This is a genomic window from Rothia sp. HMSC068F09 (assembly GCF_001812775.1).
Taxonomy (GTDB): domain Bacteria; phylum Actinomycetota; class Actinomycetes; order Actinomycetales; family Micrococcaceae; genus Rothia; species Rothia mucilaginosa_A.
Genome location: NZ_KV810423.1, coordinates 1 through 57671, shown reverse-complemented (window position 1 = coordinate 57671; position 57671 = coordinate 1). Strand labels below are relative to the sequence as shown.

Here is a 57671-nt window from a genome sequence, read left to right as displayed (position 1 = left end):
CCGGCAGCCAGTAGCACGGCCGCAGCCGAAGCCGCCTGGCCCAGGCACACGGTCTGAATCTCGGGGCGGATGAACTGCATGGTGTCGTAGATGGCGGTCATCGCGGTGAAGGAACCGCCGGGCGAGTTGATGTACAGGGTGATGTCACGCTCGGGGTCCTGTGCCTCCAGCACGAGCAGCTGAGCCATGATGTCGTCTGCAGAGGCGTCGTCCACCTGGGTGCCCAGGAAGATGATGCGGTCCTCGAACAGCTTGGCGTACGGGTCCTGACGCTTGTAGCCGTAGGGGGTGCGCTCCTCGAAGCTGGGGAGCACGTAGCGGTTGCTCGGCATAGCCGGCGCCGAGGTGGTGATATCGTTCGGCAGGTAGTTCATGTGCATCTCCCTTATGCGTTCTTCGACTCGGGCAGCTTACCGGCGGTGGTGGCAATGTGATCGAAGAAGCCGTATTCCAGGCCTTCTTCCGCGTTGAACCAGTTGTCGCGGTCGTTGTCCTTCAGGATGGTTTCCAGGCTCTTACCGGTGCGCTCCGCGGTAATCTCTGCCAGGCGCTTCTTCATGTCCAGGATCAGCTCGGCCTGGGTGCGAATGTCGGATGCGGTACCGCCGATGCCGCCGAGGGGCTGGTGCATCAGGATGCGGGCGTTCGGGGTGGCGTAACGCTTGCCGATGGTGCCCGCGGTGAGCAGGAACTGACCCATGGAGGCCGCCATACCGGTCACCACGGTCACCACGTCGTTCGGGATGAGCTGCATGGTGTCGTAGATGGCCATACCGGCGGTCACGGAGCCGCCGGGCGAGTTGATGTACAGGTAGATGTCCGCCTCGGGGTCCTCCGCCGAGAGCAGCAGCATCTGGGAGCAGATGAGGTTAGCGTTCGAGTCGCGCACCTCGGAGCCGAGCCAGATGATGCGCTCCTTCAGGAGGCTGTTGTACACGTAATCTTCCTGGGCGCCAACGATGGGGGTTGCCATCGACGGCGAGGGCGCCACGCCGGCCGCCTGGGAGGCGCCGATGGGCAGAGGCATGTAGCTGGACATTCTTCCTCTTCTTCTCTTAGGGACTTCGCGGCATCTTTGCGCACAGTGCGCGCCGAAGCGCACGCGAAAAGTTTCGTTGCTACTACCTTACCGATAGTTGCCTCTCCCCCGCTCCCCGCGCGTCGCCCGTTCGCCAGGGGGTGAAGCTCACACCTGCCGGGACGGTAACCGGCCCGCCCCGAGGCCGCTCGCGGGAAGCACACGATTGCGGGGCAGGCGCAGAAACGCCTCGGCGGGCACCCACCGAAACCGGTGAGCACCCGCCGAGGCGATGCGATATGCGCGCCGACGCGCCCGCGGAGGCTACCCCGCAAGCACCACGCGCAAGCTATTCGTGGGAGGGATTAGGCAGCTGCCTCTTCACCCTGGCCCAGGAACTTGGATAGGTCAACGGTGTTGCCCTTGGAGTCCTTGACCACTGCGGTCTTCAGGACCTCAGCCAGAGCCTTGGAACGGCGAACCTCGCCGACCAGTGCGCCAGCCTGGCCGGAACCGTCCAGCATCTGTGCGAACTGGTTCGGATCCATACCGTACTGAGAGCTCATGGTGATGATGTAGTTAATCATCTCGGCCTGGTCGACGGTCACTTCCAGAGCGTCGGCGAGGGCGTCCAGGACCATCTCGTTCTTGAAGGCGGTCTCGGTGTTCTCGCGAACCTCGGCGCGGTGCTCCTCGGTGTCGTGGCCGGGCTCAGCGTTGGGAGCGTTGAAGTGCTGCTCCAGCTGATCCTCGATGACCTTCTCGGGGACGGGGACCTCGACCAGCTCAACGAGCTTGGTCAGGACCTTGTCGCGTGCCTGGGTGCCCTGCTCGGCAACCTTAGCCTCGGCAACCTGCTTCTTGATGTCTTCCTTCAGCTCTTCGATGGTGTCGAACTCGGAAGCCAGCTGTGCGAACTCGTCATCAGCCTCGGGCAGCTCGCGCTCCTTGACAGCGGTCAGCTTGACCTTGATGACGGCTTCCTCGCCGGCGTGCTCGCCGCCGGAGAGCTTGGTCTCGAAAGTTGCGTCCTCGCCAGCGGACAGGCCGGTCAGGGCCTCGTCGATGCCCTCGAGCATGGTGCCGGAACCGATCTGGTAGGACAGGTCGTTAGCTGCGTCCACCTGCTCGCCGTCGATCTCTGCGGCGATGTCGATGGTCACGAAGTCCTTGTCGGCGGCGGGGCGCTCGACGGTCTTCAGGGTGCCGAAGCGCTCGCGCAGAGCGTCCAGTGCCTGAACCTCGTCCTCGGGGGTCACCTCGACCTCGTCCACCTCAACCTCGATGCCCTCGTAGTTGGGCAGCTCGATCTCGGGGCGGACGGTCACGGTGATGGTCAGCTTGATGTCAGCTTCGCGGTCCTCGGTGGTGGGCTGGGACTGAACGTCCAGCTCGGGCTGTGCCAGGGGGGAGAGGTCGTTCTCGCCCAGTGCCTGTGCGTAGTAGTCGTTCAGGGCGTCGTTCAGGGATGCCTCAACGATGTAGTCGAAGCCCGCGCGCTGCTCGATGAGCTGCTTGGGCAGCTTGCCCTTGCGGAAGCCGGGAACGCTAATCTGGCCAGCCAGGTTCTTGTAGGTGCGGTCCAGGTAGGGCTTGAATTCTACGAAGGGAACCTCGACCTCAATCTTTGCGAGGGTCGGGTTGAGCTTCTCGACGGCGGTCTTCACGTCCGTGATCTCCTCATATCGTTCGGTACGGCACGGGTCTCGGGCGTGCCGCTGTTGCTTAGTGGAAAGAGCGCCACGACCCTGTAGCGTCGCGGCAACCGTTTCACGTCGGGGCGACAGGATTCGAACCTGCGATCTCCTGCTCCCAAAGCAGGCGCGTTAGCCAAGCTACGCCACGCCCCGTGAAACTAACCGCGTTAAACACCGGAGCGTTTAACACAGTCAATGCCCTAGTTTACCTGTTTTCCCGCTAAATGCCCAACAGAACGGCGGATGCGGGCGCGGGTTTCGCCGTAAACGATTACCGAGGGTGCGGAAAGGATTTGTGGAGGGGATGACGAGCTGGAGCATGCGGATTCCGAGCGCGCGAGGAAACAAATCCGCATGCGGAAGGGATTCCCGGAGACTAGTTCTCGAGGGGATGACGGGCTGGAGGGCGAAAATCCCGAGCGTGCGAGGGAATGTATTTTCGCCCGGAAGCGATTCCCGTCATCCCCGGAACGCAAAAGGCCCCGGCGCTTGCGCCGGAGCCTTTGAAGTGGAGGGGATGACGGGAATCGAACCCGCGTAATCAGTTTGGAAGACTGAGGCTTTACCATTAAGCTACATCCCCGCATGGAACCCGTCTATGATATCGGGGTTCTTTCCAGACTGTCAAATGGTGTGCAGCCTCAGGGATGTTGCGCCAGGGTTACACCTGGCAGCCGGGGCACCAGTAGAGCTTGCGTCCGGCGATTTCTTCCATGCGGATGGTGGTGCCGCATCGCGGGCACGCCTCACCCTGGTGCTTGTACACGTAGTTCGCGTGCTCGGGCCAGGCCTCAGTTTCGGGAATACCGGGGCGGTCCTCGGGCTCGGTGGTGATGATGCGACCCACGCGCACGCCAATGACGAGCAGGTGCTTGTTGTCTTCCCAGAGGCGCTTGAGCTCGTCGTCGCTCAGGCTCTTGCCGGGGCGCAGTGGGTCAATTTCCTGGCGGTAGAGCGACTCGGCGCGGAAGATATTGCCCACGCCCGAAATGGCGGCCTGGTCCATGAGGATCACGCCGATGGGGCGTCCGCTCTTGCGGGCCGCGCGGTAGAAGCGTTCGGGGTCGGCGTCGGAGTTGAGCGGGTCCGGGCCCAACTTGGAGCGGACGGTGCGCACCTCCTCCGGGGTGAGCACGCGGCAAATGGTGGGCCCAACCAGGTCGGCCCAGCCGTGCTCCGAAACGATGCGGCAACGCACGGTGCTCTTCGGTTCGGGAGGACCGGCGTAGGGCTGCTCCTCCCCCGCCGCGTATTCCTTCTCACCAATCTTGCGGGGCGCGCCGATGCTCGAAGCACCCGTGAACGTCTCGTCGCCCCCGAAGGTCCAGTTGCCGTAAATGCCCAGGTGCACGTTCAGGGTCAGCTCGTTATCGAAGGTGACGAACAGGTGCTTGCCGTGCGCGTAGGCGCCGGCAATAACGTGCCCGTCCAGCAGGGCCGCCCCATCGGCGAAGCGTCCCTGCGGGGAGCTGACGCGCACGCGCTCGCCGGTGAAGACGTCACTCATCTGGCGGGCGATACGGTGAATGGAGTGGCCTTCGGGCACGGGTCCCCCTCGAAAACTCGTCGGCTAGAAATAGCGCGGGTATAAACAGTACGGATTATCTGGAGTGCAGAAACGACTGAGGCGCATAGCCTGCACTATGCGCCTCAGATTTTAGAGCCTAGGCAGCGTCAATCTGCTTGCCGGCAATGTCGCCGGTCTGCTCGTACTCGGCCAGCTGAGCGATGCGGCGTGCGTGGCGCTCCTCGTTGGTCCAGGGGGTAGCCAGGAAGACCTTGATAATCTCCAGGGCCTCTTCCTTGCTGTGCTGGCGGCCGCCCACGGCTACCACCTGCGCGTTGTTGTGCTCGCGGGCCAGAGCCGCGGTGTCGTGGTTCCAGGCCAGAGCCGCGCGGATGCCCTCCACCTTGTTGGCGGCCATCTGCTCGCCGTTACCGCTGCCGCCCAGTACGATGCCGAGGGAGTCCAGGCCGGCCTCACGGTCGCGCTTCACGCCCAGGGCGGCGTTGATGCAGAACGAGGGGTAGTCGTCCAGCGGGTCGTAGTCGGCGGGGCCGTGGTCAATCATCTCGTAGCCCTCGGCGGTGAGGGACTCAATCAGGTAGTGGCTCAGTTCGAGGCCTGCGTGGTCGGTTGCGATGTGTACGCGCATGGTGCTCTCCTGGTGTGGTGTTGCGTGCTGCTCGGGGCGGCAATGGCCGGGCCGAGGCACGCCTCGCATCCTCAATTGGGATGTTTTCCCCCGATTCGGTTCGGGGTTTCTCTTAGTCTGTACCTACTAACTGTAGCGAATTCGCGCGGGTTCGGGTAATGGGGAGCCCCGCCCACCCCGCCCGCATGCGGTAAACTGTGGGATATGGCACTTTGCGGTGTCCCGATGCGTAGCGCCCGCGAGAAAACACCACCCGCAGCGCCCAGACGCAACCCCGGCAAGCCCCGACAGCATTGAGCGAGTCCAACGGCGCGGCGGATGCGCACGCCCGGGCACCGCGTCGGCGTGTCAGGACGGCACGCCGCGCCACCGTCCGCCGTGTCACTTCTATGGAGAGGGAATCCAATGCCCGGCCTAAACCTAACCCGCGATGAGGCGATTGAGCGCGCATCCATTATCAAGCGCGTTCACTCTTACCATATCTTCCTCGACCTGCGCACCGATCAGGATGTCTTCACCTCGAACGTTGAAATCCGCTTCGACGCTCAGGAAGGTGCCTCGACCTTTATCGACGCCATCACCTCCTCGGTCAAGTCCATTAACCTCAATGGCGAAGAGCTCAGCACCGACCTGGCTGACGGCGAGCGCATCCAGCTGCCGAACCTGGCCGCCGAGAACGTTCTGAAGATCGAAGCCGAGATGTTCTACACCAACACCGGTGAGGGTCTGCACCGCTTCGTGGACCCCGCCGACGGCGAGATTTACCTGTACTCCCAGTTTGAGGTGCCGGACTCCCGCCGCGTGTTCCCCGTCTTCGAGCAGCCCGATCTGAAGGCCACCTTCGAGTTTGAGGTGCGCGTGCCCTCGCACTGGGTGGTTGTGTCGAACCAGCCCGAGGTGAAGGTTGAGCCGAAGGACTGCGGTTGCGGCCGCGCCAACACCTGGTACTTCAAGCCGACCCCGCGCATGTCTTCGTACATCACCGCAATCGTGGCCGGCCCCTACGAGAAGATCACCAGCGAGCTGACTAACTCCGAGGGTCGCGTGATTCCGCTGGGTGTGTACGCCCGTAAGTCCCTCATGCCCTTCGTTGATGCCGAGGACATGTTTGAGCTGACCCGCCAGGGCTTCGAGTTCTACGAGGAGCAGTTCAAGACCCCCTACCCCTTCGAGAAGTACGACCAGCTGTTCGTGCCCGAATTCAACGCCGGCGCGATGGAGAACGCTGGCTGCGTGACCTACCTGGAGACCTACGTCTTCCGTTCCAAGGTTGCGGAGGCTCTGCGTGAGCGCCGCGCCATCACCGTTCTGCACGAGCTGGCTCATATGTGGTTCGGCGACCTGGTCACCATGAAGTGGTGGAACGACCTGTGGCTGAACGAGTCCTTCGCGGAGTTCATGTCTACCCTGGCCGCCGCGGAGAACACCCGCTACGCCAAGGAGGCGTGGGCTACCTTCTCCGCTTCGGAGAAGACCTGGGCCTACCGCCAGGATCAGCTGTCCTCGACCCACCCGATTGTGGCCGAGATTCGCGACCTCGCCGACGTTCAGGTGAACTTCGACGGCATCACCTACGCGAAGGGCGCTTCGGTGCTGCGTCAGATGGTGGCGTGGGTTGGCCAGGAGAACTTTATGGCCGCCCTGAAGGTGTACTTCGATAAGCACAGCTGGGGCAACACCGTTCTGGACGACCTGCTGGTGGAGCTGGAGCGCACCTCCGGCCGCGACGTGCGTGCGTGGAGCGCCAAGTGGCTTGAGACCGCCGGCGTGAACACCCTGGCCGTTGAGGTTGAGAACGACGAGGCGGGCAACATTTCTTCGCTGGGCATCCGCCAGTCCTACGCCGAGGGCTTCGAGACCCTGCGCCCGCACCGCGCTGTGATTGGTTTCTACAACCTGGTGGACGGCAAGCTGACCCGCACCGACCGCATCGAGCTGGACATTGACGGCGAGCTGACCGTGGTCGAGGAGGCTGTCGGCAAGAAGCGCCCCGACCTGCTGCTGCTGAACGATGAGGACCTGGCCTACGCCAAGATTCGCCTGGACGGGCGCTCCATCGAGACCGCTATCAAGCACCTGGGCGACATCGATTCCTCCGTGGCTCGCGGCGTGGTCTGGGGTTCGCTCTGGGACACCGTGCGTGACGCTCAGATGCCGGCCCGCAAGTACGTTGACCTGGTGCTGAACAACATCGGCAAGGAGACCAACTCCACCGCTCTGCGCACCCAGATTAACAACCTGTCCGCTACCCTGCACTCCTTCGTGGCCCCCGAGGCTCGCGAGGAGACCCGCCACCGTGCCGCTGACCGTCTCTGGGAGCTGGCCAAGGCCGCTGAGCCCGACTCGGATGCTCAGCTGCAGCTGCTGCAGGCGTTCATCAACCAGACCCGCACCGAGGAGCAGTACGACAACGTGCAGCGCCTCTTCGAGGGCGAACTGACCCTTGAGGGCCTGGACATTGACGCCGACCTGCGCTGGAACCTGGTGTGCCGACTGGCAACCGGTGGCCGTTTCTCCGCCGAGCAGATTGCCGAGGAGCTGGAGAACGACAACACCGCGAACGGCCAGCAGTACGCAGCCCAGGCGTACGCATCGATTCCGACCGCCGAGGCTAAGGCCGAGTACTGGAACAAGATCATGGTGACCGGCGAGCTGTCGAACATGATTCAGCGTTACGCTATTTCCGGTTTCAAGTCCGGCAAGCCTGAGCTGATTGCCCAGTACGATGAGCCGTACTTCGAGCAGATCGAGGGCATTTGGCGTTCGCGTTCGCACGAGATTTCGATGCAGATCATTGGTGGCATGTACCCGAGCGTGCCGACCGCTGAGCTGCTGGAGCGTACCGAGGCGTACCTGGCTTCTCTGCCCGAGGATGCTGCGGCTCTGTACCGTCAGATTGCGGAGGCGCGCGACGGCGTGGCTCGTGCACTGAAGGTTCAGGCCGCCGATATCTAGTGGCGTTGCTTTAGGCATCGACCCGTTGGCGCGGCGGTGCGCGTGAGCGGCTCCCCGAGTCGCTCGGTGCACGCCGCACCCGAGACACCCCCTCTCCCCCAGGCATCCGCACGATGCCGGGGCGGAGGGGGTGTTTCCGTGCCCGAGAGAGCGTCGGCTCCCGGCACCGAGCCGGGAAACGGGGCGGGGCCGATTGGATTCGGATCGGGAAGGAGCCGAAACCGGGGCACACAAATTATCGGCACTCGGGTGCATATTTTTCAGTGTTTTTGCTTAAACCCCTCGGAAAAGCTCTCCACTTGGGGTTGAACCTACCGTACACTGTAGGTATGTCTTCTACCCGGCCCCATTTCAAACGCGTCACCACGGTAGGCGCCGTCCTCGGCGTCTTCGCATTAGGTTCCCTCGGCCTCTACGCCGTCGAGGGCTCCAGCGCCCCCGACGCATCCGCGGCCACCGCCCACGCGCTCAACCCGGAATCCCCGGTCGTCGCCTCGACGGACCCGGTGGCAAGCCCCACCGAGAGCCCCTCGGCGGAACCCACCCCCGAAACCGTGGCGCAGCAGATGGACCGGGTCGCGCAGGAGGCCTTCGGGGCGGAGGGTGCGCACCCGGTGGGCGAGGCGCAGAAGCCCTTTACCGCCTCCCAGGATGCCGCCGACGTCACGGTGCAGCAGTACCAGGGCGGCGTGGTCATGCATACCGCAGCCCATGGCGCGGTGGCCATGCACTCCGGCGTCTACGCGCACTGGTGGAAGCAGCGCGAGTACAGCGATTTTGCCGGCCTCGAGGGGCTGCCGACCGGCTGGCGCTCCGAGAGCGGAATCATCTACACGACCTTCGAGAAGGCCGAACTCTACTGGGACACCGCGATGAACGTGCCCCGAAGCACCACGGCCCTGGGCGCGCAGGACGCCCTCGTCATCGGTGATTCGCAGGTTCTGCCGACCTCGTGGGTTGGCCTGGGCCTTTCCGAGGCGGGCTTCACCTCCCACATGTTCCGGTGCGGCGGCGTTGGCTTCGTGGCCTCCCGCCCCGGCGCCTGCCCCTCCTACTACCAGGGCGTAATGGAGAGCGTCTGGGCCCTGCCCGGCGGCGCCCCCGGCGTGATTTACCTGGATGCGTCCGGCAACGACATGTACGTCGACGAGGATGAGGCGAAGGCTACGGAGCAGACGCAGGACCGCCAGACACGGGTCATCCAGCAGCTGCGACGCATGTACCCCTCCTCGAAGATTGTGCTCGGCGGCGTGGTGTCGATGAGCGAATCCGCCGCGCCCGATCCGCAGAAGGCCCACAAGCGTCACACGGCCAACGAGGCGGCGAAGGTCGTGGCTCAGCAAACCGGCGTGCTCTTCATGGACACCTCGGACTGGCTGACCCTGTACCTGGCCGAGGGCGATATGGCCGACGGCCTGCACCTGAAGGACGAAACCCAGTACAAGATGGCGGCCCCCTTCGCCGCGCGGATGCGCGAGCTGCTGGCCTCCTAACCCCGCATCTTCTTTTGCATGGCGTGAGGCGCCGGAAAGAACCTATCTTTCCGGCGCCTCACGCTACGATCAATTATTGGGAGGGTTCATGCAGGGCTCGTCAGGAGCCGCCCTCCGATGCGTCCGGGTTATGGCCGAGACCTATAAACCGAGGAGGTCTACGCAGCCAGGCGCTGGTCCTTCTGTGCCTCGGCGCGTTCGTGGGCGCGCACGCCGTCGGCCAGGCGGCGCTGCTGGCGCTCGCGGGCGGCCTGCTTCTCACGCTGTTCGGCGGCCCAGGCGACGGGGTCGATGCCCACGGGCTCGTAATGCCACTCGCCCACGTAGTCGCGAATCGGGGCCACCCAGGTCACGGGGATGCCTCGGCGCAGGTACACCTCGTGCTCGTTATCTTCAAAGGCGTGGATGATGCGGTGGCCGTCTGCCTCCAGGGAATCCAGGATGGAACTCTTCCAGGCGGCGGTGTCGGACTGGTCGCGGCCGGGCTTGGCAATCACGTACTTGGGGTTGATGCCGGCGCGGGCGATGAACTCGTTCAGTTCCTTCATGTAGGTGTCGTCGCGGCCGGTAATCACGGCAATCTGAGCGCCGGTCTGTTCAGCCATATCGCGTACGCTATCGGCCACCTCAACGTTCACGGTGGCGTGGCGGATGGCCTTGAAAAAGCGGCGGTAGCTGGTGAAGAAACCGCTCAGATACTTGTCCATCTGGTCTCGGTTGCTGGCAAGAGTGCCGTCGATATCGACTGCAATCAGGTCCATGAGGGGTCTCACTTTCAACCCGCGCGGGAGGATGCGCTCGGTGACGGCGCGGCGGAAGATTCCCGTGCGGTGTGGCTGGTTTATCGGTGCGTTTGCCACACCCCGGTGCGGGTGTAGCCTTTCTAGATTACCTCTTTCCGTAAAGTTTTGTCTCGTCAGCGATCATATATTAAGCCGTGCTGATCGCTTTTTGGACGCATCTCACCCCCTTGCAGACCGGGGTCCGCGAGGGAGGTGAAGGACAGAAGCGGGCGAGACGGGCCCGAATACGACGATTATGCGCCCTAGAGCGAGGAACTAGAGCAGGGAACCGGAGCCGCGGCGCACCAGCACCATACCGGCCGGCGCCACGATGCGCAGCCACTCGTCCGAGCCCACGCGGGCGGCGAAGACGGGAAGCTCACCGGTAAAGCCCTCGGGGATGAAACCGTACACGCGCAGGGCAAAGGCGGCACCGGTAGGAACCTGCACGCCGTCAAAGGCAGGCAGGTACTCCAGCACCATGGGCGAGGACCAGATGCGAGAGCGTACCGTCGTCAGAACCGCAGCCCCCGGGTTCTCGGGCAGGGCGCGGTCCACGGCCTCCAGACCCTCGGCGGTGGCTCGGGCAAACTCCTCGACCGGCACGGTGCCCACCTCGGACCAGCCGCGCACGGGGGCTGCCTTACCGGTCCAGCCGGCGTTGACGGTCACCGGGGGCATGTAGAGCACGAGCTCGGGGTTCTGCTGCCCCTCGGCGCTCTGCTGCTCGGCTCCCTGCTGTTCGGCCTGCTTCTGCAGCCGAGCCAGACGTTCCTGCAGGGCCTGGGCCCGGACCGTCATATCCAGGGCGGATTCGGCGGCGAGGTGCAGGGCGCGCATCCCCATGATGACGGGCGCGGTCGAGGAAGCGTCCTCGGGCTCCAGGGAGCAGGCGAAGACGGCCAGCACGCGGCCGCGGGCGGTCAGGCGAATTGCCGCATCCGGGTTTACGGCCAGAGCGCGGGAGATGTAGGTGGCCAGGTCCTTCACCACGGCGGCGCCGTGCGCGCCTCCGGGCAGGATCAGGTAGGGTTCCTCCACGCCTTCGTGGGGGTTGTACTTGAGCTCGATGGGGGCGCGGGTGCCGTCTTCGGCGGCGGGTGAGGGATTCTTCTCGGACGGGGTGCTCATCGTAGCTCCTTGGGTTATTCTCTATCTCTTCGCTCCGAGGCGGTCGGTTGCAGGCCGCGCGTCTCAGAGTGTGCCTTCCCACTCTACGCCACCTTCGGCCCCTCTGAAAACGTGGGAAAATGAAAGCATGACTAAGCCCACTGTGACTCAGAACCTCATGCGGATGCTGGACCTCTCCCCCGTCGAGGCGGCACCCGCCTCCTTCGGCAGCGATGAGGTACTCAGCGGCGTGACGCTCACCCGCGAGCAGCCTCGTACCTTTGGCGGCCAGGTGCTCGCCCAGTCGATTATTGCCGCCGACCGTACGGTTGAGGGGAAGGCCCTGCACTCCATCCACGCGTACTTCCTGCGCCCCGGCGATATTGAGCGAAAGCTGTTCTTCGCCACGCAGCGCCTGAACGATAGCCGCTCCTTCTCGACCCGCCGCGTGCAGGTGTTCCAGGACGAGGCGCCCATGTTCTCGGCGATTATGTCTTTCCAGGCTGAGAGCCGCGGCCCCGAGCACACCGCGGTGACCATGCCGGAGGTCCCGGACCCCGAGTCCCTGCCGAAGGTCAGCGACTACCTGGGTGAGCTGCCGCATCCGATTGCGCAGGCGGTGGCGTGGGAGCGTCCGATTGATATGCGCCACGTGGATGCGCCGCTGTACACTCAGCCGGATTCCTCCTCGACGGAGCCGCGTGCCTGCGTGTGGTTCAAGACCTTTGACCGTCTGGTGCACGCTGATGGTTCCGAGGCTTCGGATGCGGAGCACCGCGCCGCGATCGCTTACGCTTCGGACTACCTGCCGCTGGAGCCGGCCCTGCGCCGTCACGGTAAGTTCTGGTTGGAGCCGGGTCTGAAGAGCGCCTCGCTGGATCACGCGATATGGTTCCACCGCCCGGCGCGCGCCGACGAGTGGCTGCTGTACGTGCTGGATTCCCCGAGCGCGCAGGGTGGCAGGATGCTCTCGCAGGGTTCGATTTTCAATCGTTCCGGTGAGCTGGTGGCGACCGTGGCCCAGGAAATGATGTTCCGCCTGCCGGAGTACCGCTAAAGCAGTGCCGCTAAAGCCGGAACGCCAATAGAGCTCGAGCGCCGTTAGTGTTCCGGCGCAAAGCGTCAAAGCATACAGAAAGACCGTGTGAGGTGGTTGTCTCACACGGTCTTTCTTATGTTCTAGTCTACGTTCTAGACGGGGCGAAGAAGCTCTTATTTGGCTTCGACATCAATCACGCCGTCCGGGGAAATGTGCACGGTGCGCTTGGTGCGGCGGGAAACGAAGAAGTCACCCACAAACACCAGGCCAATCAGCAGCAGCACCAGGGCAATTCCCCAGACCGCCACCGCGCCGAAGAGCACGGGGAACAGCACCACGAGCAAGCCCAGAATAAGGGTACCAATAGCAGAGAGCTGCAGGTGGCGTCCGGCGGCGTAGCTCAGGTATTTCATGGCCTGGGCAGTCATCAGACGAATCAGCGCCCACATAATCATCCACGCACCCACAATGGTCGGGATGAAGGTTGCCTGTTCACCCACCGAGGCAGTCAGCAGAATCAGGCCAGCCACCACGGTCAAGATGCCGTCAACCAGGTCCCAGCCGGTACGTGCCTGCTTTGGCGTGCCGAAGTAACGCACCAGTTCAAACCCGCCCCCAAGCCACACCGAAATGGAGAACACATAACCCAGAACTACCAGCGGAATAGCGGGATTGGCGAACATGTAGATTGCCGCTGCAATCAGCAACAGACCGGTAACCAAGGACATCCAGTTATATTTTGAAAGCATAATGCTCTTCTCTTCGTAATCACATGTGTCAGTTGCACTTACGTGCATACCCATTATAAACCGTGAATGTGAAATCCGCCACGATATATCGGTCGCCACTGAGCGAACTATTTCTACCGACGAATAACCCACCACGTAGCGGAACAACACGTGAGATAGCAGGACTATACCCCTTCCCCAGCAGACACAGCGAAGCCCCGCCTCCCCGTGCTTCAACAGCTCGGAGGCGGGGCTCGCTACCGGTTCAAACCCTATCGGGTCAGCTTGCGGTGCACCACGCGGTGCGGCTTGGCGGCCTCGGGGCCGAGGCGCTCAATCTTGTTCTTCTCGTAGGACTCGAAGTTACCCTCGAACCAGTACCACTGATCCGGGTTCTCGTCGGTGCCCTCCCAGGCCAGGATGTGGGTTGCCACGCGGTCCAGGAACCAACGGTCGTGAGAGACGACCACTGCACAGCCGGGGAATTCCAGCAGCGCGTTTTCCAGGGATGCGAGGGTCTCAACGTCCAGGTCGTTAGTGGGCTCGTCGAGCAGCAGCAGGTTACCGCCCTGCTTGAGGGTCAGCGCCAGGTTCAGGCGGTTACGCTCACCACCGGAGAGCACGCCGGCCTTCTTCTGCTGGTCCGGGCCCTTGAAGCCGAACGCGGAGACGTACGCGCGCGAGGGCATCTCAACGTTGCCGACCTGGATGTAGTCCAGACCGTCGGAGACGACCTCCCAGAGGGTCTTCTCCGGGTCGATGTTGGCACGGTTCTGGTCGACGTACGAAATCTTCACGGTCTCGCCGACCTTCAGGGTGCCGCCATCGAGGGGCTCCAGGCCCACGATGGTCTTGAACAGGGTGGACTTACCCACGCCGTTAGGACCAATCACACCCACGATGCCGTTACGGGGCAGGGAGAAGGACAGGCCGTTAATCAGGGAGCGACCGTCGAAGCCCTTCTGCAGGTTCTCAGCCTCGATGACCACGTTACCCAGGCGGGGTCCCGGCGGAATCTGGATCTCTTCGAAGTCAAGCTTGCGGGTCTTCTCGGCCTCCGCAGCCATCTCCTCGTAGCGGGCCAGACGGGCCTTCGACTTGGCCTGGCGGCCCTTCGAGTTCGAGCGGACCCAGTCCAGTTCCTCGCTCAGGCGCTTGGCGAGCTTGGCGTCCTTCTTGCCCTGAACCTCAAGGCGGGAGCGCTTCTTCTCCAGGTAGGTGGAGTAGTTACCCTCGTAGGGGTAGAGGTTACCGCGGTCAACCTCGGCAATCCACTCGGCCACGTGGTCGAGGAAGTAACGGTCGTGGGTCACGGCGATGACGGCACCCTCGTAGGACTGCAGATGCTGCTCCAGCCAGAGCACGGACTCTGCGTCCAGGTGGTTGGTGGGCTCGTCGAGCAGCAACAGGTCGGGCTTCTGCAGCAGCAGCTTGCACAGTGCCACGCGGCGGCGCTCACCACCGGAGAGGTGGGTGACGGGCGTGTCGGCGGGCGGGCAGCGCAGCGCCTCCATAGCCTGCTCCAGCTGGGAGTCCAGGTCCCACGCGTTGGCGGCGTCGATAGCCTCCTGCAACTGACCCATTTCCTCCATGAGGGCGTCGAAGTCGGCGTCGGGCTCGGCCATGAGGGCGGAAATTTCGTTGAAGCGGTCGAGCTTGGCCTTAATCTCGCCCACGCCCTCCTCAACGTTGCCCAGAACGGTCTTCTCTTCGTTCAGCGGCGGCTCCTGCAGCAGGATACCCACGGTGTAGCCGGGGGTCAGGCGTGCCTCGCCGTTGGAGGGCTGGTCGAGGCCAGCCATAATCTTGAGGATGGTCGACTTACCCGCGCCGTTCGGGCCAACCATACCGATCTTGGCGCCGGGGAAGAACGACATCGTCACGTCGTTAAGGATGACCTTGTCGCCCACGGTCTTGCGGGCCTTGATCATCTGATAAATAAATTCAGCCATAGTTACCTATTTTAGCGTGGATTCGCCGGGCGTTACGAGAGATTTGGCGAAGGGCACTAGACTCGAAAGTATGAGTACCCGACAGCATCACCCCGAGAGCATCGACCGCTCCCCCGCTCGCACCCCGGAGGGGGTCACGGATTCCGTCCCCGGGGAGCCCGAAACCTTCGGAGCCCCCGGAGCAGGCGGAGCAGGTGGAGAGCTCACCGCCGAGTCCCTTCAGCCGGTTCTGCACCGCCTCGCGCTCGCCATGCCGTTGGCAACCTCCGACCAGCCGTTCGGGCCCGAACACACGGTGTACCGTATCGGCGGCAAGATGTTCGCCATGTACACGGAGGGCATCGGCTACCCCATTGCGAACCTCAAGACCGACCCCGAGGAATCCGAGGTGCTGCGGCGCATCTACCCCTCCATCATTCCGGCCTGGCATATGAACAAGCGACACTGGATTTCGGTGGGTGCCGGTGAGGGTGTCACCGAGCGGGTTCTGGAGGAGCTGGTGGAGGATGCCTACCTGCGCGTCATGTACTCACTGCCCAAGTCGAAGCGCCCCATCGAATTTCGCGAGCGCCCCGTACCCGAGAAACACTGAGGGCCGCCGGATGCGCGTGCTGGGCAACCGGGCGCGCGGGCGGGGTAAAGCGGAGGGTTTAAAAAGCGGAACGGGTGGGCATCCAATCCGGACCATTGGATGCTCACCCGTAAGCATAGGTACTTTTACCCGCGCGACGGAGGGTCATCAACCACGATGAACGCTCGAACCACCAAGCTCCCATCCCATAAAGTGCGGGGTGCTTATACCATGCACCACTGATTAACACTGGGATGAATGAAGTTCTCAGACCGGGCATCCCATGCAGAGGATGCACCCGCGTGATGGCGTCATCTATCCCCGAGATGAAACTCAGCCGAATCATGCAGTTCGACCGAGTGGGGATTACATGCTTCGCCCGCACTACCGGCACGGGAGAAGTCTGCTCTCGGGATAATCATAGCCTTTTTGCATTAAAGTGTCATATTTTGATTGAGGATTCACGGAATCTTTCATTGAACGTAGATCAACTCGGTTGACTTTCTCGCGTCATACGTTGATTATTCCCTCAATCAAGCCTTGACCTGGGCTTTTACCGCGATAAGCGCCTCCGTACTCCGGGTGCCGACGGCCCGTAAAAACCCGCCGCTCGGGTGCACTTCGTGCAACCGGGCTAGGATGCGGCGCCCGCCTCGGGAGCCGAAGCCTCGGACGATGCGGGCTCCGAGGAGGCAGCCTCGGCGGCGTCCTTCTGCTGCTTCGTCTTCTTCTGAGCCGCCTTCGCGGGGTTCGCAAAATGCACCCCGCGCTCGGCCAGGAAGCGGCGGTCCTTCTTATCCCACTGCTCCACCGGGTACGCCTCCAGCAGGTCCGGGCGGCGCTCCAGGGTGCGCTCAATTTGGCGGTCACGACGCCAACGCGCAATCGCGCCGTGATTACCCGAGAGCAGCACCTCCGGCACCTCGCGGTCGCGCCACACGGCGGGCTTCGTGTACACAGGGTACTCCAGCAGACCGCCCGTGTGCGACTCCTCCTCGAGGGAGGCGGGGTTGCCCATCGCGCCGGGGATCAGTCGAGTAATGGCCTCAATCATCGCCATGACCGCGACCTCACCGCCGTAGAGCACGTAGTCGCCCAGGGACACGGGCATCACGCGGAAACCCTCCTGCGCCCAGTCCAGCACACGCTCGTCGATGCCCTCGTAGCGCGCCGGGGCGAAGACAATATGCTTCTCCTCCGCCAGCTCGTACGCCATCGCCTGGTCGAAGACGGCACCCGCCGGGGACGGGACAATCAGCAACGGGCGGGTATCTGCGGCAGGGTCGGCACCCTCAGCAGAGTCTTCGGTGGCAGTCTGCAGCGGGGAGGCGGTCAGCACCTCGTCCAGGGCCAGGCCCCACGGCTCGGGCTTCATGACCATGCCTGCGCCACCTCCGTACGGGGTGTCGTCCACCGTGCGGTGACGGTCAAAGGTGTAATCTCGCAGGTCGTGCAGGTGCAGGTCCACCAGGCCCTTCTCGCGCGCCTTACCCAGCAGGGATAGCTTCAGCGGCTCCAGGTACTCGGGAAAAATCGTGACCACGTCGTAGCGCACGGACTACTCCCCCGCCCGTTCAGCGGCCTGTTCGGCCTCCTCAACCAGGTCGATCAGGCCGGCCGGAGGGGTCAACAGCACGAAGCCGGGCTCCTCCTCGGTGGAGGGAACCACCTCAGGCACAATCTCCTCGACGAAGGGAATCATGATCTCCTCGCCCGCGCCGGAGGCCAGGCGCGGCGAACGAGCCAGCTTAATGAGCAGCAGGTCCTGGACCGGCATGGTCTGCAGCCCGGTCACCTTGCCCAGCGGCTCGCCCACGGCCGGGTTATCCACAGGGCTCTCGCCCTCGGGTACGTCCGCCAGCAGGTACACGGGCAGGTTCACGAGCTCCTGCTCGTAGAAGCCCTCTTCCTCGCCGTCGTCCTCGGGAACCTCGTAGACCAGGCGGGTGCCGCGCAGCTCCTCAGCCTGATTACGGGTGGTCACCTCGTCAAAGCGGACCACCAGAATCTTCTTGTTCCAGCGGGCACCGGCGACCGTCAGCTCACCGGTGGGGGCCACCGAAGCGGCGGCAGAGCCGGGCTTGAAATTCTCGATACCGAGCACCTCACCGCGGGCAAAACGCTCCTGCGGGGCATCGGTGAAAAGCTGAACCGTCACCTCGCCGCGAATACCGTGCGGCTTACCGATACGAGCCACCACAACCTGCATAATTTTCCTCCGCTGGGTACAAGTCGAACCTACGCCGCGCGTCTGCACGGCTCCCACTATTCTACCGGGCACCCCGGGCAGGCGCATTCTGCCGCCAGCCCCACCCACAGGCCCCCGGGCACGCGAACGCCCCCGCCTCCGGAAATCCGGAAGCGGGGGCGCTTCAAACGTTACGAGCTAGCGTCGCTTCTTGTCGGTGTCGATAATGTCGATACGCATCGGCTCGCCATCAGAAATAGCGTCCATCACCAGACGGATGCTCTTGGCGGTGCGACCGGACCGGCCAATGACTCGGCCCAGGTCATCCGGATGCACGCGAACCTCAAGGGTCTCGCGGTGACGCTGAGTGCGCAGGCGCACCTTCACGTCCTCCGGACGATCGACAATCCCTCGAACCAGGTGTTCGAGTGCGTCAGCCAACATGATTACTCAGCTGCTTCCTCAGCCTCAGCCTCGGGAGCTGCTTCCTCAGCAGCCTCTTCAGCCTTCTCAGCCTTGGGGGTGATAGCCTCGGGCAGGATCACGGAACCCTTCTCGGGAACAACGAACTCAGCCTTAGCCTCGACGGGCAGAACCTTGGACTCTGCCTTCTCGCCCTTGAATGCAGCCCAGTCGCCCGAGAGCTTCAGCAGAGCCAGAACCTGCTCGGTCGGCTGTGCGCCGACGGAGAGCCAGTACTGAACACGCTCAGAGTTGATCTCGATACGCGAGGGGTGCTCGGTCGGGTGGTAAATACCAATCTCCTCGATGGTCTTACCGTCGCGCTTGACGCGCGAATCAGCGACCACAACGCGGTAACGAGGATCGCGGATCTTACCCATACGCTTGAGACGAATCTTAACAGCCACTTTAGTGGTTACTCCTGTTTCATAATTTGGTGCGAGGCACGCGGTTCAGCACCCGTGGGGCGGGCCATTCACGGCGCCTCTATGGACACAACGGCGCGCGAAGAGAGGGGTCGCGCGTCGCCGGGTACTCAGTTAGGGTATCAGAGCCCGAGATTTTAAGCTAGCGGCCGTGCACATTTAATTGCGGTTAATCGCCGCGGGCCCCTCCATTGCCCGCAAAAGGCTGACGGAGGGGCCCGCAAGCCCCGCTAGTCGAGGTTGCTCATCTCCAGGGTCTCCCCCGTCTCCAGGGCGCGGTAGCACTCGCGCAGGCGGTGCACCATCGAGGGGCGCACGTAGCCCTCCAGGTTCTCGGGGGCCACCCACTCGTAGGTCACCAGCTCGGCGTCCTGCAGGGTAATCTTCGTATCCGCCGCAATCACGCCGCCGTCATACATGTAGTAGGTGGAGTCACCCCACACGCCCAGGGCCAGGCCGTGGAAAATCAGCAGCACGCGGCCCAGCTTCAGGTCCAGGCCCAGCTCCTCCACGATTTCGCGCTCGCATCCGGGCTTGGGGGCCTCGCCAGCCTCCACGGTGCCGCCGGGCAGAATCCAGCCGTCCTTATAGTTCGGCTTGACCAGCAGCATCTCGCCACGCTCGTTGCGGATCAGAGCACCAGCCGCCAGACGGCGCGTGGGCAGGGTCGTGATAAAAGCCTTCAGCTCTTCATCGCTCAGGTAGGTATCCCTCATCGTAGTTCTCCTTAACGTTCTTTCGGCGCGCGCACGCGACGCACCATGTTCCGGACTCGCTCGCGCAGGCTCGGGTTCGGGCTCGATTCTTCCGCGGTACGGTAGTTGCCCTCGCGCAGCTCGTCAATCAGAGTGCGCTTGGCGGGGTGGTGTTCCCGCCCGCTCTCACCAGGATGCACGACCTCCGCGGGGGTCGCGGCGGGGCGACCCTCGTGGCCGTGCTTCTCCAGCTGGGTACGTTCGAAGGAACGCACGACGGCCGGAATCAGCGCGGATTCAACCGTGGCGTTCAGGGCAAAGATTGCGGCGGCTACCGAGAACTTGCGGCTCGCCCTACCCTGAGCGCGGCGGCGGCGCGCCACGGCCGCCAGGGTCATGGCGATGGCGCTCTGAGCGGTAACGTCCGCACCCAGGGCAAGCCCCACGCGGCGGGTCTTCGCGCGAATCTGCTCCGGGGTCAGACGCTTGCGGCGCGAACGCGGAGCGGGGCCCCGGGCGGAAGAGTCCTGCGGCGCAGGGGGCTGGGGCGCCGGGTCTTGGGGGGTGCTCGGCGCAGGCTCATCGCTCGCCGCGACATCATTCGCGAGCGCGGCGGAACCCTCGGAAGCCCGCTGGATTACCGATGCTTCGTGCGGCTCCTCGTGCGACACGGGGTCGGCCTCGCGCAGGGTGCTGTCGAGGGACAAGCGTCCTTCTTCAGCCTCCACGAAAGAGTCCGGGGCCGATCCCTCCGGCGAACCCATATGGGTGTACTCGTAGGGAATGTGCCCGTTATTGATGGCGTCCATCCACTCGGCGAGGGTCACTCGGCGACCGGTCGCCACCAGCTGATAGCTACGCTCCAGAGGCGAGGTGTAGCCATCCGGGTAGGGTTCAATCTCCTCGTCATCCTCGAAGGAATCATCCTCCGCGGCAGTGTCCTCAGAGACAGGGCTCCCAGAGATAGGGTTCTCGGAGAAGGTAGCCTCGGCAACGGAGTCTTCCAGCGGGAAGGTAACGTCCACAGCTTCAGATGCCTGCGCCTCATCAGTAGCTTCAGCCGCATCAGCTGATTCAGCAGAACCGGCGGGCTGTGCGAGCTCCTCATCCTCGGAGCCGAAGATACGGGCCGTGCTAATCGAGGCCACGTCAAAGCCGGCGGTCGGCACCAGCGCCAGCTCGGTGGGCACGTCCAGAAGCTGCAGGACCGATTCCAGAGCCAGGGTGTTGCTCGTATCGCGAAGGTACGCGTTCAGGCGGCGGCCGGTCGTAGACTCAGCCTCAACACCGAACATCGCCATCACATTGGCGATGCTCTGCGCAAGCTCTTCCTCATCGGAACCAAAAATTTTCGAGCCGGCAAGCTCCGGAGCCGTTCCGGGAAGACCCGCGAGCAAATCCTCCAGCAGGCCGTCGTAACGGGCCAGCTCCTCCACGCTGAAGGCGCGGTTCAGGCGCTTGGGCACGCGCTGCCAGCGGAACTCCTCCACGATGCTCTCGCGAGGCTCACCGAAAGCCTCCAGGTACCACTCGTCATCGGAGTAGGGCTCGAGGGCGGGTTCTTCGCAGACCACCAGGTGCTGCTGGTTCACGTTACCCTCAACGATCAGGGCGTTGCAGCTCAGCAGCCCCAGCAGGGCCGTGAGGTCCACCGGGTCTGCCGAGATGAGGGTCCACTCCCCCGCCGGGGCGGCCACCACCTGCCGAGTACCGGCCGGAAGGTAGGCCAGGAGAAGGCCCGTAATCATGTCGATGGGCAGGTCGACGAGCATGGCGGCGTCGCCGTCCACGTAGAACTCCAGCTCCTGCACGGTGCCGGGCAGCGCCTCCCATTCGGTCGCCTCGCCCTCCATGGCGGCACCGGTGACCGGGAGCTTCTCAACCAGCTGGGCCACGTAATCCTCGATGGGGGCGCCCAGGCTCAGCGTGCCGTCTGCCACTTCCAAGACGTTCAGGTACCCCTCGGGGTCCACCGCGCAAAGCACGTGGAGCTGCACCTGCGTCTCACCCAGCTCGTAGGCGATGAGCTCGGAGTCGCCGGCCGTGGCCTCGATCAGGGCGGCGATTAGCTCCTCATCGGTGGTGGAGCGCGCCATGATGCGGCGGCGCTGAATCTTTTCCTCCAGCTCAAGGGTCCGGTCGCTAGGTTCCTCGCCCAGCGGTTCGGTTTCGCCGCCCTCGCCCGAGCGCTCAGGGTTCAGGGATTCGTCCGGGTCGGAGGGCGCGGGGGCGCTATCCCACAGGCCCGAGAGCTTGTCGACGGTCCACTCCTCGCTCTCCAGGTCGGCGGCGATGCGGTCCACCCGGCTACGGTCCTGCCAGGAGTCCGCCGCGGAGTCCCGGTCGCTTCCCCGCATGCTGCGAGCCTCGCGGATAAGCCGCAACAGGGTAGCGGTCACGTCGTCGACGGCCGGTTCGTCGCTCTCGCTGGAGTAAACGAGATCGCCGGTGACGTCGGCGGAGTTCTCACCGTAGTCCAGGGCAAGACGCACCCAGAGAGGAACGTATCCGGGGAGCCCGGGCAGCTGTTCGTCGTGGTCGTCAAACGAGGGCTCGAGCACCGCTCCGAGTTCCGGCTCCGTCTCGTCCGAGGCGACCTCCCCCGCGGTATCACGAGCCGGGACGCTTTCGGGCAGGGAGCCTCCGCCAGACAGTCCTCGCACCTCGCCGTGCTGGGCTTTGTCAGGCTGAATCTCGCCGTACTGGGTCTCATCGTGCTGAGTCTCGCCGGTACGCGGGTTCTCGCGCTCCCCGTTCTGGTCGTTCTGAGTCATTGTCCCTCCCTTCGGCCCCCTCATCGGGCGCCATACCGGTACGGGTGCGCACCGTAAAGTCGATGCGCACCCGTACCGCCCCTTGCGGGGTTGCGTCTGCTACTACTGCAGGAACTTCTCAAAGCCCTTCGGCAGGTTCATGCTGGACAGATCCATTTCCTGGTTCTGAGCCTGCTGACCGAAGGCAGCACCGGCGCGTGCCTGCTGCGCCTTAGCTGCTGCCGCCTCCTGGGCCGCACGCTTCTGCGGGTTGCCGGAGCGGGCCTTCTTCTTCTTGTTGTTCTTCGCGTTCTTACGCGCGCCACCCGCCGCAGCCGCCATACCGGGCATCTGCATACCGCCGGGCATGCCGGGCATCTTGCCCGAGGCGAGCTTCTTCATCATCTTCTGAGCCTGGGCGAAGCGCTCCATCAGCTGGTTCACCTCGGACACGGTCACGCCGGCACCCTTAGCGATACGGGCACGGCGGGAACCGTTAATGATGCGCGGAGCCACACGCTCGTGCGGGGTCATGGAGCGAACAATCGCCTCCACGCGGTCAATCTCACGCTCGTCAAAGGCCTCGAGCTGCTGACGCATCTGAGCCGCGCCGGGCATCATCATGAGCAGCTTCTTCATGGAGCCAAGCTTACGAATCTGCTGCATCTGAGCCAGGAAGTCCTCGAAGGTGAAGTCTTCCTGGTCGATGAACTTCTTCGCCATGCGGTCGGCTTCGGCCTTATCCCACTGAGCCTCGGCCTGCTCGATCAGGGTCAGGATGTCACCCATATCCAGGATGCGGCTTGCCATACGGTCCGGGTGGAACTGCTCAAAGTCGGTCACGTTCTCACCGGTGGAGGCGAACATAATCGGCTTGCCGGTCACCGAAGCCACCGACAGGGCCGCACCACCGCGGGCGTCGCCATCCAGCTTGGACAGGACAACACCGGTGAAGTCCACGCCCTCGTTGAAGGCGTTGGCGGTGTTCACGGCGTCCTGACCGATCATCGCGTCGATGACGAACAGAACTTCGTTCGGCTCAATGGCGTCGCGGATATTGCGTGCCTGCTGCATGAGCTCGGCGTCAACACCCAGACGACCCGCGGTATCGACAATCACCACGTCGTGCAGCTTGGCGCGAGCCTCGGCCACACCGTCACGCGCCACCTGCACGGGGTCGCCGGTGGGCACGTCAAACTCGCTGGTCACACCGGGGTGCGGTGCATAGACGGGCACGCCCGCGCGCTCGCCGACGACCTTCAGCTGGGTCACCGCGTTGGGGCGCTGCAGGTCGGAGGCAATCAGCATGGGGGTGTGACCCTGGCCCTTGAGCCAATAGGCCAGCTTGCCGGCCAGGGTGGTCTTACCGGCGCCCTGCAGACCCGCGAGCATGATGATGGTCGGGCCGCTCTTGGCCATATTGATGCGGCGGGTAGAGCCGCCCAGGATGCTCACCAGCTCGTCGTTCACGATCTTGACGATCTGCTGGGAGGGGTTGAGCGCCTCGGAAACCTCCGCGCCGAGGGCGCGTTCCTTCACGTGGGCGACGAACTCGCGGACCACGGGCACCGCGACGTCGGCGTCGAGCAGGGCGCGACGGATTTCGCGGACGGTTGCATCAATGTCTGCCTCGGAGAGGCGGCCCTTGCCGCGCAGGTTCTTAAAGGTTGCCGTCAAGCGGTCGGAGAGAGAATTGAACACGATCCGTGATCACTTTCTTAACGTTGAGGTGGCCCCCACCGCGGGGGCGTGCGGGGATGGTTAGTCAGTCCTTAAGGATACAGGATGCGCGCTTTCTCCCCCGCTTATGCCTGTGGATAACGCGCGGGGTTCACCGCGAGCTCAGCAAAGGGCCGCCGGCGAGCGCATCCGAGGCCGTCTTCGGCGTGCGGGTTGCCAGACGTTCACCCGGTGCTCGGGACTGCCCGCAATGAGGTCGGGGCTGCTCTTTTCCGCTCCCCCGCGTCCCGCTAATGATTAGATTTTCTAGACCGCCTGGGTTAGAATCTTAGAAGTGTCGCGCTCCGCGTGCGATGCGCCCGAGTGGCGGAATTGGCAGACGCGCCTGACTCAAAATCAGGTTCTTCGGAGTGTGGGTTCGAGTCCCACCTCGGGCACCGAACTAAGCGGCGGAAAGGCTTTGAGCTTTTCCGCCGCTTTATCTATACCCGTCTATACCCGCGTATCCCGGCGTGCCCGCGCGCGACCGGTTGCACACACAAAACCGCCGCCCGGCCGTGATAGTTCACGACCGGGCGGCGGTTCTATGAAGTGAGCGGTACCCTCCGGGGAGCTACCCCGGGCTACCTCTCGAAAAGCGTCAGCGGCTTAGCGCTTGACCTCGTTCTCCTCGTAAGGACGCAGATCCTCGCGCTCACCGTCGGCACCGGAAACGCGGTGTACCTGAACCATGTTGGTGGTACCGGCGCGGCCCGCGGGAGCACCGGCAGCCACAACGACCAGGTCGCCGGCTTCTGCCAGGCCGTTCTTGAGCAGGTACTCGTCCACGAAGGTGAAAATAGCTTCCTGATCGGTGATCATATCTACCTGCTCAGCGTCAACGCCCCACAGCATGGACAGGAAGGAGCGAACCTTCGAGCTGGTGGTGAACGCAACAATCGGAGTCTCGGGACGCAGGCGAGCCAGACGGCGTGCGGAGTCACCGGACTGGGTGAAGGTCACGATGAGCTTCGCATCCAGCTGGTCGGCAATGTTCACTGCCGCACGGGTGATTGCGCCACCGCGGGTGCGGGGCTTGCGGTCCAGCTCGGGCACGCGGTACAGGCCACCCTTTTCGGTGTCCTGAACGATTGCGGCCATGGCCTGCAGGGTCAGAATCGGGTACTTACCGACCGAGGTCTCGCCGGAGAGCATCACGGCGTCTGCACCGTCGAGGATTGCGTTAGCGCAGTCAGACACCTCTGCACGGGTGGGGACGGGGTTGTCGGTCATGGACTCGAGCACCTGGGTTGCCACGATGACGGGCTTTGCCCAGCGGCGTGCCATGTCGATAGCCTTCTTCTGAACGAGGGGAACCTCGGAGAAGGGCAGCTCAACACCGAGGTCACCACGAGCAACCATGATGCCGTCGAACTTGTCGATGATGTCCTGCAGGTTGTCCACTGCCTGGGGCTTCTCGATCTTGGCGATGACGGGTACGCGGATACCCTCTTCCTCCATGATCTTGTGGACGGGCTCGACGTCTGCACCGGTACGGACGAAGGAGAGTGCAATGATGTCCGCACCCATCTTCAGAGCGAAGCGCAGGTCGTTTGCGTCCTTCTCGGTCAGCGCGGGCAGAGAGACCGCAGCGCCGGGCAGGTTGATGCCCTTGTTGTTGGAGATGGGGCCGCCCACGATGACGCGGGTGCGCACGCGGGTGGGGGTCACCTCGATAGCCTCGAGGCGAATCTTGCCGTCGTCGAGCAGGAGCTTGTCGCCGAGCTTTACGTCGCCAGGCAGACCCTTGTAAGTGGTGCCGCAAATTTCTGCGGTACCCTCAACGTCTTCGGAGGTAATGGTGAAATCGGCGCCGGGCTCAAGGTATTCCTTACCGTTTGCGAAGCGCTCGAGGCGAATCTTGGGGCCCTGCAGGTCGGCAAGGATAGCAACGTCCTTACCGAGCTTTGCGGACTCTTCGCGAATGGTGTTGTAGCGTGCCTGATGCTCGGCGTGGTCACCGTGGCTCATGTTCAGACGGGCGACGTTCAGGCCAGCCTTGATTGCCTCGGAGATCTTCTCGGGAGATTCGATTGCCGGACCGATGGTTGCAACGATTTTTGCGCGCCTCATGTACCTAACCTTTGTGTGTTGTTTCGCGCACCCCATGAGGGGAAACGCCGGTTTTTCGGGGAAGGTCACTACTGATTTCCCACTCATTCCCACGCTTTCCAACAAAATGGAACATGCCGAAGGCGTAGGATTCTTTCTCAATTATAGGGGTTTTACAGCCTCTTGGGTATGCCTATTTCGGTCTTTCTGACGGGGAATTAGTGTTTCACCTCGCACCCCAAAATCTTCTCCCGCACACCCCCGGCATCCCTTCCGCGCAAAGTCGCGGTATACGGCATTTGAGGCACTCCCCACCAAGAGAAGATAAGCAATGTAACAATTGGTCACGCCCATTAACCTTCGGGCGTGTTTGTGAGCTCAGGGTCCCTTCTTGTGAGGACCTATGAGAAAATATATGAGGCTTCCAAGGCTAGGCGATTTCACATTTTCGCGCGCCTAGCATATATTGGAAGCAATAATTAGTATTTGAAATGCGAAATATATCTGGAAGGTTCACAGATGACTACTCGCGTGCTGATTATCTTCGGCTCCACCTACGGCTACACCGAGCAGTACGCCACCTGGCTGGCAGAAGATCTGCGTGCACTCCCGCAGGCCCCTGAAGTTGAGACTGTCCCCGCCTCCAAGGTCACCCCCGAGCAGGCAGAGGCATTCGATGCCTTCGTGATTGCCGGTAGCGACTACGGTGGATTCCTCAACGGTGCCCCGGCCCTTCGCAAGAAGATTTTGCCGGTTATCGCCCCGAAGAAGAACCGCACCGCGTTCTTCACCGTGTCCTTCACCGGCGAGTACTCGAAGAAGCTGCTGGACAAGGCCGTAGCCAAGAGCTACACCCCCGAGCTGACCGAGGGTCGTCCCGTTTACCACCTGCGTGGCGGCATCGACTTCGATAAGATTTCGCTGGCTCACAAGACCGCCCTGAAGGGCCCGGTCCGCGCATGGCTCATGGCGAACCCGAACCCCAACGAGGGCATCAAGCAGATGCTCGAATGCTACAAGACCGGTAAGGCAGAGTATATCGACCGCGAGAGCCTCAAGCCTCTGGTCGAGGACATTGCCAAGTTCCTCTAGGATTGCGCTAACGTAGCCGTTCTGAGGAATCGCTTAGCTTTCGTGTGTACCCCGCTCGAACGCACCGGGTATCCCGTTCAACGGTTGAGACGGATGCGTTCGGGTGAGGGATACGCGATTCAAAACGTGCCGATTGGCACCATAGAGTGGTCGATGACTTCATCTCTCCTGCATCGACCATGAAACTCCGGGTACCGGTGCGAGGCCGCGCCAAAAACAGTACCCGGAAACCGAGGGGTGGGTCTTTGTGTGTGCGGCCCACCCCTTCTTTCATGCCCTCTCCACCGGCCCGAGGTACCCCCTCCTCCGCACGACGCCGAAAAATGCGCACGGACGAAAAAATAACCGTCCAAAAACCCTCGGAAACATTGCGTTTCGCGGCGCGCGTACCGTACCCTTTTAGCTGTGCCCGTCGGCGCCTGCCACCCCATCACCGGCCAGCCACCCCGCGGTGGCGCATCTTCTTCCGGTGGCAGAATCCAACCACGAATCCACGAGGGACCACTGTGCCTTCAACGGATTGTCGCGCCCGAACGCGGCCGCCATTTCACTCACATCACCGGCGACCGTACCCGAACGCCCACTACAGAACGATTCGTTCGTTCCGTGTCATGCTGTTCTACCGTGCGCCGGAACCACACCATTCACAGTCAACTCAAACACAGGCATAAATATGAAGATATTCCAGACTGCCGGGCGCTCCGCGGCAGCCCGCTCCCTCATGGCATCGGCCGGTGCCCTCTCACTCCTGGCGTCCTCTCTGACCGCAGTTCCGGCGGCCTTCGCGACCCCCGAGGCTTCCGCCAGCGTGCAGTCCATCGATGCGAACGCCTCGTACGAGGACCTCACCTACGCACCCGCCCCGGATCCCTCGCAGGTCGAGCGCGATAATCCCGCCATGGGTGCCGGCGAGCGCGAACGCATGGGCACCGCGAACGCCCGCACCGGCGCAACCTCCGCGCCCACGGCAACCCTAAGCGGGCTCGCCGCGGGCAGCTCTTCAGCGCAGGCGCTGGCCCCGGGCCGCTCCGCCTGGACCCCCAGCGGCGGAACCCTCGGCATGGACGTCTCCTCGCACCAGCAGAACGTGGACTGGGCAAGCGCCTGGGCGGCCGGTTCCCGATTCGCCTACGTGAAGGCCACCGAGGGCGCGTACTACACCAACCCCTACTTCGGTCAGCAGTACAGCGGCTCGGCCTCCGTCGGCATGGTGCACGGCGCCTACCACTTCGCCAACCCCCGCACTTCCTCCGGTGCCGATCAGGCCCGCTACTTCGTGCAGAACGGCGGCGGCTGGACCGACGACGGTAAGACTCTCCCGGGCCTGCTGGACATCGAGTTCAACCCCTACCCCACCTACGGCAACACCTGCTACAACATGACCGCGGCGCAGCTGACCGCCTGGATCCGCGACTTCGTGGACACCTACCGCGCGCTGACCGGTCGCGCGCCCATGGTGTACACCGCAACCTCCTGGTGGTCCCAGTGCGTGGGCTCGCAGGAGTTCGGCTCCCTGCCGCTGCACCTGGCCAGCTACTCCACGGTCGTGGGTCGTATTCCCGCCGGCTGGAACGGTTACGACATCTGGCAGTTCACCGACTCGGGCCCGTTCGTGGGTGACTCTAACTTCTTCCCCGGCAGCGTCGAGGACCTGAAGGTTCTGGCGAAGAACCCGAAGGCTGAACACCGCAACTGGGCCAAGGACAACCAGCCGACCCAGAACCCGAACGTGGTCGTCACCCCGACCGGTTCGATTGATATTCGCACCGGCATTGGCGTGGCCTGGAACCGTAACCGAAGCTTCTACGGCAACCCGGTCGGCGGCGAGTATAGCCTGGGCTACGGCGTGTACGCCCAGAAGTTCAGCAACCGCAAGACCATCTACTGGACGAACGCGAACGGGGCCCACTGGGTGGTGACCGACGGCGGCCTCGATCACAAGTTCCGCTCTAACGTGGCCCGCTACCGCGGCCTGACCACCGATGAGGGGGGACGCTTCCAGACCGTGGCGGTCTCTTTCGCCAACGGGGAGGGCGCCTACTGGACCGAGAGCACCGGAACCCATACGCTCAACGAGCGCGGCGGCATCTATTGGGCCTGGCGCAATTCCGGTGCCCAGGGTGCACCCACCACGGATGAGGAGAACCTGGGCGGCGGCATCGCCAAGCAGGAGTTCTCCGGCCGTCGCACCTTCGTGTGGAGTGCGAAGACCGGCACCCACCTTCTGCGCACCGGCGGCGCGTTCTACTACCGTTTCCTGGAGCACCGCAATGCCTGGGGCGCCCCGGCGACCGACGAGACCGCTAACTCCACGGGCGCGCAGGTGCGCTTCGCCTCCGGCAAGATGCTGCTCTGGTCGGATGCGTACGGCGCCTACGAGACCAACGGTAACGGCACGATCTACAACCACTGGGCTCGCAACACGGCTCGTTACGGTGCGGCTCGCGGCAACGAGTCCTACGCGAACGGGGTGTACTACATGGATTTTGAGCGCGGCACAATCCGCTGGACCGCTCAGCGTGGCATCTACTAGGCCTACGCCCTAGCAAACATCACGGATATAGAGAACGAGGGGCACCTTCTGCCACAGAAGGTGCCCCTCGCCGTTTCCGCTCCGAGGATGCTAAGCCTCTGCCGAGTGTGGGCAGAAGGGTTACACACTGCCGCGAGCGGGGTGGGTTACCGAGTGAGTAGAGAAACCCGGTCATGTTACCCGTGCCGGCAGGTAAGTTTATGTCGTACCCGAGAAGGTAGTTGAGTCATCTCGCGAGGCGGGCCCTGGATTAGTGTGGCGAACGCAATCCCCCTTGACTACGTCCGTGGGGCCCACACTAACCGCTGTGAGGCCTAGTCCCAGGAGGTGTCTAGAGGGGCAGCCTGACCGGAAGTAGGACTCATGGCGAATGACGGCACGGTACGAAGATGCTGAAATTCACCCGGGATGCGGCGTTCCGGGGAAGGAACCGATATCTAGGAGGGCGGTTCCTTCACACGCCGTGTCCCTCATTCAAGGATAGGTCGAAGGAGGGCTTTCCGCCCATCATTTCGGAAAATATTACGTCTCAACCGTTGATTGAAAGTTTACCTGATAAAAATATATTTTGAATCCTTTGGATGTCTAATAGTGCATATTTTTCGGGTGATTTACTGGAGTTTTTGAGATAATCCTCGATTATTTCAAAATAATTTTATGGATATATTACGTTTAGGTGTTTCGCACTCTCAGCGGTAACGCCAAGCTTTTCCAGCCAGAAATCTCTCTTACGGAAACCCTTGCCACAGGCTATGGAAAGCCCCAGAGCGCAACGCACACTAGGGCGCACCCCGTGCCGTATGCACCGCGAGAAAGTACCCCTACTCCCCCGCTACACGGGATGCGCCCTAGACGCTTCATCGTCCGATCAGCCGCGGCTCACGCCGCACGCACCGGGCTCGCACCTCCTAGAGGCTTGCGAAATCCAGCACCATGCGACCGGTAATCGTGCCGGCGGCCATCTCCTTGAAGACCTCAGGTGCCTCGTCCACGGGGCGCAGCTTCACGACGGGAACCACGATGCCGTCGGCACCAAACTGGAAGGCCTCCGCCAAATCCTGACGGGTACCCACGAGCGAACCCACCACGCGGATGCCGTCCAGAATAATCTTCACGATGGACAGCTCCATCATCTCGGAGGGCAGGCCCACGGCCACCACGGAACCACCCGCGCGCACCGACTCCACCGCCTGGTTGAAGGCGACCTTCGACACTGCGGTCACCACGGCGGCGTGGGCGCCACCGTCGGTCAGCTCACGAATACGGGCCGGAACGTCCTGCACCTCGCGGCCGTTGATCACGTAGTCGGCACCGGTCTCGCGGGCCAGAGCAAGCTTGTCGTCGTTGATATCAACGGCGATAACCTTGGCACCGAAGACCTTCTTAGCGTACTGAACGGCAAGGTTACCCAGACCGCCAGCACCGTAGGCGACCAGCCACTGGCCCGGGCGAACCAGCGATTCCTTAATGGCCTTGTAGGTGGTCACACCCGCGCAGGTAATCGAGCTGGCCTGCGCCGGGTCCAGGCCCTCGGGCACCTTGACCGCGTAGTCAGCGGGCACCAGGGTGTACTCGCTCATGCCGCCGTCGACGGTGTAGCCGGCGTTCTTGACCGAACGGCACAGGGTCTCGCGGCCCGAGGTGCAGTACTCGCAGTGGCCGCAGCCCTCAAAGAACCAAGCCACCGACACGCGGTCGCCCACCTTCAGGGACTCAACGCCCTCGCCAACCTCAACGACCACGCCGATGCCCTCGTGACCGAGGATGCGGCCGGGCACCTCGCCGAAGTCGCCCAAGGCCACGTGAAGGTCGGTGTGGCATACGCCCGAATACTCAATCTTCACGAGCGCCTGGCCGTGACCCACGGCCGGGACGGGAACCTCACGAACCTCAACCGAGCCATCAACCTTCTCGGGAACAACAACAGCCTTCATGGTTTCCTTGCACATGACCTAAAACTCCTTAGTCATCGTTGACCGCACACGGACCGTATACCAGCGGCGCAGGTGCGCGTATTCTTGACACTTCCACCGTAAAATGACGAGCCGCCAATCGGAAGGACCCTTCCCAAATATGACGAAGGGGATGTTTAGGAATCTGCAAACCAATGTTGATATGTTTTCGATAAGGTCCATTCCGACTAATGCGCTAAACCGCCAAAGGTTGAAATGACGCTATGACAAAGCAACACAGAAGATGAGAATGCCTCCCAAACCAGCGGTCTGGGAGGCACTCAGAAAAAATTTAAATATTAAGTTTGGTGCGCACAGTACCCTAAAGGTAGGGTTCAACCCGCACCTATACGGTTCCTAGCGGCATCTTAGAAGCAGAAAGCAACCTCGACCGAACCGGCACCGCGCTCACCCGAGGCGCTCGGGGCGTTCATGGCCCAGCCCAGGTCACTCACGTACGCGGTCGTATCCATGTAGGTTCCACCGCCTGCACCACCGCCGGCCAGCTGCACCGTACCCACCGCGTAGCGGGAACGAGCCGGATCGTTATTCCACTTTTGCGAAACCACGCGGGCCGAGACGCTCAGCGCCGCACCCGAACCGCCGCCGCCGTACCCGGCACCGCCGCCTCCGGATACCACCGACTGGTAGCCGTTAAACATCGCGCCCGCATTCGAGGGGGACGCGTCGGTGCCCGCGGGGGTCTGGTCCCACTGGTACGAATAGCTGACCACGCCATCCGCGCCCTTCGCGCGGAAACCGCTCGGGCCGGTCTCACCCGCCGCCGCGCTGCTCACCAGCTTCTGCGTGGAGGTGCTCGAGAAGCCAATCACGGAACCGTCGGAGGTCGGCGGATCCAGCTTCTCACCGCCACCACCGCCCATGCCGTTCATAGCGCCCGAACCGGGGTTCACCTTCAGCAGCGGCACCGACTGCGCCGTGTACGAGGTGAAACCCACGAAACCCGGGGAACCGTCGCCGTCGCTGGAACCGGCGCCTCCGCCGGTGCTGAACTGGTGGCGGCGACCGGAGCTATCCAGGGAGTAGTAAGCCGTCGCCTGCAGCGCACCCGGCTTCGCGGGGCTCGGCAGATCCGTCGCGTACGTGGCCAGAGTTCCCGCGCCGCCGCCACCGCCGGCGACAATCATCGGCACGCCGTCCACCTCAATCGCGGAAGAACCGCCGCCCGAGGAGGAATAAAGCACGGCGTTCATGCCGCCATGTCCCATCACACCACCGGTGCGGCCGGTCAGGCTCTCAATCGCGGCGACCACATCCGCAGGGACCGGGGAGGAAGCCTTCGAGGAGCCGCCCACGCCGTAGCCGTCACCGCCCTCGGCCGGGGTCAGCTCACCGTTACCGATGCCGCCCGAACCGGCCGTCAGGGTAATCACCTGGCCGCCGCGCACCGGCATGGATCCCTCTACCAGGGCGCCCGAACCGGCGTCCGCAACGGCGTAGTTCGTGCCGCCGGCGCCGCCAATCACGGTGAAACGCATGCGTCGGGCACCCGCGGGCACGGTCAGAACGGCAACCTTCTTCACGCCGTCACCGGCGGTAATCAGGGTGGAATCCTCGTAGGGTCCGGTACATTCGCCTTCCTCGGGGGAGGCGGCAAAAGCGGGAACCAGGGTCGAAGCCGCGACGGCGGGGGCGGCCCAGGCCGCACCGGCCACGAGACGACGACGGGTCAGGCCCGAACGGGAGGAGGGAGAAATTGGGCGTGAAGAATCGCCGGAAGAAGAGCTCACGATATGTGTCCTGTAGTTGAGTGAATGATTCTGAGCGCGGTGCGTGCCGCGCGGAAGGGACCGATTCCCAGAGGCTATGCCCCCACGCGAGCACGTATTACCGTGGTTCCTCTATTATGCCTTCTCAGGCCCCTGTTTTCACAAGTCGCCGAAAACCCTCTGCGGTGTGGAAGCCGAGTCGGGAGCTCCACGAGAGCAGAACGCAGGTAAGGGGGCCGACAACGGGGTCAGGCACGGGAGCTGAAAGACAGAAAACCGCCGGACGGGGTGCTCCCCCATCCGGCGGTTTTCAGCATGAATTATCGGTTACCGAGAGCATCAGCTGGACGCGGTGTCTTCCGACTTCCCGGCCTTTTCGGCCTTTTCGGCGGCCTCCGATTTCCCCTCGGAATCGTCGGAGTCTTCGGCGCTCGCAGAGTCCTCGGCATCATCGGCCTTCTTCTCCGAACGCTTCGGAGCAACCTCCACGGGGCCGGGCTCAACACCCGCGGCGGCCTTCGCCGCCGCGCGACGACCGGCCACCACAAAGCCCGCGGCACCCAGTAGCACCAGCAGCAGGGCCGTCCACACGTGAATACGTACGCCCCAGAGCATCTCCGAGGTATCGATGCGCAGGAACATCTCGATGAAGAGGCGACCCACGCCGTAGTAGAACACGTACAGCCACAGGGTCTGACCCAGCTTCAGCACGCCCTTACGGCTCAGCCACAGCAACAACGCCACGCCCAGCAGGTTCCACAGCGACTCGTACAGGAACGTCGGGTGGAACAGCGTGCCGGCCGGATACTGCGAGGGAAAATTACCGCTCGAGGTGCTAATCTCCAGACCCCACGGCAGGGTCGTCGGCTTGCCGAACAGCTCCTGGTTGAACCAGTTGCCCCAGCGGCCAAAGGCCTGGGCCAGCAGAATACCGGGGGCCACCGCATCCGCAAAGGCCGCGAAGTTCATGCCGTAGCGGCGGCAACCGTACCAGGCGCCCAGCGCGCCCACCGACACGGCACCCATGATGCCGATGCCGCCCTCCCAAATCTTCAGAAAGGCCCACGGATCAGCGACATTCGGGCCGAAGTAGCTACCCGGGTCGGTAATCAGCACGTGGTAGGCGCGGGCACCCACGATGCCGGCCGGGATGGCCCACATCGCCACGTCAAAGACGCGTTCGCCCGTGCCGCCCATCGCCTTCCAGCGGCGGGCACCCAGCCACAGGCACACCGCCATACCGGTCAGAATGCACAGAGCGTAGAAATGCACACGAAACGGGCCCAGCTGCAGGTACGAGACGCTCGGGGAAGGAATCGACAGCGCCGGCAGGGCCACCGCCGAAAGCAGGGCCGACATTAAGCCTCACGCCCCGCCAGCTCGCGGGTCAGGCGGGCTACCGCATCCACGCCGCCGGAGGCCAGGGCCTTCACCAGCGCGGTACCGACGATCACACCGTCCGCGTAGGCGCCAATCTCCTCCACGTGAGCGCGGGTCGAAACGCCCAGGCCCACACACGCGCGCTTGGCGCCGGCGGCCTTGATATCCGCCACCAGGATGCGGGCTGCCTCCGACACGGAGGTGCGGGCACCGGTCACGCCCATGACCGACACCGCGTACACGAAGCCGCTCGAGGCCTTCGCCACGGTTGCCAGACGCTCCGGCGAGGAGGACAGCGCGGCCAGGAAGATACGGTCCAGTCCATACTCGGCGGAAGCGGCGAACCAGGCCGACGCCTCATCGGGCACCAGGTCGGGGGTAATCATGCCCGCGCCACCGGCAGCCGCCAGGTCACGCGCAAAATTCTTCACGCCGTACGCCAGAACCGGGTTCCAATAGGTCATGACCACGACCACCGCGTCGGTGGCCTCGGTAATGCGGCGGACCGCCTCAAAGAGCTGGGAAAGCTTGAAGCCGTTCTCCAGAGCCTGGCCGGTCGCCTTCTGAATCACCGGACCGTCCATCACCGGGTCGGAGTAGGGAACGCCCAGCTCGATGATGTCGGCGCCGTTGTTGCCCAGGGCAATCGCCGCGTCAATGGACTCCTCCAGGGTGGGGAAACCCACCGGCAGGTAGCCAATCAGGGCCGCACGGCCCTCGGCCTCGCACTGCGCGAGACGAGCGGCCAGGGGCGAATCGGGGTTAGCGGGAGGGAAGGTACCGTCCACCACCTCGTAGGGGGCGGCGTGGGGAATGAAGTCCTGGTAGCTCATTACTTAGCCTCGCTCTCGGTCTGGGCGTTCTTTTCAGCGGAGGCGGCGGCCTCCTTGTTGCCGGTCATCAGGGTCGAGGACGGGATGGCCTTACCCAGGCCGAACCACTTCTGAGCGGTCTCCATGTCCTTATCGCCGCGGCCCGACAGGCACACAATCATGGTCTTCTCGCGGGCGGCCTCCGGGTCCTCGGCGGCCCAGCGCTGGCACACGCGCAGTGCGCCGGCCAGGGCGTGCGAAGACTCAATCGCCGGGATGATGCCCTCGGTGCGGCAGAGCAGGCTCAGCGCATCCATGGCTTCGGTGTCGGTCACCGGCTCGTAGGTCACGCGGCCAATATCGGAGAGGTACGAGTGCTCCGGGCCCACACCCGGGTAGTCCAGGCCAGCAGAAATCGAGTGGGACTCGATGGTCTGGCCATCCTCGTCCTGCATCAGGTAGGTCATCGCGCCGTGCAGCATGCCCGGGCGGCCCAGGGTGATGGTCGCCGCGTGACGGCCCGTCTCCACGCCGTCGCCGCCGGCCTCAAAGCCGTAAATCTCGACCGAGGGGTCGTCCAGGAACGCGTGGAACAGGCCAATCGCGTTCGAACCGCCGCCCACGCAGGCGGCCAGGCCGTCGGGCAGGCGACCGGTTAGCTGCTGAATCTGCTCGCGCGCCTCCGTGCCGATGGCGTCGTGGAAGAAACGCACCATCGCCGGGAACGGGTGCGCACCGGCGGCGGTACCCAGCAGGTAGTGGGTGTTCTCGACGTTCGCAACCCAATCGCGCAGCGCCTCGTTAATGGCGTCCTTCAGGGTGCGGGAGCCGTTCTGCACCGCAATCACCTTCGCGCCCAGCAGCTGCATGCGGGCAACGTTCAGGGCCTGACGCTCGGTGTCTTCCTCGCCCATGTACACCACGCACTCCATGCCGAACAGGGCTGCGGCGGTCGCGGTGGCCACGCCGTGCTGGCCGGCGCCGGTCTCAGCAATCAGGCGGGTCTTGCCCATGCGCTTGGCCAGCAGAGCCTGGCCCAGCACGTTGTTGATCTTGTGGCTACCGGTGTGGTTCAGGTCCTCGCGCTTGAGGAAGACGCGGGCACCGGCGTGCTCCGAGAACTTCGGAACCTCGGTCAGCAGCGACGGACGGTTCGAGTACTCGGCGGAGAGGCGCTTGAACTCGGCCAGGAACTCGGGATCGTTCTTCGCCTCGTTAAAGGTGGTCTCCAGCTCATCCATGGCGGCAATCAGCGACTCGGGCATCCACCGCCCGCCGTACTCACCAAAGTAGGGGCCGGGGGCGTTCTTCAACGACTTACCGTTGAGGAAAGCATCTGCCAGGTTTTCGCTCATCACTATTCCTTCCCTGGATGGTTGATGCCGGATGCGCGAATCTCGCGGGCCCGCGGGTGCGGGGGCGGCGCATCGGGCCTGAACGGGGCGAACCCGGCCGGCGTGTACGGGTTTTCCCGCGCCGTTTTAAGAAATGCGCGGGAAAAATCCGAAATGCTCAAAGAAAGCGTGCCGGCGGGTGTTCACCCATAATTTTCAATAGTACCCCGGGCGCGCCTGCCCAAATGTCGCCGAGGGGCGTGATAAAGCCCCAAGCGGGTCCATTCCGAAGGAAACCTAGAGCAACTCGCGCAGCTCTTCCATATCCTGAGACAGCACGGCGGAGACACCCTCGCGCATCGACACCCCGTACAGGGTCTGCGCCATCTGCATCGTGCGCTTCTGATGCGTCACCACAATCAGCTGGGAGCGCTCCCCCAGCTCGCCCAGCACCTGCAACAGGCGCGAGAGGTTGCGGTCGTCCAGGGCGGCCTCCACCTCGTCAAGGGCGTAGAAGGGCGAGGGGCGCGACATATAAATCGCAATCAGCAGGGCCAACGAGGCCAGGGAGCGTTCACCGCCCGAAAGCAGGGAGAGTCGCTTGACCTTCTTGCCGGCCGGGCGGGCGTGAATCTCCACGCCGGCGTTCAGCGGGTCGGCGGGGTCGTCGAGCTCCAGGTGGCCCTCGCCGCCGGGGAAGAGCGTCGCGAAGATGCGGCGGTAGTGCGTGTTAATATCCTCCAGCGCGGCGGTGAAGACCTCAGCGATGTGGGAGCTCACCTCGTCCATGACCGTGTTGAGGTCGCGGCGAGTCGCCTTCAGGTCGTCAATCTGCTGGTTCAGGTAGGCGTGGCGCTCGGAGAGGGCCTCATACTCCTCCAGGGCCAGCGGGTTGATGGCGCCCAGGGCGGTGAGCTCGGCGCGGGTCGCCTCCAGGCGGGCGCGCACAACGGCGGTGGGGATCTCGCGTTCGGAGGGCTCGTCCTCGGGGTTTTCCGCGCCGTCGGCATTTTCTACATTCTTTGCGGCGCTTTCGGTATTTTCGGTCGCTTCCTTTTCTGCGGTATTTTCGGGCGCCCCCGCGAAGCTTTCGATATTTTCGGAAATGTCCACGGGCAGCTGCTCGGAGTAGTCCTCCCCCAGCTGTTCCAGGCTCACGCCCGTCTGCAGGCGCACCCGCTCGGCCAGGGCCTGCAGGCGCTCCTGCACGCGGGCCGCCTCGGTCTGGGTGCGGGCCAGCAGGGTCAGGGCCGCGGCGTGGCTCGACTGCAGGTCGCGCACCTCCTCATCGGCGGCGAGGGCGCTTTCGCGGGTCTTCTCCAGCTCGGCGCTCAGCTCGCGCAGCTGCCCCTCGCGCTCGGTCACCTCGGCGGAGAGCACCTCGAGCAGTCGGCGGGCGCGGCGCTCCACCGTGGCGGCGGGGGCCTGCTCCCCCGTGCCGGCCAGGTACTCGTCCTCGCGGGTGCGGGCGGCGCAGTAGGCGGACTCCGCCTCGCTCATGGCACGCTCGGCGGCGGCCAGTCGCTCGACGTGGCGGGCGCGCTCGTTCTGAACGTTCAGCGCGGAGTCCTTCAGGGACTCGGCCTCCGCGCGGGCGCGGGCGTGCTCGGCGGCGGCCACGCCGGCGGCCTTGGCGGCCTCTCGCTCGTCCTCGACCGCGGATTCCGATGCGGCGCGGGCGCGGGCCACGGCGGCCTCGGCATCGTCCAGGGAGGCGCGGGTGAGGGCTACTGCGCGCTCGGCCTCCCGGTGGGCCGCGGCCAGCTCCAGGGCGCTCACGCCCTCGGCCGGGTAGAGCAGGCTGTAGCGGGTGTACTCGACTCCGCGCGCGTCAAAGACGCGCCAGAAAACGTCCCGGCCGGCGGTTTCTCCCTCGGGGGTCGAGGTGTCGCTCTCGGAGCTTTCGAGGTTTTCGGAGTCGTTGGAGTCTTCGGGGGTTTCGGGGTACTCGGCGGTCAGCAGGCGCAGGGCAGCCTCGGCCGCCTCGGAGCTCGGGGCGAAGAGGGTACCGACCAGGCGCTCACGCAGGGCGGCAACCACAACCCGCAGGGTCTCGCCGCCGATGCCACTCAGCGCGGCGGCCTCCTCGTTCAGGGGCTCGACGACCTCGAGGGCCGCGCGCACGCCCAGCTCGGCCAGGCGCTCCGCGTGAAGCTCGGGAAGCGAAGCGGCGGGGACTCGCTCGCGCGAGGGGGCCTCCCCGCGCAGGTGGGAACGGTCGGGGCCAGCGGAGGACTCGGTGAGTGCGGCCGTGGCCAGGGCGCTCAGGGCGCAGGCCGCCGCGCGAGCGTACTCGGGGTCAATCTGCACGGCGTTGAGCACGCGCAGGGCACCCGCGGCGGGCGCCCCGGAATCGGCCGGTTCGGCGTGCTCCAGTAGCTCGCCGGTTTCGGGATCGAACTCGTCCTCGCCCGGAGCGACAACATTCGACGCGGCATCCCCGGCAGGGTCCTCCCCCAGGCTCTGCCCCAGCGCCTCACGCAGGGTCGCGGCACGCTCGGAGGCCGCCGCGTAGGCGCGGGTCGCCTCCACCGCCTCGGCGCGGGCCGCATCCAGCTGTTCCTGCGCGCGGGCCCGGCGGTGCGCTGCCTCCCCGGTGCTCCGTTCGCAACGCTCCACGGCCTCGGCGGCACGCTCCACCCGGGCGAGGGCCTCCGCGTAGCGCTCCTCAAAGCCGGCGTACTGCTCGGTGACGCGCTCGGACTCCTCGCGGCGCTCCTCCAGCGCCTCCAGGGCGCGCTCGTACCCGGCGCGGGCGGCGGCGGTCGCCTCCGTCAGCTCCACGCGGTAGGTGCGCACGCGCTCGGCCGCGATGGACTGCGCCGAGCGGGTGCGCGCCGCAGACTCGCGCAGGGAAGACACCGCGGCCTGGGCTGCCGTCACCTCTGCGGTGAGTCGAAGCTGCCCCTCGCGATGCGCCTCGGCCGCCTCGCGGGCCGCCCGCAGTTGTTCGCTCAGGCCCTCGGCGCGGCGGGTACCTTCCGCCTCGGAGGCGAGAGCCTGCGCCTGCTCAGCCTGCAGAACACCCAGCTGACGAGCCAAAAGTACCGCCTCCAGCTGGCGGATGCGCGCCTGCAGCTGGCGTGCAGTCGCGGCGGATTCTGCCTGCTCGCTCAGCGGCTGCAGCTGCGAATCCAGCTCGGCAACCAGGTCGCTCAGGCGGGTAACGTTCGATGCCACAGACTCCAGCTTGCGGCTGGTCTTCTCCTGGCGGCGGCGGTACTTGACCACGCCTGCCGCCTGCTCAATCATGTCGCGGCGCTGCTGCGCGGTGGCGTGCAGGACCGCGTCCAGCTGACCCTGGCCGACGAGCACGTGCATCTGCTGACCCAGACCCGCCTCCGAGAGCAGGTCCTGAATGTCGGCAAGGCGCGCCGGGGAGCCGTTAATCTCGTACTCGCTGCCGCCGGAGCGGAACATGGTGCGCGAAATCTGCACCCGATCAGCGGGAATGCTGAGGGTGCCATCAGAATTATCGAAAGTCAGGGTGACTTTGGCGCGGCCCAGGGGCGCACGCTGGGCGCCGTCGCCCGAACCAGCCTCGCCGGAGCCCGCGAAGATAACGTCCTTCATGCTGCCGCCGCGCAGGCTCTTAGCGCCCTGCTCGCCCATCACCCAGGCGAGCGCATCCAGCACGTTGGACTTGCCGGAGCCGTTCGGTCCGACCACCGCGTTAATGCCGGGGGTGAACTCAAAAGTGGTGGCGGAGGCGAAAGACTTGAACCCGCGCAGGGTCAGCGACATCAGGTGCACAAGGGGCCTTTCTGCAGAAGAACTGGTGTGTGCCGGGCACGTTCTGTGGTGCGTGGCGGCATCCCTCTAGTGTACGCGGTGCGGCGGGCGGGCGGAGCGAACGTGCACGGGGTGAAAGGGGTTCAAAGTTCCTCATTGTGCATCATCTTACGCGCGGGGTGAACGGGCGCGTTCATATTGGGTCTACGGATACGGGTTCGCCCGGTCGGTGCGGTAGATTGGAATGAGCATCACGAATTCTGCGGGGCCGCTGTTCGCATCCCCGCGTTTTTCTATGTATCCCACTGACTTCTATTTTCAAGGGCCACACCATTGATGAATGCATCCGCCGATAAGGTCGGCACGAACTCTGACATTCGCCACGCTAACGCAGCTCTGCTGTCTATTACCCATGAGCTGCCTCCGGAGGTCGTCACGAGCGACTACTTCGATGAGCAGCTGGCCCAAACCTATAAGCGTCTGCGCATGCCGAAGGGCCTGCTGGAGCGTCTAGCCGGTATTAGCACTCGCCGCGGTTGGGCTGAGGGTCAGACCTTCGAGGACGGCGTTGTTGCCGCAGCCGAGAAGGCTATCGAACAGGCGGGTATTGACCGTTCCCAGATTGGCCTGCTGATTAACGCTTCGGTGACTCGCGATAACTTTGAGCCCGCCGTTTCGGTGGGTGTGCACGACCGCCTGGAACTACCGCGTCACGCCCTGAACTTCGATATTACGAACGCCTGCCTGGGCTTTGTGAACGCAATGACTGTCGCCTCCACCATGATTGATGCGGGTGCTATCGACTACGCTCTGATTGTCGCTGGCGAGGACCCCTCCCCGTGGCACCGTACCGCGGTGCGCATCCTGAACAACCCCGATTCGACCCGCGAGGATGTGCTGGCTCAGTTCGCGACCCTGACCCTCGGCTCGGGTGCGGCGGCGGCTGTGATTGGTCGCGCTGACCGCCACCCGGAGGGTCACCGCATCGTCGGTTCGGTGTCCCGCGCGGGCACTGAGCACCGTAACCTGTGCATCGGTGGCGAGGCAGATCAGGGCATGAACACTGACGCTGAGGGCCTACTCAAGCACGGTCTGGAGCTGGTGGCGCAGGCGTGGGAGCAGGCGCATCAGGACGGCTGGGAGTGGAACGATATGACCTCCTACGTGACCCATCAGATTTCTAACGCCCACACGAACGCCATTATTGAGGCGGTCGGTATTGAGCGTGAGCGCATCCCCTTGACCTTCCCGAAGTGGGGCAATGTGGCTGCGGCGGCTCTGCCGATGACTCTCGCCGAGTGCGCGCCGACCTACACGAAGGGCGACCGTATTCTGTGCATGGGTGTGGGTTCTGGCCTGAACACTGCCCTGCTTGAGATTCAGTGGTAACCCGTTAGCTTTTGCGGTAGACATTCACCGATTCGATCCGGAAGGATTCCCAGCATGCGCCATTTGAACTTCCCTAAGGCTCAGCCCCCGTATAACCCGGAGGAATGGGCGGGCGTGAACCCGCGCTACTCCCACCTTCTGGAGGTGCCCACCACCGCCCCCATTGAGCAGCGGGCGCAGCAGGCTGGCGCGCGCCGCTGGCACTACCTGGATAACCTTCCGGTGCTGGTCGAGCAGGGTTTGGAGCCGATTGGCACGATCCTGTGCGTGCACGGTAACCCGACCTGGTCGTACCTGTGGCGTACCGTGCTGGATGCGGGCGTGAATGAGCGCGCCCCGTGGCGTGTGGTTGCGGTTGATCAGATTGATATGGGTTATTCGGAGCGCACCCACCTGGATTTGGAGGGTGAGCGCCGCTCCCTGACCGACCGTATTGCTGACCTGGGTGATTTCACGAAGGCACTCGGTCTGGATGAGACCGATAAGCCGGTCGTGACCCTCGCTCACGACTGGGGTGGGCTGGTGTCCTTCGGTTGGGCGCTGGAGCATCGCGAGATTCTTTCGGGCGTGATGCTGACGAACACCGCGGTCTACCATGACGGCATTGAGAATATCCCTGCCGCCCTGCGCCTGGCGTTGGGAGTGCACGAGTGGGGTACTCACGATTCGACCGCATTTATTGATGTGACCTTGGGTTTGGCTCAGAATGAGGGTCGCCTGCCTGCGCCGGGTTCTGCCGGTGCCGGGGCGCTTGATGGTGCCCTGCCGCAGCCGGTGGGCAAGCAGCCTAAGCGCCTGTACCCGAGCCCTCTGAACGAGGCGATTTACCGCACCTACCGCGCCCCCTACGCCCACCCGGTCTGGCGCGAGGGCGTGCGCAACTTCGTGGGCGATATTCCGACCGGCACCGACGTGCCCTCGTACGCGCCCATGCAGCGTATTGCCGAGCAGATTCGTGACCTGGACGTACCCGCGTTCTTCCAGTGGGGCACGAAGGATCCGGTGTTCCAGCGCCGCTACCTCTTCGACCTGATGGAACGCATGCCGCAGGCGAAGGTGCACCGCTACGAGAAGGCTTCGCACCTGGTGGCCGAGGATTACGATATCGCCGCGCCGATCATGTCCTGGCTCGCGCAGACCTTTGGAACCCGCGGCGAGGACGGTTCCCTGGTTCCGGCACGCAACGCTGAGGCCGAGCACCGCGCCGCCCGCGCGCGCCGCCACGGCCTGGACGCCGAAACCTCGGCGGGAGCCGCCGGCGAGGGTACCGTTGCTGAGGGCGCTGTTCCCGAGGCGTTCCGCCCCATGCTCGCGGCCCTCACCGAGCACGCCGACGACACCTCCGTGGCCGTGGTGGACATGGACCCCAAGGGCGATGGCACCACCGTGAGCGTGACCCTCACCTGGGCCGAGCTGAACCGCCAGGTCAACGCCGCCGCGGCCCGCCTTCACGCCCTGGGTGTGCGTCCGGGTGACCGCGTGAACCTCATGGTGCCGCCCGGTGCACGCCTGACCACCCTGATCTACGCCTGCCTGAAGCTCGGCGCGGTCATCGTCGTGGCCGATACCGGCCTGGGCTTGGCGGGCCTGACCCGCGCGCTGAAGGGCGCCAACCCGAGCTTCCTGATCGGTATTCCCGCCGCGCTGACCGCCGCCCGCACCCTGCTCTGGCCGGGCAAGCGCATCTCGGTGGAGCCGCTGGGTGCCGCGCAGGAGAAGCTGCTGGGCGTATCCGGTTCCGTGTTCGCTGCCTCCGCCGAGGGACGACTCGGCGAGCCCATCCCCACCCCGACCGTGGTGGAGTTCCCCTCCCCCGTGCCGGATGCCGATGCGGCGGTGCTGTACACCTCCGGTTCGACCGGCCCGGCCAAGGGCGTGGTGTACACGCAGCGGCAGCTGGCGGGTATGCGCGACGCCATCGCGAACACCTACGGTTTTACGCCCGGTAGCGGCCTGGTGGCCGGCTTCGCGCCCTTCGCGCTGCTGGGCCCGGCGCTGGGCGCTACCAGCGTGACCCCGACCATGGATGTGACCCGCCCGAAGACCCTGACGGCCTCTGCCCTGGCCTCGGCTGCGGCGGCCATCGATGCTTCGGTCGTGTTCGCCTCCCCCGCCGCCCTGGTGAACGTGGTGGCGACCGCCGACGAGCTGGACGCTGAGCAACGTGCGGCCCTGGCGAAGGTTCAGACGGTGCTCAGCGCGGGCGCCCCGATCCCCGTGCCCCTGCTAGAGGAGCTGTCGGCCCTGGTGCCGAACGCCTCCCTGCACACCCCCTACGGCATGACAGAGGGCCTGCCGGTGACCGATGTGTCCTTCGAGATGATTCGCCAGGCGATTGCCGAGGGCACCCCGAACGCCGCCGGTGAGGTGCTCGACCCGTTCGCCCGCGACGGCGTGTGCGTTGGTTTCGCGGTGTACGGCGCGGCGGTGGCTATTGCACCGCTGCTGCAGGACGGTTCGGTCGATTCGCAGATGACCCACGAGCCCGGCGTGACCGGCGAGATTCTGGTGTCGGCACCGCACGTGAAGGACCGCTACGACACCCTGTGGGTGACCGAGGAGCAGTCCATTAGCACTCCGGGTTGGCATCACACCGGTGATGTCGGACACCTGGATGCTTCGGGTCGCCTGTGGGTTGAGGGCCGCCTCGCGCACGTGCTGCTGACCTCCCAGGGCGTGCTGACCCCGGTGGCTGCCGAGCAGTCCGCCGAGTCGCTGCCGGAGGTGCGCCGCGCCGCCCTGGTTGCGGTGGGTCCCGCCGGAACCGCCGCCCCCGTGCTGGTCGTCGAAGCTTCCGCGAACACCGCCGTCCTGGAGGCGCGTCAGTCGGCCTCCGTGTTCAAGCGCGCCCTGCTCGACCGCGTGCCCGGCGTGGGCCGCTTCCCCATCGCGGAGGGCGTGGCACCCTTCGAGCTCTCCCAGCTGGTGCGCCGAAAGGTCGCCGAGGATACCGGCGTGGAGGTGGCCGCCGTGCTGGTGGTGCACGAGCATCCGACCGATATTCGCCACAATTCGAAGATTGACCGCCCCGCCCTGGGCGAGTGGGCGGCTAAGGTCCTCGCCGGGGCGTAAATCCGCCGGGTTTTTACTTTCTAAGGAGCATGATGTCCCCTCGTTCTTCTCGTGGGTCCTCTTCTCGCGAGGTTGCGTCCCGCCTGTCGACCGCGCACACGGCGGCCTCCCCCACGGCTCGTTTCCGTAAGCCGGCGCGCCCCCTGGCCGCCCGCTACAGCGACCCCGCGCCGCGTTCCCTGCGCGCCGTCGAGGAGTCGGACTTCGCGCCGCGTATTGGCGAGCGCATCCTCTTCACGGGCGCGTCGGGCCTGCTGGGTCGTGAGAGCGTGCTGGAACTGCTGCGCGTCGGTTACGATGTGCGCGTTCTGCAGCGCGGCGACTCGGGCATCGCGGCCCTGCTACCCGATTCGATTCGCCCCCGCTTTGAGCAGGTGCGCGGCGACATCACGAACGAAAAGGTCGTCGACGAGGCCATGACCGGCGTGGACGGCGTGGTGCACGCCGCCGCGAAGGTTTCGGTCAGCGGCGAATGGGCCGACTACGAGCGCATCAATATTGGCGGAACCCGCGTCATGTTGCAGGCCGCCGTGAACCACTCGGTGCGCACCTTCCTGTACATTTCCTCGCCCTCGGTGGCCCACGCGGGATCTTCCATCGTGGGTGACGGCGCCGGCGTGGCGTCCCCGGAGCACGCACGCGGCAACTACGCCCGTTCCAAGGCGGCCGCCGAGCTGCTGGTTCTGGATGCGAACGGCACGCCCCTGCCCTCGGGCGGGGTCATGCATACCGGCGCGCTGCGCCCGCACCTGATGTGGGGCCCGGGCGATACCCAGCTGGTGGAGCGTATTCTGGAGCGTTCCGCCGCCGGTCGCCTGCCGCTGCTCTCTGGTGGTACGGGCCTGATTGACACGCTCTACATTGATAACGCCGCGGATGCGCTGGTGCGCGGCTACCAGCGCCTCGACGCCTTTGCGGGCCGGGCGCTGGTGGTCACGAACGGCCAGCCGCGCACTATCGCCGAGCTACTCGGCGGTTTCTGCGAGGCGGTCGGCGTTCCCGCCCCGCGCTTCTCGGTGCCGGCGAAGGTTGCGGCTCTGGCCGGGCGCGTGATCGAGCGCGTGTGGGAGCGCCTGCCCAAGAACGTGACGGCCGGTGATGAGCCGCCCATGACGGAGTTCCTCGCCGAGCAGCTCTCGACGGCGCACTGGTTCGATCAGCGCCGCACCCGCGAGCTGCTGCAGTGGGAGCCCTCCGTATCGATTGAGGAGGGTTACAAGCGCCTGGGGGCTTTCTACGGAGACAGGTACAGCCGCTAAGCTGCTTCTTTTCGGGCTGGCTCCCGAGCCCTTCCCCAGCCCAGCTTTAAACGAATGACGGCGTAGCTACATCCCCCGTTTTCGGGAGGAACGTAGCTACGCCGTCATTTTTGCGCCGGAGCGTCTATCTAGCGTGATGCTTTACGGAGCCTTTATCTAGCCCGCGCTTTTACCTAGCGGGAGCGCGGCGCCCGCTGGCAGTGCGGGCAACGATAGGAGGAGCGGTTCTGGAAGGGTTCGCGCACGATCAGGGAGGTGCGGCCCGCCTCCGCGCAACGGTGGCAGGGCTCCCCCGCCCGCCCGTAGGCGTTCAGCGAGCGCTCGAAGTACCCCGACTCGCCCAGCACGTTCACGTACAGGGCGTCGAAGCTCGTACCGCCGGCCGCCAGGGACTCGCGGAGCACCTGGGTGACCGCCGCCAGCAGGTCGCGGGTCTGCGCGGCGCTCAGGGTGCGCGCGGGCTTCGCGTAGTGCAGCCGCGCACGCCACAGCGCCTCGTCGGCGTAGATATTGCCCACCCCGGAGATCACCGACTGGTCCAGCAGAACCTTCTTAATGCCGCTGGAGGTGCGCAGGAACTTACGGCGCACCGCCGCGGGGTCGAAGAACTCATCCAGCGGGTCGCGGGCAATGTGCTTGACCGCCTGCGGCACGAGAAAACGCTCGGATACTTCACCTAGTGATGCTTTACCCGCCGCCGCGGGGACGTCCGGCACGAGCGGGCTGAGGAACATACCGCCGAAGATGCGCTGGTCCACGAAGAGCAACCGTTGCCCAGCGCCCGACGTACTGCCGGAATCTCCAGCGGGCCCCAGTTCCAGGGCCACGCGCAGGTGCCGCGGCACCTCATCATATGCCGCGCGAGCCTCCGCCTCACTACCCGATTCGCTGTCCAAATCACCGCCCGGCTCGTCACGCACGAGCAGCTGACCGCTCATGCCCAGGTGCACCACGAGCGCCTCGTCGGCGAGCGCACCGTCCGGCTCGCTCAGGGTCAGCCACAGGTACTTGCCGCGCCGGTAGGCACCGCGCAACGCTCTGCCGGTGAGCGCCGCCTCGAAGCCGGCGGGGCCGGGCAGGTGCCTGCGCAGCGAACGGGCATCGACCACGCGCACCGCCCGCACGGGGCGGCCCACCGAGTGCTCGGCAATACCCGCACGAACGGTTTCCACCTCGGGTAGTTCGGGCACGGGCTCTCTCCCTTCAACGATTTGCGGGTGACGCGGCGGGCCTAGACCAGCATGCGGTAGGCCTGCTCGGCGGCCAGGCGTTCCGCTTCCTTCTTGCTCGGGCCCACGCCGGTGCCCGTCTTCTGGTTCGCCACGATTGCGACCGCGGTGTACACGCGCGCGTGGTCGGGACCCTCACCGGTGACTTCATAGCTGACGTCCCCCCAGCCGCGGGCGGTGGCGAGGTTCAGCAGGTCGGTCTTCCAGTCGCGGCCGGAGTTCAGCACCTTCTCGTCGTCGAGCAGCGGCGCAATCAGGCGCAGAACCAGCTCGCGGGCTGCCTCGCGACCGCACTCCAGGTAGGTCAGGCCGAAAATCGCCTCCATGGTGTCGGCAAGAATCGAGTCCTTATCGGCACCGCCGGTGTGGATCTCGCCCTTACCGAGCAGGATGTACTTGCCCAGATCCAGATCGCGTGCCACCTTCGCCAACGCCACCGTCGACACCACTACGTGGTGTAGCTTCACGAGTTCACCTTCGGGCAGCTCGGGGTAGCGGCGGTACACCTCCTCGGCGATGGCCAGGGAGAGCACGGAGTCGCCCAGGAACTCCAGGCGCTCGTTGTGCTCCACCCCGGGGTTCTCGAAGGCGTAGGAGCGGTGGGTTAGGGATAGCAAAAACGTCTCGGCGTCGATATCGACCCCGAGACGTTTACGCAACTCCCTAGTATCAACACTAGGAAATTCAGTCATAAGGATTCACCGCTTCTTAGGCGTCTGCAACCTTACGGCCCTTGTACTCCAGGAACAGGGCGTTGCCTGCAGCGTCGGTTACAACCTTTGCCTGGTGGGGCAGGCTGTAGGTCACGCGACCGTTCTCGACGGTCTTAACCAGCTGGGGCACGGATGCCTTCCACTGGGAACGGCGTGCGCGGGTGTTAGCGCGGGACATCTTGCGCTTGGGAACAGCCACAGCTATCTCACAATCTCTAGTAACAACAATTTAGTTTTCGGTATCTGCGCCGAGCAGGCCCTGCAGGGCCGACCAGCGCGGATCCAACACCTCGTGATGATGCCCGGGGTCATCCTCCAGGCGCGCACCGCAATCGGCGCACAGACCCTGGCAGGTGTCCCTACAAACAGGCTGGAACGGCAGTTGAAGGATTACTGCGTCCCGCAGTGCCGGTTCAAGGTCGATCGAATCATCCTCAACGGCGTACTGCTCATCTACTTCGTCTTCGGGGCCGCCAGCCGGGGCCTTCTCAAAGACGAAAAGCTCTTGAATATTGGCCGACATCTCGTAATCAATCGGATCCAAGCAGAGGCTACACTCGCCGTGTACATCCACGACGACGGAGCCGGTAACTAGGATACCATCAACAACAGACTCCATACGAATATCGAGGTCAATATCCGAACCCTCTTCCACGCCGATAAGCGCGTTACCCAGGTCGGCCGGTGCGGGCACGACCTCGGTGAGGGTTTCCATGGTGCCGGGACGGTGCATCAGGTTAGTAACCGATACCACCAGCGGCGATGCGTCTGCACGTGAAATGGCGTTTCTCCTTACGAAATGTATAAACCAAAGTCCCATTTTAGGGGTGGTTCGCGCGGTTAATCAAGATTAAGGCTCTTTTAAATCCAATTAAGTGGCGCTCGCCTCTTAAATACCCCCTTAAGGAGGCGCCGCGCGGCGCTTAACCGGCCGGCCGGGGACGGTGCAGAGGTGGTTAAACGCCCCGTCGGTGGTGCGGGTATGCCAGATGGGCGGGCCCTCTAACGCCCCAAGACCCGACTTAACTAGGCGCTCTTCAGGGCGCGGGCCACCACCTCCGGCACGAAGGGGGTCACGTCACCACCCAGCGAAGCCACCTCGCGAATAATGGTCGAGGACACCGCACCGTAGCGGTCCTCACCCGCCAGGAACACGGTCTCCACGCGGGCCAGGTGACGGTTCATGCTCGCCATGGGAGCCTCATAGCTGTAGTCCGTGGCCGAGCGCAGGCCCTTGACCAGCACCTTCGCGCCGCGCTCGGCCGCGTACTCGGCCAGCAACACGCCCGGCGGAATCGGTTCCACGCTCACGCCCTCAATGCCGAGCTCGCGCAGGGACTCCTCCACGAGCCGCACGCGCTCCTCGAGGGAGAAGCGGTACTTCTTGGCACTGTTATGGGCCACGCCCACGATGACTTCATCGAAGAGCCCGGCGGCCCGGGCAATAATCTCCAGGTGACCGTGGTGCACGGGGTCAAAAGATCCGGGGCACAGGGCAATCATGCGGTAACCTCCGCGGTGTCGAAGTGGTGAGGGGCGGTTTCGTCGGCAGAGTCGTCGGCGGGTTCTTCCCCACCGGCCGGCTCTTCGGGCTCAACGTAGTAGAGCACCGTCTCGCCGTGCTGGCGGGTCGAGAAGCAGTGCAGCTCGCCGCCCCACTCGGGTTCCGCATCGCGCGAGGAGCGTTCCACCACCACGACGGCACCCGGGGCGAGCTTGGGGGTCAGCGCCCGCATGAGCTCGCGCACCTGCTCGTTCGGCATGGCGTAGGGCGGGTCAACGAACACCAGGTCCCACGGGCCCGATGCGGTCTGCACGTAGCTCAGCGCCTGAGACTGCTGCACGCGAGCCACAGAACCGGCAGCTTTGCCGCCCATCGCCTTCTGCACCGCCTCGACGTTGCGACGAATCACCGCAACCGCCTTCGGGTAGGTGTCCAGCAGGGTCACGGAGGCCGCCCCGCGGGAAAGCGCCTCGCATCCGAGCGCACCCGAGCCACCAAAGGCATCCAGTACGCGGGCGTCGCGCAGCAGGTCGTAGCTCTCCAGCTTGGAGAAGAGGGATTCTTTCACCCGGTCCGTGGTGGGGCGTGTGTTGTCCCCCGGCACCGAGGCCAGGCGCACGCCTCCGGCGGCACCGGCAATAATGCGGCTCATAGGGTCTCTCCTCTGAAGTAGTTGACTAACTAGGTAACGGCGGTGTGGTGCAGTTACGGTTTGGGCGGGCACGGTTTTAGCGAACAGTGGGCAGAGTGTGCTCCCCATTCCCCGAGCACCTATCCCCTGCCGAGGAAGGCCTCGCGGTCAGCGTCCAGGGCACGGTCAATCGTGCGGGCCAGCGACGGGTGCTTAGCCAGCGTCGGGTCCTTCTCAACCACCGAGCGGGCGTCCTCTCGGGCCCTCTCGATAATGTCGGCATCGGCGAGCGCCCGCAGAAAGCGCAGGGTGCTCTTCGAGCCGGACTGCGCAGCACCCAGAATATCACCCTCGCGGCGCTGGGCCAGGTCGATGCGTGAGAGCTCAAAGCCGTCCGTGGTGGAGGCGACCGCATCCAGACGCTCGCGGGAGACACCGCCCTCCTCCTGGCGGGTGACCAGCAGGCAGGTGCCCGCGTAGCCGCCGCGGCCCACACGGCCGCGCAGCTGGTGCAGGCCCGAGATGCCGAAGCGGTCCGCGTCCATGATGATCATGAGCGTGGCGTTCGGGACGTTCACGCCCACCTCGATGACGGTGGTGCTGATGAGCAGGTCAATCTCGCCGCGCTCGAAGGCGGTCATGACGGCAGTCTTCTCCGCCGGATCCATGCGGCCGTGCAGGGTGCCGATGCGTACGCCGACGAGGGAATCCTCGGCGCTCAGGTAGGCGTGCATGGAGGCCACGGAGGTCAGCTGCACCTTGCCGTCACTGCTGGCCCGACCGCCCAGGCCCGGGGTTCCCGCAACGGTCGGGACGGAGGCACCGAAGAACGCGGCACCCTCCTCCAGGCCGTCGCCGTCCTCCCCGATTTTGGGTACGACGACGTACACCTGGTGCCCCGCGTCGATTTCTTCTCGGGCGCGCCGCCACAGGCGGGAGGCCCAGGCGGGCTTCTCCGCGAGGGGCACCACGTGGGTCGAAATCTTCTGGCGGCCGGCGGGCAGGGTGTCCAGCACGGACACATCCAGGTCGCCGAACACCGTCATGGCGACGGTGCGCGGAATGGGCGTCGCGGTCATGACCAGCCGGTGCGGCAGAGCGCCGTCGGGGCCGCGCAGGCCGTCGCGCTGCTCCACGCCGAAGCGGTGCTGCTCGTCCACCACGACCAGGCCCAGGTCGTTGAAGCGTACGTCGTCGGAGAGCAGGGCGTGCGTACCAATCACAATCTGCGCGGTGCCGTCGGCGAGCTCCTTCAGCACCTGGCGCTTGGCGCGGGTGCCCATGGAGGCGGTCAGCAGGCGCACGCGCACGCGGCCGGGTTCCTCTCCGCTCCCCGCGGGGCTTCCCTCGGCTGAATCATCAGCGTCAGAGTCTTCGGGCGCGGCCATGTCCCCCAGGATGTCCAGCACCGAACGCAGGTGCTGCTCGGCGAGCACCTCGGTCGGTGCGAGCATCGCGGACTGGCCGCCCGCATCGGCCACCTGCAACATGGCGCGCAGTGCCACCACGGTTTTGCCGGAGCCCACGTCACCCTGCAGCAGGCGGTTCATGGGCGATTCGCTCGCGAGGTCGGCGGAGATTTCCTCCCCCACCTTCCGCTGTCCCTCGGTCAGCTCGTAGGGCAGCACCTCGAGCAGGCGATCGGCCAGGCCGTCCTTGATGGGCGGCCGGGCCTGCGTGCGGTGCGCTGCTCGGGCCGAGTGCAGGCGCGCCAGGGCGCTCTGCAGCACGAAGGCCTCACGGTAACGCATCTGCGCCTGGGCGGCACGCCACGTGTCCTCGGTGTCGGGAGTGTGCAGGGCGCGGTAGGTCCAGGCAAGGGAGGGCACCTTGCGGGCGCGACGAATCGCGTAGGGCACCGGGTCCTCGAGCTCCTTGAGCGGGACCTTCTCCAGCAGCTGCTCCATGTACCCGGCGATGCGGTCGGTGGGTAGCTTGGCGGGGGCCCGGTAGACGGGCACGGGGGCGGTGGCGGCCTCGTTCATCTCGGAGCCGGAGGCGTCCTTCGAGAGCAGGGCGTAGTGCGGGTTGGTGAGCGTGTACTCGCCGCGGTAGATGCCGACCTTACCGGAGAACATCATGGTTTCGCCCTCGCGAATTTCGCGGGCGGCGGTCCAGGCGTTGAAGAAGGAAAGCTTCATCTGCGCGCCGATGAGCGGCGCGGGTGCGGGCACGCCAAAGAGGCCGCCCTGCTCGGGACGGTTCTGGGTAAAGTCGTCCTGCCCGTAGGAGTCGGCGTAGCCCGTGTAGGATGCGGGCGCGGCGAGGGAGTCGATGCGCGGGTTGTGCTGGCCGGTTGCCTGCCAGCGCAGACCCAGCCCGGATGCCCCCCGGGAGGAGGTGCCCGGGGCGGAGGCGTTGGCGCGGCCGGGGGTCACGGACACGGGCCCGATGCCGCCGAAGCCGCTCTCCTCGTGCGCGGAGGAGTCGGCGAGCCGGTCGGTGATGGTCACCTCGGTGATTTTGCCGCGGCGGGCCGCCATGGTGCGGGTGCTCACGTGCACCACGCGCGCGATGATGGTGACGTCCTGCCCCTCAACGAGTTCGGCGAAGGAGCTGAGCTCACCGCGCGGCAGGTACTTGCGCGGGAAGTGTTCGAGCATCTGGCCGACCGTGGTGATTCCCAGGTGCGTGGCGATGGCCTTGGCGCTGGGGGCGGGCAGGTACTTTTTGAGGGGCGTATTCTCGAGGCTGTCCTCGGCGGCGTAGCGCGCCAGGGCACGACTTTTGGCCTCCGCGGCAACTGATGCGGAGGTCGATTTCTCAGCCGGGGCCTTCCGTTCAGCCGGGGCCTTCTTCGCGGAGGCTTTCTGCGCCGGTTTCTGCCGGGCCGGCTTCTTCGGCGTGGGCTCCTCCGGCTGAGCCGTTTCCGGCTGAGCCGTCTGCCGGACCGGTTTCTTTCGGGCGGGTGCCTTCCGTGCCGGCTTCTTCGGCGTGGGCTCCTCCGGTTGAGCCGTCTCCGGTTGAGCCGTCTCCGGTTGAGCCGTTTCCGGCTGAGCCGTCTGCCGGGCGGCCAGCGCGATATCCACAAGCTCGTAGAGCGCATCGTCGGTCATGGCGTGCGCGGCGGGGCCCAGCGAATGTTTGAGCGCCCTGAGCGCTTTACGGTAGGGTGCGCTGGTTCGACGTGCGGCCCGTTCGCTCAGCTCCTCGCGGCTCGCCTCGCCACGAGCAAAGGCGGCAAGGTCGCGGACGGTCAGCTCGGCCGTGGTGCGCAGCTGTTCGTCGCTGAGGAGGGGCACCCCGCGTTCCCTCTTGTGAGGTTCGACGAGCGCAGCGGGTTCAGCCTTCTCGGCGGGTACAACAGGATTGGCGGGTTCGGTGGGCGCGACAGGCTCAGCCCCGAAAAGGCCCAGGTCCAGGGCCTCCTGTTCGGGGCTGTGCTTTGGGGTGCGGCGCGGGCTCATCCGCAGCCCTCCGCGTGGTGCCCGTCCGCGAGCGAGGAGATGCGCTCGTCCGACCACTCCCCGTAGGAGGTCACGAGTCGGCGGGCCGGCTCCACCTCGGGAACGTGCACGTGCACGGCCCAGAGGCCTGCGGCCATATCCAGCGGGGTGATGAGCAGGCTATCGCCCATGCCCTCCAGCTCGAGGCGTAGCTGAGCCATCGCGAGGGGTTCGCAGCGCAGGGTACCCATGAGCTCCCAGCCGCTCTCCCCCTCCTCTGCGGGAGTCTTCGCGTCCGTTTCGGGGACGACCTGTGCGGGTGCCGTGGAGGCGGGGGTCAGCATGCTCCGAACTTCCTCCTCGCTCAGGGTTGCGCCCTCCCACCGCGGGTTGGCGTGCACGACGGCCAGGTAAAAGCCGAGGGCACCGGCGTCCACACTTCCGGCCAGGTGCGGTGCGGGCGGATGCTTGGCGGTGCGTTCCAGGGCCCTCAGCATGGCGGCGCGGCGGGCGCGGTTCAGAGGGGTTTCCGCCCCGTCAACGTCCTCCGCCTTGGCACCATCCGCCCCGCTAGCTCCGGGCTCGCCAGCTTCGGGCTCTTCAGCGCCGTGCGCGGGTTTCTCGGGGGTGTCCTCCTCCTCGGGGTAGTACAAGCCCAGGTTGGCCAGCTCCACCATGACGGAAAGCATCGTGGAGGGCACCATCTGCTCCCCCACGCTTGCACGCACGCGCTCGGCGGCGCAGGCCATGGCGCGGGCCTCGGCCACCGCGTAGTCAAAACCGCGGGGCGCCTCGAGGTCTCCGTCCCCCGAAGCGGCCGCGTGAGCCGCGCGCACCCGCTCCTCATCTCGGGCGAGGGCGCTCAGCAGGGGCAGTTTCTCAGCCTCCGGACCCAGCTCCTGGGCAAGGTTGCCGGGCAGGCCCCAGTAGCTGCGCACGGCTTCCAAGCCCCAGGCGCAGAGCAGCGTTCCGGAGTTGCCGCGGGCCATCCGCGAGGCGCTCACGATGGCGCGCTCGTAGATTCCACCCAGACGCACCCACAGGTGGGCCAGTCCGGGCACGTCCTCGCGGTCAGCGGGGTCCTCGAAGAGGAGTTCCTCCATGCCCCGGTCGAATTCCTCGGTGAGCGTGCGCAGGGTGTGGGCCAGGTTCGACCCGGTGTCGTGGTCGGGCACGGGAAAGCCGTTGAGCTCGTTGAGGGGTTCGCGGTAGTGGTCCACCACCGCGCGGGCGCTCGCGGACCAGGCGATGCCGAATCGATAGGCTCGCATGCAGGCCCGGCGGTACACCTCGCGGGCCTCGCGCAGTGAATCATTGCGCTCGGGGCCGGTCGGCGCAGAAGCGCTATTCGACCCCTCAGAAAGACCCCCGGGACGGGCATCACCGCGGGTTCCGGCGGGCCGGGTGCCCCGCGAGTCTTCACGTTCTGTCCTCATGCTCCCCTCCTGCGGTTCCGGTTTCTGGTGTTTCCGCGAGCCCACGCGCGCCAGGGCTGGCCCGCACCACGGCTAATTGCGGTAATTCGCAGGTCGGCGGGTGGGCGCAGTCTTCGCGCCCTTACCCCACCCCTGCTTCGTATTTCTATTCTAATAGAATTTTCGATTAAATGTACGGTATTTTCCGCGAAACCCAAGAGTCTAAGAACCCGCAGGTCCCGGCTCACGCTAGGCGCCGTAGTGTTCCCAGCCCAGCTCGCTCAGGGGCGCGCCGTTCATGAGCACGGCACCGGCCGCGAGCGACCCGCGATGCCCCGCACCGTAGTGCCCACCGGCCAGAGGATCTGCACTGTGGGCTCGGCCCGCGCGGTCCACGTGGCACGAGCCCAGGGTCGTAAAGCCCTCGGGCACCTCCCCGGGGAAGGTCGCCAGCAAGCCGTGGTCCTCTCCCCCGCCGAGCACGAAGGCCCTGGCCAGGGAGGCGGGGCTGTCGGCCCCCTCATTGTGTTCGACGATGGTCAGTAGCAGACGGGCCACGGGCAACAGGGGCGCGGCAAGCGCATCCACGGCGTCCTCGTCCAGGTGGATCTGCACGCCGGATGCGCGGGCGATCCGGCCCGAATCTTTGACGAGCCCGTCGGAAACGTCCAGCATGGCGTTCGCACCCGCATCGCGCGCCGCCTCGCCCAGGGGCACCGGGCTGACCGGGCGCATCTGCGCATCAATGGCACGTTCGCAGGCCTCGAGCATTTCGGCCGCTTCGGCGCTATTCAGGGTTCCGATGAGGTCCAAAAGCCCCTCGGACAGGGGAATTTCGGGGAGCGGATCGTGGGACAGCCCGCCGTTCGCGATGCCCTTCAGCAGCACCATGGCGGGGCGGGATAGCGGGTTGAGGAGCAGCCGCAACCCGGCGTCGGCCCAGCCGGTACGCCCGGCCAGCGCAAGCGTATCACCCGCCTGCGCGTCGGAGCGCAGCACGGGCCGGTCGGTGCGGCCCAGGGCGGTGACGGTTACCGAAATCTCGCCGGAGGCACCCATGTCGCCCCCGGCGATCGTGCAGTCTTCGGCTCCGCAGGCGCGCACGCCGTCCACGAGTCCCCGGGCGAAGTCCTCGACCCAGCCGTAGGGGGTTTCACCCGGCAGGCTCAGGGATGCGAAGAGGCTCACGGGCCGCGCGCCCATGGCGGCGACGTCGGCCAGGTTTTGCGTGGCCGATTTGCGGCCGACCTCGTACCCGCCACTACGGGTTCCGTCGAAGCCCCCGAGCCAGGGGTCCATAAAATCTTGGTTTTGCACGAGGGTATCGGTGGTGACCACGGTCCGCTCGGTCGAGGGGGTCAGCACAGCGCAGTCGTCTCCGGGTCCCACCTCGAGCGCTTCGGTGCGCCCCGATGCGCGGAGTGCGTCGGTCACTCGTTCGTTATGCGCCTCGATAATGGGCATGAAGGCGCGCAGAACGCGGGACTCTCCCAGCTGCGCGAGAGGCGTCTCGCGCGTGGGATGGTCCCGCGTTTCACTAGATGCTTGAGGATTCACACCCTTAATTATCGCGTATTCTGCGCTACGCGTTAGCTCGCGGCCGCTTTTCTCACTAGGGAGAATGACGGCCCGCTCTCTACCCGTTCGGGAGTCTTAGCTTCCCTGGCTGAAGTAGCGGATTGCCAGGGCAATCAGCACGATGCCGATGAGCGAGAAGAGAATCAGCGGCGCGATGCCGGACAGGCCCGAATCGTCCGCGTCGGCATTCTTCACGGCCTGCTCCTGCGAAGCGTTCGCGCCGTCGGCCTTGGTCACGCTCTTGGCGGAGCGGCTGGCGGTAGCGGACGCGGAGGAGCTGGGCGACTTCGATGCTGCCGCCGAGCTGGGCGACTTCGAGGGGCTGGCCTCTGCAGTTCGGTCATCCTCAGACTTATTACGCGAAAGGTAACCGGCCACCCAATCGGCTGCACCGGGGATGGAATCCTGCGAACCATTGTTCGCCGCGATGCGTCCCAGCGTGGTGGAGCCGGCGGGCAACGGATCCTCATCGGTGTCACCAATCGGGGTCGGCTTTGCGGACTCGCTCGATGCCGACGGAGTGCTCGGGCGCGCCACCTCGATGGAGATGACGGTGTCCTCTTGACGCCTGGTCGGCGCAATAACCTCACGGTCCACCGAGGGCGCCGGCGCCACGGGCTCTGTCTCCGGAGGAGCCACCGGTTGGTTCGGGGTGTTATCCCTGGGTTCGTCGGAAATCACGGGGATAACGGGAACCACCGGATCCTGGGAAACGTTCTTCGTGGGGTCCGGATTGGGCACGGGGACAACCGGCTGTTGCTTAGGTTCCTGAGCGGGGTCCTTAACCGGGTTCGGGTCTGCATCCTTGGAGGGTTCCGGGGCCGGCTCGGGGACGGGATCCTGAGTCGGCTCGGGGGTCACATCCTTGGAAGGCTCCGGGGTCGGCTCGGGGGTCACATCCTTGGAAGGCTCCGGGGTCACGTCCTTGGAGGGTTCCGGGGTCGGCTCGGGGGCCACGTCCTTGGAGGGTTCCGGGGTCGGCTCCGGAGTCACATCCTTGGAGGGCTCCGGAGTCGGCTCGGCAGTCTTCGAAGGCTCCGGGGTCGGCTCAGCACTCTTCGAAGGCTCCGGAGTGGGCTCGGCGCTCTTTGAAGGGTCCGGAGTGGGCTCGGCGCTCTTCGAAGGCTCGGGGGTG

General features: G+C 65.0%; 41 protein-coding genes, 3 tRNA genes and 1 pseudogene (1 of these 45 running past the window's edge). 10 read left to right on the top strand and 35 right to left on the bottom strand.

Annotated features, from left to right (window positions below):
* From HMPREF2874_RS03860 to HMPREF2874_RS03830, 7 genes are all read right to left on the bottom strand, one after another.
* Positions 1-380, bottom strand: partial view of an ATP-dependent Clp protease proteolytic subunit gene (locus HMPREF2874_RS03860; protein ID WP_080974895.1) — the 5' portion only. It extends 310 nt beyond the left edge of the window; the window shows 380 of its 690 coding nt (coding positions 1-380); its start codon is at positions 378-380; its stop codon lies beyond the left edge, outside the window.
* 5 nt (positions 381-385) lie between these two features.
* Positions 386-1039 (bottom strand): ATP-dependent Clp protease proteolytic subunit, encoded by a 654-nt coding sequence (locus HMPREF2874_RS03855; RefSeq protein WP_049331339.1) that lies wholly within the window; start codon positions 1037-1039, stop codon positions 386-388.
* Between the two features lie 344 nt (positions 1040-1383).
* Positions 1384-2685, bottom strand: coding sequence for a trigger factor (tig, locus tag HMPREF2874_RS03850; protein ID WP_049331341.1), 1302 nt, complete (start codon positions 2683-2685; stop codon positions 1384-1386).
* Positions 2686-2793: 108 nt separating this feature from the next.
* Positions 2794-2868, bottom strand: a tRNA-Pro gene (locus tag HMPREF2874_RS03845).
* 356 nt (positions 2869-3224) lie between these two features.
* Positions 3225-3298 (bottom strand) — tRNA-Gly (locus tag HMPREF2874_RS03840).
* 78 nt (positions 3299-3376) lie between these two features.
* Positions 3377-4261 (bottom strand): Fpg/Nei family DNA glycosylase, encoded by an 885-nt coding sequence (locus HMPREF2874_RS03835; protein WP_070649006.1) that lies wholly within the window; start codon positions 4259-4261, stop codon positions 3377-3379.
* Positions 4262-4379: 118 nt separating this feature from the next.
* Positions 4380-4871, bottom strand: a complete 492-nt coding sequence (locus HMPREF2874_RS03830; RefSeq protein WP_070649005.1) for a ribose-5-phosphate isomerase — start codon at positions 4869-4871, stop codon at positions 4380-4382.
* Positions 4872-5276: 405 nt separating this feature from the next.
* On the opposite strand from HMPREF2874_RS03830, the gene pepN reads away from it, so the two are divergent.
* Both pepN and HMPREF2874_RS03820 read left to right on the top strand, forming a co-directional pair.
* Complete coding sequence (gene pepN, locus HMPREF2874_RS03825; RefSeq protein WP_070649004.1) at positions 5277-7826, top strand: aminopeptidase N; 2550 nt, start codon at positions 5277-5279, stop codon at positions 7824-7826.
* Positions 7827-8155: 329 nt separating this feature from the next.
* Entirely contained in the window at positions 8156-9319 is a 1164-nt protein-coding gene (locus HMPREF2874_RS03820; RefSeq protein ID WP_070649003.1) for a GDSL-type esterase/lipase family protein, read from the top strand.
* 158 nt (positions 9320-9477) lie between these two features.
* Here the strand turns inward: HMPREF2874_RS03820 and HMPREF2874_RS03815 are convergent, their stop codons facing one another.
* Together HMPREF2874_RS03815 and HMPREF2874_RS03810 are read right to left on the bottom strand one after the other, a co-directional pair.
* Positions 9478-10080, bottom strand: a complete 603-nt coding sequence (locus HMPREF2874_RS03815) for a phosphatase domain-containing protein (RefSeq protein ID WP_070649002.1) — start codon at positions 10078-10080, stop codon at positions 9478-9480.
* Between the two features lie 297 nt (positions 10081-10377).
* Positions 10378-11232, bottom strand: coding sequence for a DUF8185 domain-containing protein (locus tag HMPREF2874_RS03810; protein ID WP_070649001.1), 855 nt, complete (start codon positions 11230-11232; stop codon positions 10378-10380).
* 127 nt (positions 11233-11359) lie between these two features.
* Here HMPREF2874_RS03810 and HMPREF2874_RS03805 point away from each other — a divergent pair, with 127 nt between their 5' ends.
* Complete coding sequence (locus HMPREF2874_RS03805; protein ID WP_070649000.1) at positions 11360-12268, top strand: acyl-CoA thioesterase; 909 nt, start codon at positions 11360-11362, stop codon at positions 12266-12268.
* A 155-nt stretch (positions 12269-12423) separates the two neighbouring features.
* Here the strand turns inward: HMPREF2874_RS03805 and HMPREF2874_RS03800 are convergent, their stop codons facing one another.
* Both HMPREF2874_RS03800 and ettA read right to left on the bottom strand, forming a co-directional pair.
* Positions 12424-12999, bottom strand: a complete 576-nt coding sequence (locus HMPREF2874_RS03800) for an HdeD family acid-resistance protein (protein WP_210397964.1) — start codon at positions 12997-12999, stop codon at positions 12424-12426.
* Positions 13000-13250: 251 nt separating this feature from the next.
* Entirely contained in the window at positions 13251-14930 is a 1680-nt protein-coding gene (ettA, locus tag HMPREF2874_RS03795) for an energy-dependent translational throttle protein EttA (protein WP_049343810.1), read from the bottom strand.
* Positions 14931-15000: 70 nt separating this feature from the next.
* On the opposite strand from ettA, the gene HMPREF2874_RS03790 reads away from it, so the two are divergent.
* Entirely contained in the window at positions 15001-15522 is a 522-nt protein-coding gene (locus HMPREF2874_RS03790) for an MmcQ/YjbR family DNA-binding protein (protein WP_246823769.1), read from the top strand.
* A gap of 613 nt (positions 15523-16135) precedes the next feature.
* Here the strand turns inward: HMPREF2874_RS03790 and trmD are convergent.
* The 7 genes from trmD to ffh all read right to left on the bottom strand — a co-directional run bounded on the left by trmD (position 16136) and on the right by ffh (position 23725).
* Positions 16136-17056 carry a tRNA (guanosine(37)-N1)-methyltransferase TrmD gene (trmD, locus tag HMPREF2874_RS03785; RefSeq protein WP_070648998.1) on the bottom strand — a complete coding sequence of 307 codons (921 nt, stop codon included), beginning with the start codon at positions 17054-17056 and terminating at the stop codon, positions 16136-16138.
* 3 nt (positions 17057-17059) lie between these two features.
* Positions 17060-17710 carry a ribosome maturation factor RimM gene (gene rimM / locus HMPREF2874_RS03780; protein WP_070648997.1) on the bottom strand — a complete coding sequence of 217 codons (651 nt, stop codon included), beginning with the start codon at positions 17708-17710 and terminating at the stop codon, positions 17060-17062.
* A 177-nt stretch (positions 17711-17887) separates the two neighbouring features.
* Entirely contained in the window at positions 17888-18133 is a 246-nt protein-coding gene (locus HMPREF2874_RS03775; protein ID WP_005505691.1) for an RNA-binding protein, read from the bottom strand.
* 2 nt (positions 18134-18135) lie between these two features.
* A complete protein-coding gene (gene rpsP, locus HMPREF2874_RS03770) occupies positions 18136-18558 on the bottom strand; it encodes a 30S ribosomal protein S16 (protein ID WP_049343812.1) in 423 nt (140 codons plus the stop codon).
* A gap of 248 nt (positions 18559-18806) precedes the next feature.
* Complete coding sequence (locus HMPREF2874_RS03765) at positions 18807-19292, bottom strand: NUDIX domain-containing protein (protein ID WP_070648996.1); 486 nt, start codon at positions 19290-19292, stop codon at positions 18807-18809.
* A gap of 11 nt (positions 19293-19303) precedes the next feature.
* Positions 19304-22045: a hypothetical protein gene (locus tag HMPREF2874_RS03760; protein WP_070648995.1), complete on the bottom strand. Its 2742-nt coding sequence runs from the start codon at positions 22043-22045 to the stop codon at positions 19304-19306.
* Positions 22046-22147: 102 nt separating this feature from the next.
* The gene (gene ffh, locus HMPREF2874_RS03755) at positions 22148-23725 is read right to left on the bottom strand and encodes a signal recognition particle protein (RefSeq protein WP_049331374.1); all 1578 of its coding nucleotides are present in this window, start codon (positions 23723-23725) and stop codon (positions 22148-22150) included.
* A gap of 336 nt (positions 23726-24061) precedes the next feature.
* Here ffh and HMPREF2874_RS03750 point away from each other — a divergent pair.
* Positions 24062-24141 (top strand) — tRNA-Leu (locus HMPREF2874_RS03750).
* A 211-nt stretch (positions 24142-24352) separates the two neighbouring features.
* On the opposite strand, the gene pyk is transcribed toward HMPREF2874_RS03750, so the two are convergent.
* Positions 24353-25816 carry a pyruvate kinase gene (gene pyk, locus HMPREF2874_RS03745; protein ID WP_070648994.1) on the bottom strand — a complete coding sequence of 488 codons (1464 nt, stop codon included), beginning with the start codon at positions 25814-25816 and terminating at the stop codon, positions 24353-24355.
* Positions 25817-26314: 498 nt separating this feature from the next.
* Here pyk and HMPREF2874_RS03740 point away from each other — a divergent pair, with 498 nt between their 5' ends.
* The gene (locus HMPREF2874_RS03740) at positions 26315-26887 is read left to right on the top strand and encodes a flavodoxin domain-containing protein (RefSeq protein ID WP_049331378.1); all 573 of its coding nucleotides are present in this window, start codon (positions 26315-26317) and stop codon (positions 26885-26887) included.
* A gap of 673 nt (positions 26888-27560) precedes the next feature.
* The gene (locus tag HMPREF2874_RS09165; RefSeq protein ID WP_070648993.1) at positions 27561-29420 is read left to right on the top strand and encodes a GH25 family lysozyme; all 1860 of its coding nucleotides are present in this window, start codon (positions 27561-27563) and stop codon (positions 29418-29420) included.
* Between the two features lie 908 nt (positions 29421-30328).
* Here HMPREF2874_RS09165 and adhP read toward each other — a convergent pair.
* The 6 genes from adhP to HMPREF2874_RS03705 all read right to left on the bottom strand — a co-directional run bounded on the left by adhP (position 30329) and on the right by HMPREF2874_RS03705 (position 40372).
* Positions 30329-31369 (bottom strand): alcohol dehydrogenase AdhP, encoded by a 1041-nt coding sequence (gene adhP, locus HMPREF2874_RS03730; protein WP_083309834.1) that lies wholly within the window; start codon positions 31367-31369, stop codon positions 30329-30331.
* A gap of 371 nt (positions 31370-31740) precedes the next feature.
* Positions 31741-33123 (bottom strand): hypothetical protein, encoded by a 1383-nt coding sequence (locus HMPREF2874_RS03725; protein WP_049331382.1) that lies wholly within the window; start codon positions 33121-33123, stop codon positions 31741-31743.
* 318 nt (positions 33124-33441) lie between these two features.
* Positions 33442-34461, bottom strand: a complete 1020-nt coding sequence (lgt, locus tag HMPREF2874_RS03720) for a prolipoprotein diacylglyceryl transferase (protein ID WP_083309833.1) — start codon at positions 34459-34461, stop codon at positions 33442-33444.
* On the bottom strand, positions 34461-35315 hold the full coding sequence (gene trpA / locus HMPREF2874_RS03715; protein ID WP_070648992.1) for a tryptophan synthase subunit alpha: 855 nt from the start codon (positions 35313-35315) through the stop codon (positions 34461-34463). Before trpA ends, lgt begins: the two co-directional genes overlap by 1 nt.
* The gene (gene trpB / locus HMPREF2874_RS03710) at positions 35315-36649 is read right to left on the bottom strand and encodes a tryptophan synthase subunit beta (protein WP_049331388.1); all 1335 of its coding nucleotides are present in this window, start codon (positions 36647-36649) and stop codon (positions 35315-35317) included. Before trpB ends, trpA begins: the two co-directional genes overlap by 1 nt.
* Positions 36650-36925: 276 nt before the next feature.
* Positions 36926-40372 carry a chromosome segregation SMC family protein gene (locus tag HMPREF2874_RS03705; RefSeq protein WP_070649016.1) on the bottom strand — a complete coding sequence of 1149 codons (3447 nt, stop codon included), beginning with the start codon at positions 40370-40372 and terminating at the stop codon, positions 36926-36928.
* A 324-nt stretch (positions 40373-40696) separates the two neighbouring features.
* Between HMPREF2874_RS03705 and HMPREF2874_RS03700 the strand changes: the two genes are divergently transcribed.
* From HMPREF2874_RS03700 to HMPREF2874_RS03690, 3 genes are read left to right on the top strand one after another with little or no spacing between them, the layout of a single operon-like run.
* A complete protein-coding gene (locus HMPREF2874_RS03700) occupies positions 40697-41749 on the top strand; it encodes a 3-oxoacyl-ACP synthase III (RefSeq protein ID WP_049363034.1) in 1053 nt (350 codons plus the stop codon).
* Positions 41750-41803: 54 nt separating this feature from the next.
* Positions 41804-44821: an alpha/beta fold hydrolase gene (locus HMPREF2874_RS03695; protein ID WP_070648991.1), complete on the top strand. Its 3018-nt coding sequence runs from the start codon at positions 41804-41806 to the stop codon at positions 44819-44821.
* Positions 44822-44853: 32 nt separating this feature from the next.
* Positions 44854-46080 carry an NAD-dependent epimerase/dehydratase family protein gene (locus HMPREF2874_RS03690; RefSeq protein WP_070648990.1) on the top strand — a complete coding sequence of 409 codons (1227 nt, stop codon included), beginning with the start codon at positions 44854-44856 and terminating at the stop codon, positions 46078-46080.
* 173 nt (positions 46081-46253) lie between these two features.
* Here HMPREF2874_RS03690 and mutM read toward each other — a convergent pair whose 3' ends face one another.
* The 10 genes and pseudogenes from mutM to HMPREF2874_RS03640 form a co-directional block, all read right to left on the bottom strand.
* Positions 46254-47270, bottom strand: coding sequence for a bifunctional DNA-formamidopyrimidine glycosylase/DNA-(apurinic or apyrimidinic site) lyase (gene mutM, locus HMPREF2874_RS03685; protein ID WP_070648989.1), 1017 nt, complete (start codon positions 47268-47270; stop codon positions 46254-46256).
* A 41-nt stretch (positions 47271-47311) separates the two neighbouring features.
* Positions 47312-48001, bottom strand: a complete 690-nt coding sequence (gene rnc / locus HMPREF2874_RS03680; protein ID WP_070648988.1) for a ribonuclease III — start codon at positions 47999-48001, stop codon at positions 47312-47314.
* A gap of 16 nt (positions 48002-48017) precedes the next feature.
* Positions 48018-48221: a 50S ribosomal protein L32 gene (gene rpmF, locus HMPREF2874_RS03675; protein ID WP_005505656.1), complete on the bottom strand. Its 204-nt coding sequence runs from the start codon at positions 48219-48221 to the stop codon at positions 48018-48020.
* Between the two features lie 30 nt (positions 48222-48251).
* Positions 48252-48842 carry a YceD family protein gene (locus HMPREF2874_RS03670; RefSeq protein ID WP_080974899.1) on the bottom strand — a complete coding sequence of 197 codons (591 nt, stop codon included), beginning with the start codon at positions 48840-48842 and terminating at the stop codon, positions 48252-48254.
* Between the two features lie 206 nt (positions 48843-49048).
* Positions 49049-49525: a pantetheine-phosphate adenylyltransferase gene (coaD, locus tag HMPREF2874_RS03665; protein ID WP_070648987.1), complete on the bottom strand. Its 477-nt coding sequence runs from the start codon at positions 49523-49525 to the stop codon at positions 49049-49051.
* The gene (rsmD, locus tag HMPREF2874_RS03660) at positions 49522-50178 is read right to left on the bottom strand and encodes a 16S rRNA (guanine(966)-N(2))-methyltransferase RsmD (protein ID WP_070648986.1); all 657 of its coding nucleotides are present in this window, start codon (positions 50176-50178) and stop codon (positions 49522-49524) included. Before rsmD ends, coaD begins: the two co-directional genes overlap by 4 nt.
* Before the next feature lie 119 nt (positions 50179-50297).
* Positions 50298-53564: an ATP-dependent DNA helicase RecG gene (locus tag HMPREF2874_RS03655; protein WP_083309832.1), complete on the bottom strand. Its 3267-nt coding sequence runs from the start codon at positions 53562-53564 to the stop codon at positions 50298-50300.
* The gene (locus tag HMPREF2874_RS03650; RefSeq protein ID WP_141754213.1) at positions 53561-54979 is read right to left on the bottom strand and encodes a DAK2 domain-containing protein; all 1419 of its coding nucleotides are present in this window, start codon (positions 54977-54979) and stop codon (positions 53561-53563) included. The genes HMPREF2874_RS03655 and HMPREF2874_RS03650 overlap by 4 nt, the downstream gene beginning before the upstream one ends.
* 228 nt (positions 54980-55207) lie before the next feature.
* Positions 55208-56392 carry a thiamine-phosphate kinase gene (locus tag HMPREF2874_RS03645; protein ID WP_246823768.1) on the bottom strand — a complete coding sequence of 395 codons (1185 nt, stop codon included), beginning with the start codon at positions 56390-56392 and terminating at the stop codon, positions 55208-55210.
* Positions 56393-56611: 219 nt separating this feature from the next.
* Positions 56612-57671, bottom strand: a pseudogene (locus tag HMPREF2874_RS03640) (hypothetical protein); the annotation flags it as partial.

Bases quoted from the DNA above. Each gene is read 5' to 3' on its own strand.
- HMPREF2874_RS03855 (WP_049331339.1), bottom strand. From the start codon at position 1,039: ATGTCCAGCTACATGCCTCTGCCCATCGGCGCCTCCCAGGCGGCCGGC.
- HMPREF2874_RS03830 (WP_070649005.1), bottom strand. From the start codon at position 4,871: ATGCGCGTACACATCGCAACCGACCACGCAGGCCTCGAACTGAGCCAC.
- pepN (WP_070649004.1), top strand. From the start codon at position 5,277: ATGCCCGGCCTAAACCTAACCCGCGATGAGGCGATTGAGCGCGCATCC.
- HMPREF2874_RS03820 (WP_070649003.1), top strand. From the start codon at position 8,156: ATGTCTTCTACCCGGCCCCATTTCAAACGCGTCACCACGGTAGGCGCC.
- HMPREF2874_RS03815 (WP_070649002.1), bottom strand. From the start codon at position 10,080: ATGGACCTGATTGCAGTCGATATCGACGGCACTCTTGCCAGCAACCGA.
- HMPREF2874_RS03810 (WP_070649001.1), bottom strand. From the start codon at position 11,232: ATGAGCACCCCGTCCGAGAAGAATCCCTCACCCGCCGCCGAAGACGGC.
- HMPREF2874_RS03805 (WP_070649000.1), top strand. From the start codon at position 11,360: ATGACTAAGCCCACTGTGACTCAGAACCTCATGCGGATGCTGGACCTC.
- HMPREF2874_RS03800 (WP_210397964.1), bottom strand. From the start codon at position 12,999: ATGCTTTCAAAATATAACTGGATGTCCTTGGTTACCGGTCTGTTGCTG.
- ettA (WP_049343810.1), bottom strand. From the start codon at position 14,930: ATGGCTGAATTTATTTATCAGATGATCAAGGCCCGCAAGACCGTGGGC.
- HMPREF2874_RS03790 (WP_246823769.1), top strand. From the start codon at position 15,001: ATGAGTACCCGACAGCATCACCCCGAGAGCATCGACCGCTCCCCCGCT.
- rimM (WP_070648997.1), bottom strand. From the start codon at position 17,710: ATGCAGGTTGTGGTGGCTCGTATCGGTAAGCCGCACGGTATTCGCGGC.
- HMPREF2874_RS03775 (WP_005505691.1), bottom strand. From the start codon at position 18,133: ATGTTGGCTGACGCACTCGAACACCTGGTTCGAGGGATTGTCGATCGT.
- HMPREF2874_RS03765 (WP_070648996.1), bottom strand. From the start codon at position 19,292: ATGAGGGATACCTACCTGAGCGATGAAGAGCTGAAGGCTTTTATCACG.
- HMPREF2874_RS03760 (WP_070648995.1), bottom strand. From the start codon at position 22,045: ATGACTCAGAACGACCAGAACGGGGAGCGCGAGAACCCGCGTACCGGC.
- pyk (WP_070648994.1), bottom strand. From the start codon at position 25,816: ATGAGGCGCGCAAAAATCGTTGCAACCATCGGTCCGGCAATCGAATCT.
- HMPREF2874_RS03740 (WP_049331378.1), top strand. From the start codon at position 26,315: ATGACTACTCGCGTGCTGATTATCTTCGGCTCCACCTACGGCTACACC.
- HMPREF2874_RS09165 (WP_070648993.1), top strand. From the start codon at position 27,561: ATGAAGATATTCCAGACTGCCGGGCGCTCCGCGGCAGCCCGCTCCCTC.
- adhP (WP_083309834.1), bottom strand. From the start codon at position 31,369: ATGTGCAAGGAAACCATGAAGGCTGTTGTTGTTCCCGAGAAGGTTGAT.
- lgt (WP_083309833.1), bottom strand. From the start codon at position 34,461: ATGTCGGCCCTGCTTTCGGCGGTGGCCCTGCCGGCGCTGTCGATTCCT.
- trpA (WP_070648992.1), bottom strand. From the start codon at position 35,315: ATGAGCTACCAGGACTTCATTCCCCACGCCGCCCCCTACGAGGTGGTG.
- trpB (WP_049331388.1), bottom strand. From the start codon at position 36,649: ATGAGCGAAAACCTGGCAGATGCTTTCCTCAACGGTAAGTCGTTGAAG.
- HMPREF2874_RS03705 (WP_070649016.1), bottom strand. From the start codon at position 40,372: ATGTCGCTGACCCTGCGCGGGTTCAAGTCTTTCGCCTCCGCCACCACT.
- HMPREF2874_RS03700 (WP_049363034.1), top strand. From the start codon at position 40,697: ATGAATGCATCCGCCGATAAGGTCGGCACGAACTCTGACATTCGCCAC.
- HMPREF2874_RS03695 (WP_070648991.1), top strand. From the start codon at position 41,804: ATGCGCCATTTGAACTTCCCTAAGGCTCAGCCCCCGTATAACCCGGAG.
- HMPREF2874_RS03690 (WP_070648990.1), top strand. From the start codon at position 44,854: ATGTCCCCTCGTTCTTCTCGTGGGTCCTCTTCTCGCGAGGTTGCGTCC.
- rnc (WP_070648988.1), bottom strand. From the start codon at position 48,001: ATGACTGAATTTCCTAGTGTTGATACTAGGGAGTTGCGTAAACGTCTC.
- HMPREF2874_RS03670 (WP_080974899.1), bottom strand. From the start codon at position 48,842: ATGGGACTTTGGTTTATACATTTCGTAAGGAGAAACGCCATTTCACGT.
- coaD (WP_070648987.1), bottom strand. From the start codon at position 49,525: ATGATTGCCCTGTGCCCCGGATCTTTTGACCCCGTGCACCACGGTCAC.
- rsmD (WP_070648986.1), bottom strand. From the start codon at position 50,178: ATGAGCCGCATTATTGCCGGTGCCGCCGGAGGCGTGCGCCTGGCCTCG.
- HMPREF2874_RS03655 (WP_083309832.1), bottom strand. From the start codon at position 53,564: ATGAGCCCGCGCCGCACCCCAAAGCACAGCCCCGAACAGGAGGCCCTG.
- HMPREF2874_RS03650 (WP_141754213.1), bottom strand. From the start codon at position 54,979: ATGAGGACAGAACGTGAAGACTCGCGGGGCACCCGGCCCGCCGGAACC.